The organism is Methylobacterium sp. A49B (assembly GCF_053346215.1).
Window position 1 is genome coordinate 280,625 of record NZ_JBKFBO010000117.1, and the last position, 56,424, is coordinate 337,048.

Sequence of the window (56,424 nt, forward strand, 5' to 3'; positions counted from 1 at the left end):
CCCGCAGGGCCGCTTCCAGCTCGTCGGGGCTGAGGAGACGCTGGCTGTCGGCGGTGTCGGGTGTCGGGAAGACTGCGTTCATGGCGTATCCGGCGTCCGTTCTTGGGTCGCGTTTCCTGTGGCGCGGTCTCGCCCTCGGCGCCGGGGCGAATTCCTGAACTTAAATATCGATATAGGGTCGGCGGCTGACCAACCCAACCTTTGGTCGCGTCCGGGCTCCCGGTTCGCGGCGCCGATGCCTGCGGCACAGGGCCATCGTCGTCCTGGCCCCATTCCAGACGACGAGCGCGGGTCGCCACATTCGTCGCAACCGAACTCCAACCTAACCCCCTCATCCTGAGGTGCCGGAGCGCAGCGCAAGCCTCGAAGGAGCCCTCCTTCAAGGCAGCTTCGCTGCACCTCAGGATGAGGGCGCGGGCTGGATGCCCCCGTTCGACTGCGTCCTAGAGCGCCAGGCTCAGGCCATCGTGCGCCACCGTCCATCCGGCCGCCTCGACATCCGCCCGCTCCGCCGAGTCTTCGACCAGCACCGGGTTGGTATTGTTGATGTGCACGAACACGCGCCGCCCGATCTCGACGGCCGCCAGCGCGTCGATCGAGCCGTTGTCGCCGCGCATCGGCACATGTCCCATACGCCAGCCGGTCTTTGTCCCGACGCCGGCCCGGATCATGTCGTCATCGTGCAGGACAGTGCCGTCGAACAGCAGCGCGTCCACGCCCGCGATCCGCGCCCGCAACCCGTCCGTGACCCGCGCGCAACCAGGAATATAGGCGAGTCGACGGCCGCCGGCCTCGATCAGGGCGCCGACCGTGGTCTCGGTCTCGGCACCGATCTCCATCCGCTCGTCCTCCAGCCAGAGCGGCACCTTGCCGGGCACCGGGAAGAGCGTGACCGAGAGGCCGGGGAGCGGTTCGAAAGTCTGGTCCATGCCGATCGGCCGGCGGGCGACCACACCCTCTGCCATCACGTCGAACACGCGGTTGGCGTTGACCGAATCGAGGATGCCGGGCGTGCCGTACAGCGTGTAGGCCTGCCCCTCACGCAGCGTCAGAAGTCCTGCGACGTGATCGACGTCGCCGTTCGTCAGGAGAACGGCACGGATCGGCGAGTGGCGCAGGCCCTCGCGCGGGTGCATCTCGCGGTTGTCGAAGAGTTGTTGCCGGATATCCGGCGAGGCGTTGATCAGAAGCCAGTCCGATCCGTCCGCGGAGACCGCGATGCTCGACTGGGTCCGGGGCCGCACCCGGTCCGGCTCGGACCGTGCCAACGCGCAGATGGGGCAGCGGCAATTCCATTGGGGAAGGCCGCCGCCAGCCGCGGAACCGAGGATCACGACGCGCATGTGCGGCTCCCGAGATCCCCGGCCCGAAAACTCAGTTGAAGGTGTCGATCTCGGCCGACTCGTAGCTCGTCACTTCCATGCCGACGCAGATCTCGGACACGACGGGGGCAGCCCACTTCATGGTGTTTCTCCTTGGGATATCTTCACCGAGTGCCAGGCGGATCCTAAGAAGACCCTAAGACACTGATGGCGCTCTCATTTCCGGCGCGACACAGGTATCGACGATTCAGTCGCGCGCTTCAAGCACGAAATTGCCGGATCATCCCAAATTTTTCGTGAGACACCGGCTAAATAACCGGCCACCATCGTGAAACATCGGCATCTAGGACTTAAGTACAGGCCCTCACTGCCGGAAGTCGGGACCGCGCAACTCCAGCATGAATCCCTTGCCGCGGACGGTGGTCAGCGTCGGCCCGCCGAAGCGGACGAAATCGGCCATCTTCGAGCGCAGGTAACCGATGTAGACGTCGACGACGTTGAGCGAGAGGCCGCCCTGGCTGGCCCAGAGGCGGTCGAAGATCTCCGCACGGGAGACCGGCTTCCCGATGCTCTCCATCAGCATGGCGAGCAGGTCGGCCTCGCGAGGGGTCAGTCGGGCGCTGGCCTCGCCGCAGCTCGCCTGGCGGGTTTCGAGGTCGAGCATCAGCTTGCCCGCCGTGAGGCGCGAGCGGGGCGCCTCGGCCTGTTCGCGGCGCATCAGGTGGGTCCGCAGGCGGGCGACCAGCTCGTCGAACTCGAACGGCTTGATGATGTAGTCGTCGGCCCCGAGCGCCAGCCCCTCGGCGCGGTCGCGGATCTCGTCGCGCGCGGACAGGAACAGGATCGCGCCTGGGAAACCGCCCTCGCGCAGGGACCGGCAGACGTCGTGCCCCGACCCGTCCGGCAGGTTGATGTCGAGGAGCACAGCACCGGGCGCGGGATCGTGCGCGGCCTTGAGCGCCTCATCGACGCAGGCCGCCGTGCCGACCTCGAATCCTTCCGCCTCCAGGCCTCGGGCGAGGAGGCCGCGGATGTCGATGTCGTCCTCGACGATCAGGATCCGCGTCATGCAGCCGGTTCCCTCACCTGTGCGTCGCCGGCCGCGTTTCCGGCCGTGCCCATATCCCATGCCGGATCGAGCGCCGGAATGTCCAGGCTGACGCGGGCGCCGCGCCCGTCGGACCCGGCTCCCAGCCGGATCGTGCCGCCGTGCTGCTCGACGATCCAGCGCGCCAGAGCGAGGCCGATGCCGAACCCGGTCTCGTCCGGGCCTGCCCCCTGGCCGCGCCGGAAGCGCTCGAACAGCTCGTCTTCCGAGGTGCCGAAACCCGGCCCGTCATCCGTGATGGTGATCCGCCCGACAGGACCGGGACCGGCGGCCAGGGCAACCTCCACCCGCGTCAGGCCGGCGGCGTGGCGCAGGGCGTTGTCCACGAGACTCTCGACGGTCTGGCGGATCCATTCCCGATCGGCCAGGCACTCGACGTCCCGCGTTCCGGGATCGAGGGTCAGGCCGACCCGGCGCCGCGCCGCCTCGGAGGCCATGTTGTCTACCGCCTCCGACAGGACCAAAGCGAGGCCGAGGGGCCGCTTGTCGAACTCGATCTCTCCGGATTCCGAGCGCGCCACCCGCAGGAGGTCCTCGACGCGCAGCTTGAGGCGCTGTGCGCGCTTCTTGATCGTCGCGAAGACCGGTCCCGGATCGGTGCCGCGGGACGCGCTCCGCAGGGCGAGGTCGCATTCGCCGAGGATCACCGTGAGCGGCGTGCGCAGCTCGTGGCTGACATCCGCGAAGAAGCGCCGCCGCGACTGGTCGACCGCCTCCAGGCGTGCATTGGCGGCGCGCAGGTCGGCGGTGCGCGCCGCCACGGTATCCTCCAGCGCCGCCCGGTCGGCCGCCACCCGCGACTCGCGCCGGGCGAGGCGGGCGGCCATGCGGTTGACGTTCGTCATGAGCAGGCCGAGCTCATCGCGGGTCGCGACGGAGAGGCGCGTGTCGAGGGCGCCGTGGCCGATGGCGCTCGCCGCCCTGCGGACTTCCTCGATCCGCGCCAGGGTTGGCCGCGTGACGCCGCGGTAGAGAATCGCCAGCAGCACCAGGGCCGCCGCCACGGCGGCGGCGGCGGCCACGCGGAGGCGTTCGGACAAGGCGCGGGCTTGGTCCGACCCCAGCGACATGCTGCGCCGCTCGGCCTCGATGAGGAAGGAGAGCGGCTGACCGGTCATGGCGCCGAAGCCGTTGAGCGCGCCCTTGATGGCGTCCTGGCGCCGCTCCGAATCGGTCTGGCGGCTGATCAGGGCGACCTGCCGGTCGAGCACGACGCGGGCGGCCCGCAGCTGCGCCATGGGACGGGTGCGCGCCGCATACTGCATCCGGTCGGCGGGATCGTCGCTCGGCGGGAAGCTCCGGGCGAGCGCCTCGTCCACGGTGTTCAAGGCACGGTCGGCGTTGTTGCGGGCGATCGCCATCGCCTCCGGCTGGCCGTCGGGATTGCCGACGGTCTCGACGGCGGCGAGACCGAATTGCGTCAGTCGGCCCGACAGCTCGGCGAGGAGTTCCAGGCGCCGCTGCGCCTCCAGGGTGCGGTCGACGGTGCGCTCGGCCGCGCCGATCGCGGCCAAGGCGGCGGCGGCAGCCAACATCACCACGATGGCGGTGCCGCCGAGCAGCAGCGCGAAGCGGACCTTCAGCGAGCGCATCGTTCCCGTACCGCTCTCAATGCGGAGCCGAGCATGTCACTGGCCGGCCCGGGAACCAAGGCGCTCACAGATCTTTCGGCAAGCCCTCCTTGGCGGCGCAGCGCCAGCGCTCCACGTGCCACTCGGGATGGGCGGCCTGCCAAGTCGCCAGCGCACTCTGCGAGTTGCGGAGGCACACGAAGGGGCTCGATTTCTCGAACGACATCTCGATCCGGTCCTCGCGGCAGGTCGAGGGCTGGGCGACGAGGCAGATCGACAGCAGCAGCAGCATGGGCGCCTTCCCGGGCTGCCGGCCTCGGACGGGCCGGCTTGGCGCGGAGCATAGGATGCATCCGCGTCCCTTGCCCAGGCGGCGTCAGGCCGCGACCCAGATCTCGCCCTTCGCGATCGTGGCGAGGTCGCCGGAATACCGGCGCAGCGGTCGGTCGAGGAGGGCGGCGTGCTCGGCGCTGAGGCCGCGCAGGGCCTTGGCCAGCAGCCGCAGGAACACGAGATCGTGCGTCCCGGTCTCCACGAAGGTCTCGGCCATCCGGCCGTGGGCGCCGAGGAGAAGCGTCCCTCGCCGCATCCCGAGACCCGGATGGTCGCCCACCGCCAGGGCCGCCAGGGTGCCGGCGATCATCCGCGATCCCGCGAAGGCGCCGGCCCGGCCCGCCACGATGGTCCCGCGCCGCATGCGGTCGCCGAGATGTGCGCCTGCGGAGCCGCGGATGACCAGCGTCGCGCCGTCGAGCCCAGCCTTGGCGGCGTAGACCGCGCCGCCGGCATGGTCGCCGGCGTCGCCCTCTATGGTGATCGTGCCGCCGGTGGCGCCGGAGGCCGCGTAGGGACCGGCATTGCCGGTGACGGTCAGGCTGCCGCCTGCCATGCCGGCACCGAGGCGCTGGCCGACATCGCCGTCGACCCGGATCGCCCCCTCGGACAAAGCGGCGCCGACCCGATCGAGGCGCTCGTGGCCGCCCTCGATGGTCAGGGTATCGGACCCGTCGAGGGACACGGCGAAGCAGTCGCCGAGCCGCACGCCGGTCCGAGTGGTGCCGATTTCGAGGCGCTCGGCCTCGCCTTGCGAGAGGCGGCTCAGGGCGAGCGGGTTGATGTTGAGGAAGTCGAGCCGCTCGGGCGGGGCCGCGCGCAGGGTGAGGGTGCTCACGGCTCAGCCCTCCTTCGTGGCGTCTTGCGGCGCGAGCAGGTCGCGCAGGTGGTAGTGGTGGCGGCCGAGATTGCCGCCGTAATTGCCGGCCGTGACGGCGATCAGCCCGTGCTTGCCGCCGATCTCGGTGGCGGCGTGCAGGCCGGCGCGCATCGAGTCGGACACGCCCTGCGAGGTGAGGGCGTCGATCACGATCTCCAGCACCACGCCGCACTCGGCCGGGAGCGCCGAGCCGGCGCGGCCCTTCAGGGTCGGGCAGTAGGCGTCGTTCGTCGAGGCCATCATGCCCTTGGTCCGGCCGCCGACCTTGGAGCCGGAGCGGACGATGCCGCCCGGGAACGGCAGGATCGCGCCGGGGACCGCCTTGGCGGCCTCGACGGCGATCTCGGCGACCTTCAGCGTCTCGGCGTGATTGCGCCCGAGGAACAGCAGGTTGCCGCCGCCGACCGCGCCGTCGACGGCCCGGACCGAGTCCTCGCAGAGGAACTCGCCGTCCATCACCGGAATGCGCCAGTAGCGCCGGGCCTTGCCGGTGGCGTCGGGCAGGCGCTTGGCCACCGCGAACCCGTCGCCGAAATAGCGGATCGCGCCGCCGAGCTTGATCTTGGTCGGCCCGTCGACGCCCGCGTAGCAGGCGGTGCCCGGACAGGTGAGGATGCACTGGCCGACGCGCTTGATCAGCTGGTCCTTGAGGCCGTTCGGCTCGAAGCCGAACAGCAGGATGCGCACGCCCGGCCGCCCGTCCGGCGTCTCCTCGGGCGACAGCTCGGCGTCGATGCCGGCCTCGGCGCCGCAGCCGATCACCGAGGTGGCGAAGCCGGTCATCGTGGTCGCGGCGATCATCGCCCACTTGGCGGTGTCGTTCGTGACGATGATGGCGGTGCCCGCCACGTCGAACGCCTCCGCGAAGGTGTCGACGACCGGGATGCCGTTGAGGGAGAGGTCAGACATCGTACTTCCCGCGGCTCGGCCCGCTGATCACACCCGGCATGGCACCGCCTCGAAATTCTCCCGGCCCTCGCCGAAGGCCGCGTCGGGGACGGCGAAGCTGTCGAGCCCTTCGCCGAACCGCTCCGTGAGGTAGGTGTCGGCGCGCTTGGCCATGGCCTTGTCGGACTCGACGGTCAGCGACAGCGTGCGGCCGGCGCGCCACTCGACGACCTCGCCGTCCTCGACGATCGGCACGCCGTCCTTCAGGACGAGCTTGGCGGCGGTGAACATCGCGGTGCGGTTCGCGTCGTCGCGGTAGACCGCGACGTCGGCCCGGGCGCCGGCCCGGAGGTGGCCGCGGTCGGCGAGGCCGAGGAGCTTCGCCGGTCCGGACCGGGTCAGCTGCGCGATCTCCGAGAGCGTGTACTCGCGCTCCAGCCCGGGGAGGCTCGAGCGCTCGCCGACCACGCTCGGCAGCGTCGCGATCTCGCGGTCGCGCTCCGATTTGTCCATCAGCAGGTGGATGATGCGCGGGTACTGGGTGAACGGGCCGCCGTTCGGGTGATCGGTGGTCAGGATCGTCCGCTCTGGATCGGTGGAGAGCAGCATGATCTCCAGGCCGATTGCCCATTGCAGCGAGCTGGTCGGCCCCCGGGGCCGGTACAGGAACGGCACCACGCCGCCGCCCTCGGCGTCGCCCGCGTTCAGGACCCACTTCTTCGGCTTGGCGCCCTTCCGGCCGGCGAACTGGCGGAGGATGTCGAGCGACACCGTCACGGTCTGGCCGAACACGACCTGCCCGATATCGAGGGTGGCGTTGGGGTTGTCGGTGATCGCCTGGGCGATGCGCTCCGCCGCCGAGCGGAAACCGCCGGTGCCGGGATTGGCCGGGTCCACGGCGCCGTAGGCGTAGAACTGCGCGTGGGCGAAGTGGATGCGCCGGCCTTCGGCCGCATCGAGCGTCGCCATGAAGCTGTCGTCCGCTCCCGGCAGGCCCAGATTGTTGCAGTGGACGTGCAGCGGGTGCGGGACGCCGATCTCCTCCACGGCGTCGAGGAGCGAGCCCATGATCTGCCGGGTCGAGAGCCCGTAGCAGGGGATCTCGTCGTCCAGCGACAGGCGCAGGGCCCCGTCCTTGAAGGCGGAGGCGCCGCCCGCGTTGATGCACTTGACCCCGAGGCCGCGCGACTGGGCGACCGACAGGGCGACGAGGTCGCGCACGGCGGTACCGCCCTGGCGCTCGCGGAGGAGTTGCAGGAGCTGGTCGTCGTTGCCCATCACCGTGAGGGCGCCGCGGTCGAGCAGCGGGATGTCGGCGAGTTCGAGCTGCGTCCCGAGGGCGTGGGTCGGCGGCATCGCCGGCTCGACGGCCGTGGTGTAGCCCATCCGCGCGTAGGTCGAGCCGATCCAGGCCGCCGCCCCGCCCGCGTGGGCGAACGGATGACCCTCGGGTGCCGCCTCGCTGACGTAGAGGTCGGGCAGGAGCAGACGCGAGGTGATCACATTACCGCCGGCGATGTGCGAGTGCACCTCGACGCCGCCCGCCATCACCACGCAGCCCGCGGCGTCGACCACCGCGTCGGGCTCGCGGCCCGGCGGATCGATCACGCGGCCGTCCTCGATCCAGACGTCACCGACGGAATCGCGGGACGCGGTCGGATCGACGACGCGCCCGCCCCGGATCACGCTCAGCATGCGGACACACTCCTCGTGGCGTGGCCCGCGACGAGGCGGTCCCGCAGGGCGTTCAGAACCGAGGCCGCCGAGGGCAGGTCCGACGGCGCAGAGGCCGGCCAGAAGGTTAGCGCGGCGCGCTGCTCATTCCACAGCACCCCGCCATGGTCGCGACCGGGCTGGCCGACCGCGATCACCACCTCGGCGGCCGGTGCCTCGCCGTCCGCGACCAGCGCGACGGACGGCACGTTCGACAGCCAATCCGGGCGCGCCACCGGTACGGAGGCGAGCCAGAGGACGGCATCCGCTTCGCCGGCGGCGACCTGCCGTGCGGCGTCGAAGCGCCAGGGATCGTGCTCAGGGACGCGGCGGCCGAAGCCGCTGCGCGGGGCCTGCCCGGTGAGCCAGGCCGAGACCGGCACGACCGCGCGGTCCTGCCCGGTGCCGCCGACCGCGAGGGTGAAGCAGCGGGTGGTCTCGCTCAGCTCCATGGCGAGGCCCTGGAGCATCTCGACGCCGTACGCCCCGAGTTCGGCGGGATCGTAGAGCAAGACGCCGTATTGCGCGGCGGCGAGCCGGGCCGCGATCTGCCCGGGGAGGCCATCCCCCGCCAGATGACCGCGGGCGTAGGCCCGCAGCACGCCGACAGCCTCCGGCAGGCCATTCCCGGCCGGCCAAGCCAGCGTGGCAGTCGCGTTCGCGCCGACCGCCAAGAGGGCGCGATCCGATCCGGCGGCGCGCCCGCGCGTGGGCTTGGCGTCGATCAGACGCTTCAGGAGCGGGGCCTGCCAGGCGGCGGCGCCCACCACCAGAACCACATCCGCCCGCCCGACGGCCTCGGCCGGCGTCGTCGTCAGGGCGCCGACCCGACTCAGCGAGCCGAGTTCCGCATAGGTCCCCGCCGAGCCTGCAGTATCGACGGAGGCGCCGATGCGTCCCGCGAGATCGTAGGCCGCGCGGATCGCGGCGACATCGGCGCTCATGCCGGCGATGACCGGCGCGCGCGCCTTGGCGATGAGGGATGCGGCCGCCTCGATGGCGGTGCCCGCGTCCGTCGCGCCACCCTTCACCCAGGCTGCCATGCTCCCTCTCGCAACGTTCTTGCTTGGTTTCGGAGCGGGCGACGGCCGTAAGACCTGACGAAGCGGGCAAGCCCCATGAACCTGGGCCCCCACAGAGTCGGAATGGCACGCCCGCCCGGCAAGTCTCGGGCAGACGGCAAACTCGGCACGCCGTCGCGGGGCCTAGGTTTGCATTCATCCGCCCACCGCGGCAAGGGGGGCGGACGGCGATCCCTGTCGGGAAGTGACGCGCCAGGGATGGTTTGCCGCCGCCGGAGACCCCACCCCGCTCTCAGGCCGCGGTCGCCCGACGCGTGCTGCGCGCGAAGATCGGTCGGGCATCCCGCCGCTTGTCCCCTGTGACGGACCGGCGAAGAGACGCGGGTTTCAATCTGGGGGCGGACCGCGACGGAAGCGCGAAGGCGGTCGCGCGACGGTTCGACGAAACACAGAGGGGCCGGATTGCCTTAACCATGGGCAAGATTCGCCGGCGGCCGCGCCGAACGGATCACCGTTGCCCGGCTCCGGGCCACATGTGACAAGCGCGCCGGGCATGCGCCGGGCTTGCAGGATTCGAGGGAAACGTGGTGGGCGATGTCCCCGGGCGGAACGAGGTGGCGGTGGCGGGCGCCGTGCGGGTCGAGGCCCCGGCGCGGCTGCATTTCGGCTTCCTCGACCTGCACGGAGGCCTGGGCCGACGCTTCGGAAGCATCGGCCTCGCCGTCGACGAGCCCTCTCTGGCCCTGACTGCATGCCGGGCGAAGCACCCTTCGGCGGAGGGACCCGAGGCGGACCGCGTGCGTGGCTACGCCGAGGCTGCCGCCGCACATCTCGGCGTCCGCGGGGACGTGGCCGTCGCGGTGGAGCGGGCGATCCCGGCCCATGCGGGTTTCGGCTCGGGCACCCAGCTCGCGCTGGCCGTGGCCGCCGCGATGGCCCGCCTGGAGGGCCGGCCCTTCGCGGCGGAGGCGTTCGCGGCCAGCCTCGACCGGGGTAACCGCTCGGGCGTCGGCCTGTGCGCCTTCACGGAGGGCGGCCTGATCGTCGATGGCGGACGCGGTCCCGACGGAGGACCGCCGCCGGTCGTCGCGCGGCTGCCCTATCCCGAGGCCTGGCGCGTCGTTCTCATCCTCGATCCGAGCATGGACGGCGTGCACGGGACGCGCGAGGTCGAGGCCTTCCGCGACCTGCCGCGCTTCCCGGAGGCGCAGGCGGCAGAGATCTGCCGGATCACCCTGATGCAGGTGCTTCCGGCCGTCGCCCTGGCGGAGCCTCAGGGTTTCGGTGCCGGGATCACGCGGATCCAGGATCTGATCGGCGACCACTTCGCACCCCATCAGGGCGGCCGCTACGCGAGCGCCGCGGTGGCGCAGGCCCTGGCGAATGCCGGAGCGCAGGGCGTGCCCGGCTACGGCCAATCCTCCTGGGGACCGACCGGCTTCGTGCTGATGCCCTCGGAGGGCGAGGCTCGTACCCTCGTGGCCTCCCTCGACCGAGGCGGCCCGCTCCGGTTCATCATCGCCCGCGGGCGCAACCGGGGCGCTTCGGTGTCCGGACCGAACTGACCCTGCACGCCCGGACTTGACCCGGAACACCGCTCCGGGTTTGGACGGAGGCAAGGCGCAACTGTCGCGCGCCGGACGAGGATTTCATGGCCCGCTCGATCCTCCACATGCTGACGCCGCTCCGGCACATGAGCCCGTTCGACGTGAACATGGCCGTGGATGCCGGCTTCGAGACCGTGGTGACCTACACGGAGGTCAGCCTCGCGGACGTGGTCTCGCTGACCCAGGACTCGATCTTCTCGCGGGCGCCGGGCGACGGCACCCGGACGGGGATCTTCATCGGCGGCAAGAATGCCGAGGACGCCCTCGACATGGTCGACCGCGCCAAGAAGGCCTTCGTGCCGCCTTTCGTGAACCACGTCTTCGCCGACCCGGCGGGCTCGTTCACCACCGGCGCCGCCATGGTCGCGCAGGTGTCCCGCGCCCTGCGCCAGAAATTCGACACCGACCTCAAGGGCAAGCGCATCGTGATCTTCGGCGGCGCCGGCGTCGTCGCCTACGTGGCCGCGGTGATCGGCGCCCTGCAGGGCGCCACCACCGTGCTGGTCGGCCATGACGGCGAGGAGCGGGTCTCGAAGATCGCCTTCACGATGAAATGGCGCTTCGGCATCGAGGTCGGTGCCGTCGACGGGACCACCCCCGAGGACCGTCGCGCGGCCATCCGGGACGCGGACGTGATCCTGTCCGCCGGTCCCGCCGGAATCCCGATCCTCTCGGCAAAGGATCTGGAATCGGCGCCGAAGCTGCTCGTGGCCTCCGACGTCAACGCCGTGCCGCCCGCCGGCATCGCGGGGATCGACGTCAACGCCGTCGATGTGCCGCTGCCCACCGGGAAGGGTGTCGGCATCGGTGCGCTGGCGGTCGGCAACGTCAAGTATCAGACGCAGCGGCGCCTGTTCGACCGGATGCTGGCCTCCGACACGCCGCTCTGCCTCGATTTCCGCGACGCCTACGCGCTCGCGGTGGAGATCGCCGGCTAAATCGAGCTGGGCCCGGCGTAGGATGGCCGACGCGGTCCTGATCGCCGCCCAGGCCGGGCGCGCCCTGGCCGAGGCAGCCCGTCGCGCCGGCCTCCGGCCCTACGTGGCTGACCTATTCGGCGATTCGGACACGCGGGCACTGGCCGAAGCCTACCGACCGTTGCCCGGACGGTTCGGTACCGCCCTCGCCGACCACGCGACGCTGAACGCCCTCGACGAGATGGCCCATCGGGCCGGCCCTGTTGTCGGCCTCGTCCTCGGCAGCGGTTTCGAAGATGCGCCAGGGCTCGTCGCGCGCCTCGCCGAGCGGCACCGACTCGTCGGGGCCTCGGCCGAGGCCATCGCGACGCTGAAGGATCCGTCGGACTTCGCCGCGCTCTGCGCGCGCCTCGGCGTGCCGCATCCGGCGGTCTCGAAGGATCCTCCACCGGAGCCGGTGCAATGGCTGCTCAAGCGGGCGGGCGGCAGCGGCGGCAGCCATATCCGGCCGGCGACCCGTGCGGCGGCGCCCCCGGGCCACTACTTCCAGAGACGCGTTGCAGGCCGGCCGCACGCCCTCAACTTCCTCGCCGATGGCCGCACGATCCGCGTCCTCGCCGTGACCGAGCAATGGTGCGCGCCGTCCCCGATCAGGCCGTTCCGCTACGCCGGGGCCCTGGCGCGCGGGCCTGGGGAGCCCGACGCACTCGGTCCTGCGACCGCGGCGGCGATCGCCGCCGGCGCCGAGCGGATCGTCGCCGCCACGGGGCTGCGCGGCCTCGGCAGCGCCGACGTTCTGGTCGACGGACCCGACTGGTGGCTCACCGAGATCAATCCGCGTCCCGGCGCGACGCTGGACATCCTCGACCGGCGCGCCACGCCGATGCTGGCGGCCCATATCGCGGCCTGCCTGGGCACGATGCCGGACCTCGGCCCGCAACCGGCTGGTGCGGCGGCCGCGCAGATCTGTTACGCGGACCGAGAGCTTGCGCCTGTTCCGGACCTCGACTGGCCGGACTACGTGCGCGACCGCCCGTGCCCCGGCTCGGTGGTCCGCCGCGACGCGCCGCTCTGCACGGTGCTGGCCGAAGGCGCGGACCGGGCGGAGGTGCTCGCCCTGTTGGAAACGCGGATGGCGCGCCTGCGGGCCATCCGCGCGGCGAAGAAAACACACCCCGAGGAAGCCCTGTGATGAGTGCCAGACAAACCTATCCCAGCGTCAATGCGCTCTCGGGCCCGCTGATCGAGCGCCTCGTGGCCGACGCCGCAACGCTGCGGCTCTCAGTGTCGCAAGCCGCCGGTGGCGCCCGCATGATCGACGCCGGCGCGCAGGCGAAGGGCTCGATCGAGGCGGGCCGGCGCATCGCCGAGATCTGCCTCGGCGGCCTCGGCACGGTGACCATCGCGCCGAGCGGGCCGATCGCGACCTGGCCCTACTCGGTGACGGTCCACGCGGCCGACCCGGTGCTCGCCTGCCTGGGCAGCCAGTACGCGGGCTGGAGCCTCGCGGACGAGACCGGGGATTCCGGCTTCTTCGCCCTCGGCTCAGGGCCCGGCCGCGCGGTCGCGGCCGTCGAGGATCTCTATCAGGAACTCGGCTATCGCGACGCGGCGTCCAAGACCGCGCTCGTCCTCGAGGCGGCCGGCGGACCGCCCGACAGCGTGGTCGCCAAGGTCGCCGAGGCCTCGGGCCTCCGGCCCGAGGACTTGACCTTCATCTTCGCGCCGACCCAGAGCCTCGCCGGTTCCACCCAGGTGGTGGCGCGCGTCCTGGAGGTCGCGCTCCACAAGGCCCACACGGTCGGCTTCGACCTGCACACCATCGTGGACGGGATCGGCTCCGCGCCGCTGTCGCCCCCGCACCCGGACTTCATCAAGGCCATGGGCCGGACCAACGACGCCATCATCTACGGCGGGCGCGTCCAGCTCTTCGTGGACGCCGACGATGCCGACGCGAAGCAGCTCGCCGAGCAGCTGCCCTCCACCACGTCGAGCGATCACGGCGCCCCGTTCGCCGAGATCTTCGCGCGGGTGAACGGCGATTTCTACAAGATCGACGGCGCGCTGTTCTCGCCGGCCGAGGCGATCGTCACGTCGGTCCGCTCCGGCGCCACCTACCGGGGCGGACGGCTGGAGCCCACTCTGGTGGACGCTTCGTTCGCCTGAGTGGCCGGCTTGGCGCATCGCCGCGGCGATGCGGGTGCCGGCACCTGCTTCTCCCCTCCCACGGCAGCGGGGGAGGGGAGCAAGGCGAACCGACCGCCATCTTCGCGGTACCGAAGGCCCATGCGCCTGCTCGGACGAGCGACCTCGGTCCCGGCCACCCCTGAGAGCCGAGCCTTTCCCAACCATCAGGACCCCGATGCGCATCGGACTCGCGGCCGATAACGGCACTTGGCATCGAAACCGGCTCCTCACAGCCCTGCAGGCTCAGGGCGTCGAGCCGGTTCTGTTCTCCCTCGCCGACGTCGCGGTGGTCACCGGCGGCGGCGAGCCCCTGCGGGTGCCGGGCTTTCCCGAGGCGCTTCCGGACGGGGTCCTGATGCGGACCATCGCGGGCGGCACCTTCGAGGCCACGACGATGCGCCTCGGCGTCCTTCACGCCCTGGTCTCGGCGGGCGTGACCGTCTGGAACGCGCCGACCGCCATCGAGCGCTCGGTGGACAAGGCGGCCACCTCGCTCCTCATCGCCCGGGCCGGCCTGCCGACGCCGGCCACCTGGGTGTTCTCGAAGCGCGAGGCCGCCGCCGCCCTGGTCGCGACCGAGGCCCGGCCCGGCGCGCCGCTCGTCCTCAAGCCGCTGTTCGGCTCGCAGGGGGAGGGGCTCGTGCTGATCGAGCGGCCGGAGGATCTGCCCGACGAGGAGGCGGTGGCGCGGGTCTACTACCTCCAGCGCTATGTTCCGCGTCGTGACGGGTTGTGGCGCGATTACCGGGTCTTTGTCTGCGACGGGCGCGCCATCGCCGGCATGATCCGCGAGGGCGACGGCTGGATCACCAACGTCCACCGGGGCGGCCGGCCGCTGACCTGGGCGATGCCGCGGGCGGCGGCCGAACTCGCGGAGGCCGCCGCCGCGGCCGTCGGGGTCGACTATTCCGGCGTCGATCTGGTTGAGGACGGGGAGGGCGGCTTCTCGATCCTGGAGGTCAATTCCATGCCGGCGTGGTCGGGTCTGCAGACCGTCTGCGAGACCGACATCGCCGCCGCCGTGGTGCGCGGGTTCCTGGCCGCCGCCCGCGGCGCGAGCCGTCCCAGGCTCGTGGTCGCATGAGCATGCGCGACAGCACGCTCGACGCGGGGCTGATCGGAACGCTCTACCGGGCGGCCTGTCTGGCGGAACTCGACGCCCTCAAACCCGGCAACGTCCACGCCTTCGCGGCCGGCCACCGGATGGTGGTGGCCGACTTCATCACGAGCGCCGACGTCTCCGCCCCGGCCCTGGCACAAGCGGGGACCGGGATCGGCGCGCGCGTCCGCGACGGCGTCGCCGCCACGATGGCGGCGGTGGGCCAGAACACGAATCTTGGCATCCTGCTGCTCTGCGCTCCGCTGGCGGTCGCCGCCGAGCGAGGACAGTCGGTCTCGGCCAGTCTCGACAGCCTGCAGAGCCTGGATTCCGAGGCGGTCTTCGCCGCGATCCGCCTCGCCAATCCCGGCGGCCTCGGGCGGGCCGGCAACCACGATGTCGCCGCGCCGGCGCCGAAATCCCTGCTGGAGGCCATGGCGGAGGCTGCGGGGCGAGACCGGATCGCCCGCGCCTATGTCGACAACTTCGCCGACGTGGCGGCGATCGGCCTTCCGGCATTGTCGGCGGCCCGCGAGACGGGGCTCGACCCGTCGTGGTGCACGAGCGCGGTCCATCTCGCCTACCTGCGGTCGGTCCCGGACAGCCATATTGCCCGCAAGGCGGGATCGGCGACTGCCGAGGCCGTTCGGCGGGAGGCCGAGGCGGCGCTGACCGGACTCGATCTGGCCTGCAAGCCGGTCACGCCGCTCCTCGCCCTCGATGCCTCGCTCAAGGCCCGCGGCCTGAACCCCGGCACGAGCGCGGATTTCACGGTCGCGACCCTGTTCTGGGACGCCCTCGCGGCGGCGGGCGCCGTGCTGGCCTGAACCGCACCCGGGTTCCATAAATTTCCCCGCGCGGACAATAAGAAATTCCTTCGTTGCAGGGCCTTGCGCGGGTTGTGAGCCGCAGGGCCCCGCTGTAGGGTCCGCCGCGCTGTCCGGCCCAACCGGCTCGGCTCATCCGGCTCGGCCGGCATGGTCGGGCGCCGATAACAAGGATGGCTTCCCGGCCGCGGCACCGCCCGGCGCGCGGCTCTATTTCGGAATCCAGGGAGAGACACCGAATGGCGAAGATCACCAAGGTTCAGGTCGGCGAAGCGCTCGTCGGCGACGGCAACGAGGTCGCCCACATCGACCTCATCATCGGACCGCGCGGTTCGCCGGCCGAGTCGGCTTTCTGCAACGGCCTCGTGAACAACAAGCACGGCTTCACCAGCCTGCTCGCGGTCATCGCGCCGAACCTGCCGTGCAAGCCCAACACCCTGATGTTCAACAAGGTCACCATCAACGACGCCCGCCAGGCCGTCCAGATGTTCGGACCGGCCCAGCACGGCGTTGCCAAGGCCGTTCAGGACGCGGTGGCCGAGGGCATCATCCCGGCGGACGAGGCCGACGACCTGTACATCCTGGTCGGCGTGTTCATCCACTGGGAGGCGGCCGACGACGCCAAGATCCAGAAGTACAACTACGAGGCGACCAAGCTGTCGATCCAGCGCGCCGTGAACGGCGAGCCGAAGGCCTCGACGGTCACCGAGCAGCGCAACTCCGCGCAGCACCCCTTCGCCGCCAACGCTTAGATCGGGGACGGTCCTGGGCAGAGCGAGCCTCCGCCCGCACCGCGGGGCCTGCTCCAGCGACTGGCTTCGATCTTCCTTGGCCGATAGGTAGGCTTCTGAACGGGACGGCTCGCGCCGTCCCGTTTTTCGTTTGTCCTCTGCGCCAGAATAAACGTTGCCGGTCGGTGCTGCAGGGGATGCAGCGGCGTGATGTCCTGCCCGGTTGATGGGTGACGGCACGATCCGCATAGGCGACGCACCGAGACGGTCGGGATGGTGAGGCACCACCCGTCTGAGGTCGTCGCGGCGATCGAGCGATCGATTCCCTTGGTGGCCGAGACTCGGCAACGCTTCTTCTGCCTCGGCGCCGAAATCGAAGCCGATCTCGGCCGTACGGAGGGCAGACCGATCCAGGCTAGCCGCGTCGAACGGTGAACGCCTCAGCGCGGGGGATCGGAGCGGCGTCGGGAGATGCCTGAAAGAAAAAGGGCCGCCTCTCGGCGGCCCCTCCTCGTCTCGCAGGTCGGCCGAGGACTTAGAAGTCCATGCCGCCCATGCCGCCGCCCGGCATCGCCGGGGCAGGGCTGTCCTTCTTCGGCGCGTCGGCGACCATCGCCTCGGTGGTCACCAGCAGGCCGGCCACGGAAGCCGCATCCTGCAGTGCAGTGCGCACCACCTTGGCCGGATCGACGATGCCGGCCTGGATCATGTCGACGTACTCTTCGGTCTGCGCGTTGAAGCCGAAGGTCTCCGAGCCCGTGTTGTCGGTGATCTTGCCGACCACGATCGAGCCCTCGACGCCCGCGTTCTGGGCGATCTGGCGGATCGGAGCCTCAAGGGCCTTCAGCACGATCTTGATGCCGGCCTGGACGTCCGGGATGTCGGACTTCAGCTCGGCGACCGCCTTCTTGGCGCGCAGCAGCGCAGTGCCGCCGCCCGGGACGATGCCTTCCTCGACCGCCGCGCGGGTGGCGTTGAGGGCGTCGTCGACGCGGTCCTTCTTCTCCTTCACCTCAACCTCGGTCGCGCCGCCGACGCGGATCACCGCGACGCCGCCCGCGAGCTTGGCCAGACGCTCCTGGAGCTTCTCACGATCGTAGTCCGAGGTGGTCTCCTCGATCTGCGCCTTGATCTGGGCGATACGGCCCTCGATGTCGGACTTCTCGCCGACGCCGTCGATGATCGTGGTGTTCTCCTTCTCGATGCGCACGCGCTTGGCGCGGCCGAGCATGGGGAGCGTCACGTTCTCGAGCTTGATGCCGAGATCCTCGGCGATCATCTGACCCTTGGTCAGGATCGCGATGTCCTCAAGCATCGCCTTGCGGCGGTCGCCGAAGCCCGGCGCCTTGACGGCCGCGACCTTCAGGCCGCCGCGGAGCTTGTTGACCACGAGCGTGGCGAGCGCCTCGCCCTCGATGTCCTCGGCGATGATCAGGAGCGGCTTGCCGGTCTGAACCACGGCCTCGAGCACCGGCAGCATCGCCTGGAGCGACGAGAGCTTCTTCTCGTGGATGAGGATGTAGGGATCCTCGAGCTCGGCGACCATCTTCTCCGCGTTCGTGATGAAGTACGGGGAGAGGTAGCCGCGGTCGAACTGCATGCCCTCGACGACGTCGAGCTCGGTCTCGGCGGTCTTGGCCTCCTCGACGGTGATGACGCCCTCGTTGCCCACCTTCTGCATGGCGTGGGCGATCATCTGGCCGATCTCGGTGTCGCCGTTCGACGAGATGGTGCCGACCTGTGCGACCTCGTCGGAGGTCGAGACCTTCTTGGCGCGCGAGGTGATGTCCTTGACGGCAGCCTGCGTGGCGAGGTCGATGCCGCGCTTCAGGTCCATCGGGTTGATGCCGGCGGCGACGTACTTGGCGCCCTCGCGGACGATGGCCTGGGCCAGCACGGTCGCGGTGGTGGTGCCGTCACCCGCGATGTCGTTGGTCTTCGAGGCCACTTCGCGCACCATCTGGGCGCCCATGTTCTCGAAACGGTCGGAGAGCTCGATCTCCTTGGCGACCGTCACACCGTCCTTGGTGATGCGCGGGGCGCCGAAGCTCTTCTCGATCACGACGTTGCGACCCTTCGGGCCGAGCGTCACCTTCACCGCGTCGGCGAGGATGTCGACGCCGCGCAGCATCTTATCGCGGGCGTCGGCGGAGAAACGAACGTCTTTCGCTGCCATTGTGTGCCTCTTAGCTACTGGTTGAACCCCAAGGCCGGGACGGCCTCAAAGGGCGATGACGGGTGATCCGATCAGACGGCGACGACGCCCATGATGTCGGATTCCTTCATGATCAGAAGGTCCTGACCGTCGATCTTGACCTCGGTGCCGGACCACTTGCCGAACAGGACGCGGTCGCCGGCCTTGACGTCGAGCGGGTTGACGCGACCCTGCTCGTCACGGGCGCCGGGGCCGACGGCGACGATCTCGCCCTCCTGCGGCTTCTCCTTGGCGGTGTCCGGGATGATGATGCCGCCCTTGGTCTTCTCCTCGCTCTCGATGCGACGGACGACCACGCGGTCGTGCAGCGGACGGAACTTCATGAGCTGCCCTCTTGCTTCAGGTCTGGAGTTGGCGTTGATGCGGCCGGCGGGACCGCTCGCGAACTCGACTGTTAGCACTCTGTCTCGGCGAGTGCCAAAGACGGCGGCGAGATAGGCTCGGTCCGTGTCCGAGTCAAGGCTGTCGCACCCCCGCGCGACGGTGCGATGACGCGGCGGCGCCCTCTTTCTCCCTCACGGATAACGCGCCCCGATGCTGAACCTGCACGGACCCCACGGCCCGGTGGCATCGCAACCCGGCAGCGCCGTCGCGGCCGACGCCGTGTGGCTTGACCTGAATGATCCAACCTCCGAGGAAGCCGCCGCGGTCGAGGCGGCCACTGGCCTGCGCGTCCCGTCCCGGGCCGCCCTTTCGGAGGTCGAGACATCGAGCCGCCTGCGCCGGGTCAAAGGTGGCCTCTCGCTCTCGACGCCGATGATCACTTTCGAGCAGAGCGCATCGCAGCTGAAGCCGCTGGGCTTCCTGCTCACCAAGGATCATCTCGTCACGATCCGCTTCCACGACCTGCGCGCCTTCGACTCTTCCGCGAAGCGGATCTCCGACGGCGACGGGAGCACGACTCCGAGCGAGATCTTCCTGGTGGTCCTTGAGGAGCTGGTGGACAGCCTCGCCGACGCCCTGGAGGACATGGCGTCGGAACTCGATTCGCTGTCGACCCGGATCTTCGACTTCGACGTCCGCGGCAAAGACCGCCGCCGCTTTGAGAGCCCGCCGCCCCGCCGCCGCGATCTCGCCCTGCGCCGGATCCTGCGCGGCATCAGCAACAGGGGAAAAGTGCTGGGCAAGATCCGCGCGAGCCTGCTGGGCCTGGAGCGGATCGTGCCGTTCGTTTCGGCCGCCTGCGACGGCCTCGGCCTGCCCGAGGACGGCCGGTTCGACACGATCCGGCGCGACATCGAATCCCTCGACGAGTTCGAGACCCGGCTGGCCGAGAACGTTCAGTTCCTCCTCGACGCCGCCCTCGGCCTCATCAACATCGAGCAGAACAACGTCTTCCGTGTCCTGACCGTGGTCTCTGTGGTCGGTGTCCCGCCCACGCTGATCGCCTCGATGTACGGCATGAACTTCAAGCACATGCCGGAGCTGGATTGGGCCTACGGCTACCCCTACGCCCTCGCCCTCATCCTCCTGAGTGCGGTCGCGCCAATCGTATACTTCCGCATTCGCGGATGGTTCTGATATTTAAACGCATATCGAGTAATTTTTCTCCTCATAAAAATTTATGATCAGTAATACCTCGCGTCTTATCGCACGTCCTTGAGTTTTTCGTGGCCAGCAGGAACGAGCAAAACGAAAATAGCTGTCGATTAGACTATCTTTAACCGAGCGGGCGCTACACGGCGTCGGTTTGGAGCATACGAAATCATGTTCAAGCGTGCGACGTACAGCGAGGCGCAAGCCAAGATCGAAGCGCTCGATCGATCACTGGCCATCATCGAGTTCGGACTGGACGGTCAGGTTCTGAACGCGAATGAAAACTTCCTCAAAGTGATGAAATACTCGCTCGCGGAGGTTGTCGGCAAGCATCATCGCATCTTCGCCGATGATACTTATGCGCAGACAGCCGAATATGCGGCGTTCTGGGACAGGCTGAAAGGCGGCCACTACGTGACCGGGGAGTTCCCCCGGATCGACAAGGAGGGCGCCACCGTCTGGCTGGAAGCGACCTACAACCCGATCCTGGACGCGAAGGGCCAGCCGGTAAAGGTCATCAAGTTCGCCTCCGACATTTCGGCAAAGAAGAAGGAGATCACCCGACTTTTGACGATGATCGACAACGTTCCGGTCGCGGTGATGACCGCCGACCTGAACGACGACTTCAAGATCGATTATCTCAATGCCACGTCGCGTAATACGCTGGCCACGATCGAGCAGCATCTGCCGGTCCAGGTCGACCAGATGCTGGGCTGCTCGTTCGACGTCTTCCACACGAATCCGCACCATCAGCGCAGCATGCTGGCCGATGCGAGCCGGCTGCCGCATAACACGAAGATCAAAGTCGGACCGGAAACCCTGAACCTGCGGGTGACGGCCGTGAACGACGAGAAGGGCCGCTACATCGGCCCGATGCTGACCTGGGCGGTCGTCACCGCACAGGTGAACATGGAGACGGACGTGAAGCGCGTCGTGGACGCGGTGGGATCCGCGATCCACGAGATGCAGACGTCAGCCGAGGGGCTGATGCACTCGGCGGAATCCGCCCGCCACAAGGCGTCGTCGGTGGCGGCGAATTCCGAGCAGATGAACGGGGCGATCCAGGAGATTTCCGGACAGGTCGGCCGCGTCTCCGAACGGGCTCAGCAGATCGCCGTCCAGGCCGAGACCACCGACGCGACGATGCGGCAGCTCGCCGAGAACGCCCGCAAGGTCGACGCGGTGGTCGGCATGATCAAGTCGATTGCCGATCAAACGAACCTGCTGGCGCTGAACGCCACCATCGAGGCGGCCCGCGCCGGCGCGGCGGGCCGCGGCTTCGCGGTCGTGGCCTCCGAGGTGAAGGCGCTGGCCGAGCAGACCGCCAGAGCCACCGGTGAGATCACCCAGCAGGTCTCGGCGATCCAGGCCGCCACGGGTGACGCGGTCGGCGCCATCGAGATGATCACCGCGGCGGTGGGCGAGCTCTCGAAGCTCACCCTGGCGATCGCGAGCGCCGTCGAGGAGCAGGCCGTCTCGACCCACGAGATGGCCGGCAATATCGGCGGCGTCTCGGAGGCGGCGCATGCGACCGGTCAGCTCGCCCAGGCCGTCCAGAGCATCGCCGAGAGCCTCGCGGGCCATTCGACGAGCCTGTCGGAGAGCGTGACCCGGTTCATGAAGACGGCCTGAGCGGGCTCGGACCACACCTGAAACCGGCGCCGTTATCCTCGCTGGCGCAACGAGCCGGTCGGCTTCGCGACCCGAGGCTCGCGACCTGTCTCGGGACGACGCCGCAGGCGCGACCGTGCAGAACGGTCAATCCCGGGCCAGCTGTCCCCGGCCGATCGCGAAGACCCGGCCGTCGCCGAGCAGATGGGCGGTGAAGCCCTTCGGGAACAGCCCTTCGATGGCCTTGTCCCGCACGTTCAGACCGCCCGCATAGGCACCGAAGGCCGGCATGACGAGCCGCGTCCCGTCGGTGACGAAGCAGCGGCGGCGCACCGCCCGGCCGCGCATCGCAACCTTCCCGCAGGGATGGAGGTGGCCGGCGATCTCGCCGGGCGCGGCGTCCGGGCTCGGCTCGTGGCGCAGGACGAGGCCGCCGATGGTCACGGCCTCGGCGTAGCGCCCGCCGATGCCCTCGCTGACGGCGGCGTCGTGGTTGCCGGCGATCCAGACCCAGTCGCGCCCCTCCTGCAGCGCCGCCACCATGGCACGGTCGCCCGGCTCCATGCGCTCGGGACCGCGGGCATCGTGGAAGGAGTCGCCCAGCGCGATGACGCGGGCGGGTTCGTGGCGCACCACTGCCTCGTGCAGGCAGGCCAAGGTCTCGCGGGTGTCGTAGGGCGGCAGGAACTGACCGGAGCGGGCGGCGTAGGACGAGCCCTTCTCCAGATGCAGGTCCGAGACGATGAGCGTCCGATGGTCCGGCAGCCACAGGCCGCCGCAGAGGTCGAGCACCAGGGTCTCGCCCGCGAGCTGCAGGGTGGGGTGCTTGTGAGTCTTCTCGAGTCTCAGGCCGGCCGCCAAGATCGCATCCTCGGTATCGTCGGGGGAGGGCGGATCGACGGTCAGGACAGAGCCTCTTGGAGAAGCTCCGCCTCGGCCTCGGCCAGGATCTCGTCGGCACCCTCGCCGTAGACCCGCTCGCGCCCGATCTCGAGCATCACGGACACGGAGAGCGGCGAGACCCGGTCGAGAGACCTGTGGATGATTCGCCCCTGGATGCGCTCTAGCATCATGCCGAGGCGCCTCACGTCGAGGAGTCCGGTTGCCGCATCCTGCCGCGCGGCCCGCAGCAGGAGGTGGTCGGGCTGGTGCTTGCGCAGCACGTCGTAGATCAGGTCGGTCGAGATCGTGACCTGCCGTCCCGACTTCTTCAGCCCGGGATGATGGCGCTCGATCAGGCCGGCGATCACCGCGCACTGGCGGAAGGTGCGCTTCATCATCGCCGACTCGTCGAGCCACGCCTCCAGGTCGTCGCCCAGCATGTCGACGGCGAAGAGGTCGGCGATGAAGTCCGCGTCGATCGCGGCGCGCTCGGAGACGTCGCGGGTCGACCAGATGGCGATCCCGTAATCGTTGGCCGCGAAGCCGAGCGGCCGGAGCCCGGCGCGCTCCAGCCTTCGGGTCAGCAGCATGCCGAGCGTCTGATGGGCGAGGCGGCCCTCGAACGGGAAGGCGGTCAGGTAGTAGCGCTTGCCGCGCGGAAAGGTCTCCACCAGCAGATCCCGCTCACCTGGCAGGACCGAGCGGCGGCGCTGCTGGAGCAGGTATTCGCCGATCTGCTTCGGCAGCCGGTCCCACGCGAACGGGTCGGCGATCAACGCCCGGACCCGGGCGGCCAGGAAGGTCGAGAGTGGGAACTTCGCGCCGGCGTAGGAGGGGATCGCCGGGTCGGTGCCGGGCGGCGCCCGGGTGACAAGGCACTCATCCTCGGCGAGCCCCTCGAAGCGGAGGGTCTCGCCGGCGAACAGGAAGGTGTCGCCGACGGTCAGCGTCTCGGCGAACTCGTCCTCGATCTCGCCAAGCACGCGGCCGGACTTCGGAAGGACGGTGCCGGGCTTGCCGCGCAGCGTCCGACCCAGGCGCACCCGCACGCGCGCCGCCTCCACGATGGTGCCGACATTCATCCGGTAGGCCTGGGCGGTGCGGGCATCGCGGACCCGCCAGAGTCCGTCCGGTCCGCGCAGGATCTTGGCGAAGCGTTCGTAGGCGCGGAGCGCATAGCCGCCGGTGGCGACGTAATCGACCACCAGCTCGAAGGATTCCCAGGTCAGGCCGGCATAGGGCGCGGCCGAGACGATCTCGTCGTAGAGCTCGACCGGATCGAAGGCGTCGGCGCAGGCCATGCCGAGGACGTGCTGGGCCAGGACGTCGAGGGAACCCTGGCGAGCATCAGGCGTGTCCTGGGCCGCCTCCTCGACGGCATCCAGAGCCGCCTGACACTCCAGCATCTCGAACCGGTTACCCGGAACCAGATAGGCCTTCGACGGCTCGTCCATGCGATGGTTGGCGCGGCCGATCCGCTGCATGATCCGGCTGGCACCCTTCGGCGCGCCGACATTGACGACGAGATCAACGTCGCCCCAGTCGATGCCGAGGTCGAGCGTGGCGGTGCAGACGATCGCCCGCAACTGGCCCGCCGCCATGGCGGCCTCGACCCGGCGGCGCTGCTGCGCGTCCAGCGAGCCGTGATGGATCGCGATCGACAGGGCGTCCTCGTTGAGCCGCCACAGCTCCTGGAAGGTGTACTCGGCCTGGAGGCGGGTGTTCACGAAGACCAGGGTCGTGCGGTGCTGTTTGATCAGCTCGTAGATCGCCGGCATCGAGTGCCAGGCGGTATGGCCGGAGATCGGCAGCGCCCGGCCGAGATCGAGCATGCGCAGATCTGCCTTCGCGCCGCCGGCGACGGTGACGAGGTCGGCCATCGGTGGCACCACTGTCCCACCCCCCGCAGAGGGGGGAGGGAGGGTCTGGCTCTGCGGCACCAGATACTTCCGCAGCTCATCCGGCTCCCGTACCGTGGCGGAAAGCCCGATCGCCGCGAGCCCTGGGCTCAGCCGGTGCAGCCGCGCGAGGGCAAGCGACAGCAGATCGCCGCGCTTCGACGTGACCAGCGCGTGCAGCTCGTCGAGGATCACGCAGCGCAATCCCGAAAAGAACTCCGACGCCTCGCGATGGGCGATCAGCAGCGCCAGCTGCTCGGGCGTGGTCAGCAGGATATCGGGCGGCCGACTGATCTGGCGCGTGCGCTTGTGCGCCGGCGTGTCGCCGGTGCGCGTCTCGACGCGGACCGGCAAATCCATCTCGGCGATGGGCGCGTCGAGGTTGCGGGCGATATCGACCGCAAGCGCCTTCAGAGGCGAAACGTAGAGGGTGTGAAGGCCCTTCGGGATCAACTTTTGCGGGCCGCGCCGTGAGAGGGCGACGAGGCTCGGCAGGAAACCCGCCAGCGTCTTGCCGGCTCCGGTGGGCGCCACGAGCAGGGCGGAGCGGCCGGCGCCCGCAATCTGCAGGAGATCGAGCTGGTGCTGCCGGGGCGCCCAGCCACGCGCGGCGAACCAGGCCCGGAACTGCTCCGGCAGGATCTCCGACGGGTCGCTCAGGCGAGCGCCATCAGGAAGCGGTCGATCAGCTCAAGGGCCCGCTCGCTCATCGGGCTCGGATAGCGGGCGAAGACGTGGCAGCCCCCGGGATAGATCGCCGTGTGGCCGCCGTTGCCCGCCGCAGCCCAGCGCGCCGACATGTAGAGCGTGTCGTCGAGCAGCGGGTCCATGGTCCCGATGGTGAACAGGGCGGGCGGAAGCCCCTTCAACTCGGCGTAGATCGGCGAGACGTCCGGCCGTCGCCGGTCGATACCCTCGCGGACGTAGCCGTCGGCGAAGCTCGTCAGGTCGCGGGTGTTCACGACGAGACGCTCCTCGCCCCAGTTCCGCACCGACGGGGTCAGGCCCAGGTCGAAGAAGCCCGCGTTGAGGTTGGCGCCGCGGAAGGCCCGGGGGAGGTTGTGCTTGTCCCGCAGCCGGAGCAGCACCATCACGGCGAGGTGGGCACCCACCGACTCGCCGCCGATGGTGAGCGCGTGGACGCCGAACTCGGTCTTGCCTGGACCGGCGAGCCACAGGGCCGCCGCTTCGCAGTCCAGAAGAGCCGCCGGATAGGGGTGCTCCGGGGCGAGGCGATAATCGACCGACAGGGCGACGAAGCCGCAGGTGTCGGCGATCCGCTCCAGCCAGGGATCCTGCTCGTCGGCCGAGCCCCAGACCCAGCCGCCGCGGTGGACGTGCAGATAGGCGCCGCGCAGCTTCGTACCGGGCTTCGGACGGACAACGCGGAGCCTCAGGGGCCCGCCCGGGCCGTCGATCGTCAGCCACTCGGCCCGGGCGCTGTGCGGCATGGCGGGCGCGGCCTTGGTTCCGGCGCGGCGGCGCTCGCGCACCTCCGCGATCGGGAGCGACCAGGGATCGGGCAGGGCGGCGTGCGCCGCGACGATCTCGGCGTTGAGCCGGAGCGTCTCGGGATCGATCGTCGCCGGGTCGAACAGGGCGTGGTCGATCATCGTGCGTTTGGTCCTGTCGGCACTCAGCGCCTCCCACGAAACTCCCGGTGTCCCGAAGGTCTCCCATCGGCAACGACTGCGCAAAGGGAGTTTCGTGCGACGCTTAACCCATCGCCGGTCCCGCGCATCTTGGCGAGACCGGCGCCGCTTGCCATCTCGGGTCCGCGGGAGAAACCCGCCAACGCTTGATCGGCCCGCGGGTTTCACCGCGGTGTGGTGCGGCGGCCACGGTTCCGCCCGCTTCATCGCCGATCCGGTTGCGTGAGACAGTCAGAGGACGCGATGCTCGTCGATCACGACCGGCGCCGGCAGGGCGCACCGGACGGCGCCTACGGGGCCGATCCGTACCGACCGCGCGATTCGGGACTGCGGCGCTTCCTCGGCGGTTCGCCGGCGGGCGTGTTTCTACGCCTTCTGTTTCTTTCGGTCCTGGTCGGCGCCTTCATGTCGATGCTCGGGATGACCCCGGGCCGCCTGTTCTGGCACCTCTACGATTCGGCGCGCGCGCTTCTCGAGGTCGGTCTCGCGTCCCTGCACGATTTCGGCGGTTGGATCGTCGCCGGGGCGATCGTCGTCGTGCCGCTCTGGCTCGTCGCGCGCCTGCTGGCGGTGTCCCGCTAGGGGGTCACGAGGCTTCTCGAAACGCCTGCGAGCGCTAAGCTCGCGGCATGATTCCCACCACTGCGAGCCGCGTCGGCCCGACACATTGCCGGGTGCTGAGGCTGGCCCTGCCGATGACGCTCGCCAACGTCACGACGCCGATGCTGGGCTTCGTCGGTGCGGCGGTGATCGGCCGCCTCGGTGAGGCGGCCCTGCTCGGCGCAATCGCGCTGGGCGCCGTGATCTTCGATGCGATCTTCTGGTCCTTCGGCGCCCTGCGGATGGCGACAGCGGGCCTCACCGCCCAGGCGGTCGGCGCACGCGACGGTGCCGAGGTCGACCGCATCCTGGCCCGAGCCCTGGCGGCCGGCGCCGGAATCGGGCTCACACTCGCCGTATTGCAATGGCCGCTTGCGCGCGTCGCATTCGCCATCAGCGGGGCCAGCGAGGGCGTCATCTCCGGCCTCGCGATATACTTCCAGATCCGCATCCTGTCGGCGCCCTTCGTTTTGGCGAGCTACGGCGTCCTCGGTTCCGTGCTGGGACGTGGGCGGACCGATCTCGGCCTGCTGCTGCAGGTGGCGATCAACCTGATCAACATCGGCCTGACGCTTTTTCTCGTCCTGGGCCTCGGACTGGGGCTGGCGGGCGCGGCCCTCGCGACGCTGGGCGCAGAGGCGTTCGGCCTCGGCCTGGGGCTTATCGTCCTGGCGCGCCTAGGCTCCCACCCGTTCCAGGTGTCCCTGCGCGATCTGCGCGACGCGGCCGCGATCCGCCGGACGCTGAGCGTCAACGTCGACGTGATCCTGCGCACCCTGGCGCTGATCACCGGCATCGTCCTGTTCTCGGCGCTCGGCGCCCGGCAGGGCGATGTCGTCCTGGCCGCGAACTCGGTCCTGTGGAATCTCTTCCTGATCGGCGGCTTTTTCCTCGACGGCTTCGCCACGGCGGCCGAGACCCTGTGCGGTCAGGCGGTGGGTGCCCGGGATGCGGAGGGCTTCCGGGCGGCCTCCACGTTGAGCCTGGGCTGGTGCCTGGCTTTTGGGATCGGCGTCAGCGCGCTCGCGCTCGTCGGTGGACCCGGGTTCATCGATTTCGTCACGACGAACGGGCCCGTGCGCGAGACGGCGCGGGCCTATCTCTGGCTGGCCGCCCTGGCGCCGCTCGCCGCCGCCGCGCCCTTCGCGTACGACGGGATCTACGTCGGCGCGACCTGGACCCGGGCCATGCGCAACCTGATGCTGTGTGCGCTGGCCGCCTACGGCATCCTGCTCGGGATCGTCCAGATTCTGGATCTCGGCAATACCGGCCTGTGGGTCGCTTTCGTGGGCTTTCTCGGCGCCCGGGGCCTGGGCCAGGCGATCGCCTATCCGAGCCTCGTGCGCGGAACGTTTCCGGCGGCGTCGGCCGCAGCCGTCGCTACGGCGCGCTGACGGATCGGCGCGCTATCGCGGATCCTTCCAGCCCGACGTCGCGGGCGCCGGCGCGGCGCGGGCCGCCACAGGGGCGGGACGGGGCAGCTCGGCCTCCGCGCGGCGCGGGTAGGCGCGACGCACGGCGGATTGGCTATACCGCCGTCCCCGCCGGGCGTGGCGGCGCCCCCGCTCCGACGAATTGCCGACGAAACCACCGACAACGGCTCCGGCCACCGCGCCGATCGGGCCCCCCACGAGGGCACCCGCCACCGCCCCGGAGCCGACACCGAGGGTGGTGCGGCTCTGCGCCGTTGCGACTTGAGGTGCAGCGAGTGCGCCAATCAAGACGAGGGCGGCCAAGACTTTGCGCATGTTCGTGATCCAAGCAGGGATAACCAGATTTGCCGGCCTTCAAGCCGGTCATCGTGTCCAAATTCCGACAAACCCAAGTGCACAGCCGGGCGGTATCAAATGCCGCGTGGACTCACAGGATGGCGCATCGAAAACGTGGCTTGTGCGAGCGGCTGGTTTAGGGTGCGCTGCAACGACGACGGGCCGCTCGGCGGCCGGACGAGGGAGAAACCCGTGGCCACGACGATGGACCTGCGCCTGCGCCGAAGCGTGCTCTACATGCCCGGATCGAACCAGCGGGCGCTGGACAAGGCCAAGACGCTCCCGGTGGACAGCATCATCCTCGACCTCGAGGACGCCGTCGGCCCCGAGGAGAAGGAAGTCGCCCGCACGCAGGTTTGCGCCGCCGTGAAGAGCGGGGCGTATGGCAGCCGCGAGCTGATCATCCGGGTCAACGCCCCGCAGACGCCCTGGGGCGAGGCGGATCTCCACGCCGCGATCGAGGCCAAGCCCGACGCGATCTTGATGCCGAAGGTCTCGTCGCCGGCGGTTCTGGAAAGCATCGCCGATCGCCTCGAATCCCTCGACGCGCCGGACGGCATCGCGATCTGGGCGATGATCGAGACCCCGGCCTCGATCCTCAACATCCAGGACATCGCCCGGGCCAAGCGCGACCCGCGCAACCGTCTCACCTGCCTCGTGCTCGGCACCAACGACTTGGCCAAGGACACCTGGGCGAAGATCGTGCCCGGGCGGGTGCCGATGCTGCCCTGGATGATGATGGCGCTCGCCGCGGCCCGTGCCGAGGGTCTGGCGATCCTCGACGGCGTCTACAACGACATCGCCGATACGGAGGGCTGCCGCGAGGAATGCCGGCAGGCCCGCGACCTCGGCTTCGACGGCAAGACGCTGATCCACCCGACGCAGCTGGAGCCGGCCAACACCTCCTTCGCCCCCACCGATGAGGAGGTGCGCCGGGCCAAGCTGGTGATCGAGGCGTTCGAGCGGCCGGAATACGCCAAGCGCGGTGCGATCAAGCTGGAAGGACGGCTCTATGAGCGGCAGCACCTCGGGGTGAACCGGCGGGCGGTCACCTGGGCGGAGGCGATCAAGGCCAAGGGCTTCTGATCCGAGCCCGGCTGTCCTGGCGCCTGGAGCGCGTTGCGGCGGTCATGCTGCATCGCCGGAGACGTCGTACCGCGTCCGCTGGGTGCGCACATCCCGTGCCGTGACGGCGACGTGCCCGGCCTCCTCCAGTCCGACGATGGCACGCAGCACCAGGGCGTGCTCCACCCGGAAGGTCCGGGCGAAGGCCCGGCTGTCGCCGGGCAGACCCAGGTCCAGCGCCGCCAGAAGTCCCGCCGCCAGCACGTCGAGGTCGGGATGGGCGGCCGAGACCCGGTCGAGGGCGGCGGCGAAGGCCGCCTCGTCGGGCGCGTCGCTCACGCCGCCGCGCGCGCCTGCAGGGTCACCAGGACCGACTTCGAGGTCGGCGTGTCGCTCTTCTCACCGAAGGTCGACAGCGGCACCAGCACGTTCAGCTCCGGATAATAGCCGGCCAGCGCTCCGCGGGGCATGTCGAAGGGCACGAGGCGGAAATCCTCGGCCCGGCGGCGCGTACCGTCCTCGTGGAGACCGACGATATCGACCCGCTCGCCCAGCCGGTCACGGATCTCCGCGAGGTCGTCCGGGTGGGCGAAGAGCACCCGGCGCTCGCCGTAGACGCCGCGGTAGCGGTCATCCAGGCCGTAGATCGTGGTGTTGTACTGATCGTGGCTGCGGAAGGTCTGCAGCACGAACGTGTCGCGGGTCTTCCGGGCGGTCTGGTGCTCCGTCTCGGCGGGAAGCGCGGCCGCCGAGAAGTTGGCCCGGCCGGTGCCGGTGTCGAACACCCGCTCGGCCGCGAGATTGCGCAGCATGAACCCGCGCGGCTTGCGCACCCGGTCGTTGTAGCCGGTGAACCCCGGGATCGTCGCGGCGATCGCGTCGCGGATCCGGTCGTAGTCGGCCGCGAACTCGGCCCAGTCGATCGTGGACGCTCCGACGGTGGCCTCGGCCATCCCCGCGATGATGGCGATCTCCGAGCGCAGCTCCTTCGAGGCCGGCTTGTTGATGCCGCCGGAGCCGTGGACCATGCTCATCGAATCCTCGACGGTCACGATCTGGATCTTGCCCGCGCCGTTCCGGTCGATCTCCGTGCGGCCGAGACAGGGAAGCAGGTAGCCGATCGCGCCGGGCACCAGATGGGCGTGGTTGAGCTTCGTGGCGATGTGGACCGTGAGCCGGCACGAGGCCAGGGCCTGCGCGACCACAGGGGTATCGGGCGTCGCGCGCAGGAAGTTGCCGCCCAGACCGATAAAGGCCTTGGCGGACCCGTCCCGCATGGCGCGGATCGCCGCGAGCACGTTGTGGCCGTGCCGGCGGGGCATCGCGAGGCCGAAATGCTGCTCCAGGGCTTCCAGGAAGGAGGCTGGAGGCCGCTCGTTGATGCCGACCGTGCGATCACCCTGCACGTTGGAATGGCCGCGCACCGGACACAGGCCCGCTCCAGGACGGCCGATATGGCCGCGCAGGAACAGGAGGTTGGCGATCTCACGGATCGTCGCCACCGAGTGGCGGTGCTGGGTCACGCCCATGGCCCAGGTGGCGATGACCCGGTGGGCACCGAGATAGACGTCCGCCATGGCGGCGATCTCGTCCATGGTGAGGCCGGACTGGTCGAGGATCGATTCCCAGGACGTGGCATCGACCGCGGCGCGGTAGGCATCGAGGCCGGCGGTGTGGTGCTCGAGGAACGCCCGGTCGAGGAGCGAGGGACGGCCGGCCGCGAGCGCCTCCGCGTCGCGGGCGAACACGACCTTGGCGATGCCCCGGAACGCCGCCATGTCGCCGCCCGAGCGCGGCTGCAGGTAGTGACTCGCGATGGGGCGGCTCGCGCCGCGCAGCATCTCGACGGTGTTCTGCGGGTCGGCGAAGCGCTCGAGGCCGCGCTCGCGCACGGGGTTCAGCACCACCACCTGGGCGCCGCGCTCGGCGGCGCGACGCAGGTCGCCGAGCATGCGCGGATGGTTGGTCCCGGGGTTCTGGCCGACGCAGAAGATCGCGTCCGCCTTCTCGAAATCCTCCAAAAGGACCGTGCCCTTGCCGATGCCGATCGCATCGATCAGCGCCACGCCGCTCGCCTCGTGGCACATGTTGGAGCAGTCGGGGAAGTTGTTGGTCCCGTAGGCCCGAGCGAAGAGCTGGTAGAGGTAGGCGGCCTCGTTCGAGGCGCGGCCCGAGGTGTAGAACTCGGCCTGATCCGGATGATCGAGCCCGCGCAGCGTCGCGCCGATCTCCGCGAACGCCGCGTCCCAGCTCACCGGACGGTAGCGGTCGCTGGCGGCGTCGTAGCGCATCGGATGGGTGAGACGACCCTGACCCTCGAGCGCGTAGTCGCTCCAGCCGCGCAGCTCGGAGAGCGTGTGCTCGGCGAAGAAGGACGGCGGCGTGCGCTTGTCGGTGGCCTCCCAGGAGACCGCCTTCACGCCGTTCTCACAGAACTCGAAGGATGAGCCGTGCTCCGGATCGCCCCAGGCACAGCCCGGACAGTCGAACCCATCAGGCTGGTTGGCCTTCAGCAGCGCGCGAGCGCCGGTGAGCGGCGCGCGGCTGCCGAGCAGGTGCTTGCCGCAGCTCTTCAGAGCGCCCCAACCGCCGGCCGCGGATGAGCGCTTCGGAGCCCCCTCAGACTGGGCCATGAACCGTCCTGGAACTGATGACGCGAATGCTCTCGCAGTCGCGAGATAAGCGTCTCCGCGGGGCACTCACAACGGCGTGCGCGCGCAGGCCCCTCATGCGCGGGACACAGGCTAAGCTCCCGCTGTGCAAAGCCTTTCTAAACTGTGGCGACCGGCCGGCCCGCCGCTGGCGGATCAGTCTTCGCGAGCGAGATCCGCGGCGTCGCGCCCGACGACTTGCCGGAGCGACGTGATCCCCTCCGCGTTCATGCGCTTCAGAAGCCCCGCCTTGATGCGGGCGACCAAGCCTGGCCCCTCGTAGACCAGGGCCGAGTAGAGCTGCACGAGGCTCGCGCCGGCCAGGATCTTGGTCCAGGCGGCCTCCGCAGAATCGATTCCGCCGACGCCGACGAGGGGCAGGCTGTCACCGACCCGCAGGCGAGTCTGGGCCAGCATGCGGGTGGCCGGTCCGAAGAGCGGGCGGCCGGACAGGCCGCCGGTCTCCCTGGCGAGACCCCGCTCGACGAGACTCGACGGCCGCGCCACCGTGGTGTTGGACACGACGAGGGCCTGCACGCCGCGGCGCATCGCCGTAGCGCAGACGGCATCGAGGGCGTCGAGCGCCATGTCGGGTGCGATCTTGAGCAGGATCGCCGCGCCGGCACCCGACGCATCGCGGGCCTCGACGGTCCGGGCGAGGAGTTCGTCGAGGAAGGCCTCGCCCTGAAGATCGCGCAGGCCCGGCGTGTTGGGCGAGGAGACGTTGACGGTGACGAAATCGACCAAGGGCGCGAGCGCGGCCGTGCAGGCTGCGTAGTCGGCGAGCCGGTCGGCGGCATCCTTGTTGGCGCCGATATTGACGCCGACGATACCGGGGCGGTCCGCCCGGGCACGCAGCCGCGCGGCCACGATGTCGAGCCCCTCGCTGTTGAGGCCGAAGCGGTTGATCACCGCCCTGTCGGCGGTCAGCCGGAAGACCCGGGGCCGCGGGTTGCCGGGCTGCGGCCGCGGCACCACCCCGCCGACTTCCACGAAGCCGAAGCCGAGGCTCAGCAGCGCGTCCGGAACACGGGCGCCCTTGTCGAAGCCGGCCGCGAGGCCGATCGGGTTCGGAAAGCGTCGGCCGAGAAGGTCGACGGCGAGCCGCGGATCGTCCGCCCGGCTTCCAGATGCGGGCATCAGGGTGAGGCCGCGCAAGGTGAGGTCGTGCGCGCGCTCGGCGTCGAGTCGGTGGAGCAGCGGCCGCACGAGCGGGTAGGCGAAGCCGATCATGCCGGGACGAGTCCGGCCGGAAAGATGTGGCGGCCATCGTTGCCCAACGGCAGTTCCTCGACCGCCGCGACGGCGTCGAGGGGCAAGCTGCCGTAGAGGTGGGGAAACAGGGCCCCGCCCCGGGAGGGTTCGTAGCGCAGGCCATCGCCCAGGGCGTCGGCCTCGACCGCCACGAGAAGCAGGTCGGCCTGTCCGGCGAAATGGCGGCCCGCCGTTTCGACGACTTGGTCCGCCGTGGAGAAGTGGATGTAGCCGTCCTGGCTGTCGATCGGCGCCCCCCTGAAGAGGCCGGCGGCCTCCGCCTCCTTCCACAGAGCGCGCGGGCAGATCTTATAGATGAGCGGCATCGAAGCTCCCTGAGCACCGACGCGTCGATAGTGGCGCCTCGGGCCCGCGGCAACACCTGGATTCCGGGCAGTTTCCAGGAGCGATTGCATTCTGCGCGCTGTAGTTCTACTTTCCTACGACTAGGCTGGGCGTCACAGAGCCACGCCCGAATTGGGACGCCTGATCCGGACCGGGCCACGTCTGGTGAATACAAGTTTGCCCGCAGGGTGCCGCGCGTGCCCGGCGGGGCGTTCGTCCCTATGCCTCCGGGGCGGCCGGGTTCCGGCTGACGAGATGGGGGTGCGGACCCGTTCAGGGTGAGCCTCCGAGCCCGACATGCTGTCGCACGAGCAGATCTGGAACGCCATCGACCGGCTCGCCGAACGCCACGGCTACTCGGCTTCGGGACTGGCACGCCGCGCCGGTCTCGATGCCACGAGCTTCAACCGCTCGAAGCGCGTGGGCGCGGACGGGCGCAAGCGGTGGCCCTCGACGGAATCGGTGTCGAAAGTCTTGGCCGCGACCGGATCCAGCCTCGACGAGTTCCTGCGGCTGATCGAGGCGCGGGAGATTCCCGCCCGGACCATGGTGCCGCTGATCGGTCTCACGCAGGCGGGTGCCGGCCGGTTGTTCAACGACGAGGGCATGCCGACAGGCGGCGCCGGCTGGGAAGAGATCGAGTTTCCCGACCTCGGCGAGGAACGGGCGTTCGCGCTGGAGATCCAGGGCGATTCGATGCTTCCCCTGTTCCGGGACGGCGATGTCCTGATCGTCTCGCCCACCGCGAGCGTGCGCAAGGGTGATCGCGTCGTCGTCCGCTTGCACGGGGGCGAGGTCCTGGCGAAGGAATTGAAGCGCCGCACGGCGCGAACCGTGGAGCTGGCATCGCTCAATCCCGAGCACGAGGATCGGACCCTGAACCTCGGCGAAGTCGCCTGGATGGCCCGTGTGATGTGGGTGCGCCAGTAGACGGAGCGCTTCGGAAGCGTCGCACCGCCGTTCGGTAGGCCGGCCGCGCGGCGTCCGGACGGCTTGGCCGGGATCCCGTTCGTCGCTATCGGTTGCCGGTCGCGGGCCTTCCGCATCAGCCGAGCGCGAACGCAGCATGGCGCAGTCCGGGACGGGTCACGGTTCGGACGCTCGCGTGCCGCTCGCGGACGAGGCCCGCGCGCTCCTCGATGCCCTGCCGACGCCGAGTGTCGTGCTCGACGCGGAAGGCCGCGTCCGCCACGCCAATCCGGCCGCCGCTCGCCTCGCCGGCTACGCCGTGCCTGAACTCGTGGAGCACGGCCTGGAGCTCATCCGGACGGCCCACGCACCGGCGATCGATCCTGTCCAGGCTGAGGATCAGGAATTTCTCGCCACCCGTTCGGACGGGACCAGCTTCTGGGCGCGCGTGACCACCGCGCCGCTGCCGGAGACCGATCTGCGCATCGGCCAGATCCTTGACGTCACGGCACTGCACGAGGCGGAGGGAGGCCTCGCGCTCTCCCGCCAGCGCGAGGCACTCGGGCTGCTGACCAACAGCGTCGCCCACGAGTTCAACAATTTCCTCCAGATCCTGATCGGCTACATCGACGGCCTGAAGCGCCGGCTCGGCGACCGCCAGGAGCCGTTCATCCAGCGGGCGATCTCGCGATCGGCGGATGCCACGGAGCGGGCCGCCATCCTGACGCGCCAGCTGCTCGCTTATTCCCGGCGCATTGCCCCGGATGTGCGCGCGGTCGATCTCGACGCCATCGTGGCGGATCTGGCCACGCGGCTCGCGCCCGACCTGCCGCCCGGCATTCGCCTCAGCGTGGCGACGACGCCCGGTCTTCCGCCGGCCATCAGCAACCCGACGCAGATCGAGTTCGCCCTGCGGCACTTGGTCGCCAATGCCTGCGAGGCGATGCCGTCCGGGGGAACCCTCACGCTCTCGACGTTCCGGGTGGAGCCGGGCGACCGCATGATGCACCAGCCCGGCGAGGGCATCGTCGGCATCGTGGTCGGCGATACCGGACAGGGCATGTCGCCCGAGATGCTCGCCCGGGCACTCGCACCCTTCCAGACCAGCCGCGAGGCGGGACGCGGTGCCGGCCTCGCGATCGTTCATGGGTTGATGAAGCGCCAGAACGGGACGATCACCCTCGACAGCCGCGCCGGGGAAGGCACGCAGGTCCGGTTGTCGTTTCCCGCGGCGGCAGCGGGTCGGCCACAGCACTGAAGCCGCGGGAAAATGCCCTCGCGCCGTCGGGCGCCGGACTAAAACGCGGGCTCAGCCGTTCCCATATTGTCGTTGGTGCCCCAGCGCCGTCCAGTTCTCGTCCTCAGAGGCGTGTCTATGCTTACCCAGTTTTCGCGTCGCCGGCGCGTGGCCGCCTTCATGACGCTGGCCGCTGCGCTGACCGTCGCGGCGCCCATCGCCGAAGCCCGTCCGGGCGGCGGCGGGTCTTTCGGGTCCCGCGGCTCGCGCACCTACACGGCGCCGTCTGCCACGCCGACTGCGCCCGGCGGCGGCATGACGATGCAGCGCTCGCAGACCGCGCCGTCCCCCGGCATGGGCAGCCCCGGCATGCAGGCTCCCGCCGCGACGGGCCGTCGTTTCGGTGGCGGCTTCTTCGCCGGCCTGCTCGGTGCCGGCCTCATCGGCGCGCTGCTCGGCGGCGGCTTCTTCGGCGGCCTCGGTGGCCTCGCCTCGATGATCGGCCTCCTTTTCCAGGTGGGCCTTGTCGTACTCGTGGTGATGCTCGCCCTGAGGTTCTTCCGTCGCCGGAGCGAACCGGCCGGGGCCGGTGCACCCTACGCGCGCTCGTCCCTCGATGATCGCCCGGGCCCCGGCCCGGGCGGCCCCGCGGGCGGCGTTCCCGGCGGTGCCGGGGCCGGCATGTTCGGTGGTCAGCGGCCCCCGCAGACGCGGCCGGTGCAGATCGGGCCGGCCGACTACCAGGCGTTCGAGCGCCTGCTCGGCGATATCCAGGACGCCTATTCCCGTGAGGAACGGGTGACCCTCGGCAACCTGTCGACGCCCGAGATGGTGAGCTACTTCGACGAGGAACTGCGCAACAACGCGGCTCGCGGCGTGGTGAACAAGATCTCGGACGTGAAGCTGCTCCAGGGCGATCTCGCGGAAGCCTGGGGCGAGGACCGCAATGACTACGCCACGGTGGCGATGCGCTACGCCCTCAAGGATGTGATGGTCGAGCGCGCCAGCGGTCGCGTCGTGCAGACGGACTCGTCCGAGGCGACGGAGCTCTGGACCTTCCTGCGCCAGCCCGGCCGCGGCTGGGTGCTCTCGGCGATCCAGCAGACCCGCTGAGTGCGGCGACGCACCACCTCTTAGGCCATGGTTCATGCCGGCGCCGCCTCCGCGGCGCCGGCAATTTTTTGTGGCGCACCGGCCAACACTCGCGCGCGGCGCAGGTCCTCAGCCGCCCTTCCGCATCCGGTCCCACAGATTGGCGAGGTCTACGAAGCCCGTCACGGACACCTCTTCCGCGCGCGCCGTCTCGGCGATGCCGGCGGCGGCCAGCAGCGTGCCGGGCTGGGCCGTCAGGGATTTCAGGCTCTGGCGCATCATCTTGCGGCGCTGGCCGAACGCCGCCCGGGTCACGGCTTCGAGGGCCCCGGCCCGGCAGGGCAGGGGCTTCACCCGCGGCACGATCCGGACGACGCTGGAGGTCACCTTGGGCGGCGGCACGAAGGCCGAGGGGCTGACATCGAACAGGATCTCGGCTTCCGAACGCCAGCCGCAGAGCACGCCCAGACGTCCGTAATCCGCCCTGTTCTCCGGCCCGGCGACGATGCGCTCGGCGACCTCGCGCTGGAACATCAGCACGGCCTGATCCCACCAGGGCGGCCAGGCCTCGCCGTCGAGCCAGCCGGTGAGCAGGGCCGTACCGACATTGTACGGAAGATTGGCGACGATCCGGGCCGGTCCCGCACCGATCAGAGGCTGCGGGTCGAAAGCCAGCGCGTCGGCATCGATCACGTCGAGCCGTCCCGGGTAATGCGCCGCGATCTCCGCGAGCGCCGGCAGCGCGCGGGGATCGCGCTCGATGGCCACGACGCGGGCCGCGCCCTCGGCGAGGAGCGCCCGCGTCAGCCCACCGGGACCGGGCCCCACCTCCACGACGGTGACACCCGCGAGCGGTCCCGCCGCGCGGGCGATCCGCCCGGTGAGGTTGAGGTCGTAGAGGAAATTCTGGCCGAGCGCCTTCTTCGGCTCCAGCCCGTGCCGGGCGACGACGTCGCGCAGCGGCGGCAGCCCGTCCCCGGCGCTCACAGGACAGCCCTCACAGTTCGTCTTCCGGATCGAAATGCCGGGCGCCCGCCGGCTTCGGCCGGCCCGCATAGACGCTGAACGGGATGACGTCCCCGCCAGCCGGCACGGTCGTGGTACCGGCGGCCTCGTTGGCCGCCAGCCGGTCCGCGAGACGCAGGGCCGCCACGAGGCTGTCCGGCCGCGCGACGCCCTTGCCGGCGATGTCGAAGGCGGTCCCGTGGTCCGGCGAAGTCCGCACGAAGGGCAGGCCCAGGGTGACGTTCACCCCCTCGTCGAACGCGATCGTCTTGATCGGGATCAGGGCTTGGTCGTGCGTCGGCGCGAGGGCGACGTCGTAGGCTTCGCGGGCGCGGGCGTGGAACAGGGTGTCGGCCGGGAGCGGGCCGCGGATGTCGATCCCGGCCGCGCGGAGCCGGGCCACCGCCGGGGCGAGCACGTCCCGGTCCTCGTGACCGATCGTTCCGGCCTCTCCTGCGTGCGGGTTGAGGCCGGCGAGGACGAGGCGCGGCTCCGGAAGGCCGAACCGGTCCCGCAGGTCCCGGACCACGATGGTGGCGGTCTCCTCCACGAGGTCCTGAGTGAGGAGGCCCGGCACCGCCGCCAGCGGGACGTGGATCGTCACCGGCACCACCGCCAGCGTCTCGCTCCAGATCATCATGACCGGCCGCGGCGGCGTGCGGCCCGGCGGCACCGAGAGTGCGGCCAGGAATTCGGTATGGCCAGGATGGGCGAAGCCGGTCCGCGTCAGCACGAACTTGGCGATCGGGTTGGTGACGACGGCGCTCGCCCGCCCGTCCTTCACGAAGTCCACCGCGGCGGTGATCGACTCGATGGTGGCGCCGGCATTCACGGTGTCCGGTACACCCGGCTCGGCCGCGACCATGGCGCCGCTCGGCAGCGGCACGACGGGGAGGGCACGCGGAAAGACCTCGGCGGCGGTCTCGGGATCGACTTCCGCGACCGGGATGTGATGATTCAGACGGTGGGCGAGGCGCTCGATGAAAGCGGGATCGCCGACCAGAAAGAAGGGCGGCAAGGGTCGCGCATCTCCGCGCCCAAGCCACGCGCTGAGCGCCAGTTCCGGACCGATCCCGGCGGGATCCCCGAGGGTGAGGGCGAGAGGCGGCATGAAGGGTCTATAGCGCCGGCACTGGCGCCGGTCACCGCACCGAGGCGATGCCGTCCGCCGTGATCGCCGTGCCGACGTTCTGTCGCAGATCCGCCTCGCCGAGCGTCTTGAGCTCCACCCGCAGCAGCACGGTCTGGTTGCGCTCGCGCACGCCCGTGGCGGTGGCGATCGGCGAATTGATGTAGTTCAGAGAGACCGTGGTGCACTCGTCCTGATAGCCGCCGCCGAAGCTCGCCCCTGATAGGTAGAACCGCCCCGGATTCTGGTAGATCGGCACGGTGCCGACGGGATTGGCCAGATAGGAGGTCAGCGCGTCCTGATAGGTGTTGCGCACGTCGAGGTAGTGCGTGAGATCGACCAGAAGCGAGCCGGAGATGAACCAGTTCGGCGTGATGTTGTAGGTGGCGGAGGCCGTGATGCCCTCGCGGTAGTGGCTGTAGCCGAGGAGCGGCTGCGCCTCATAATACGAGTAGAAAGCCGACAGGGTCAGGGGCGCGAACGGTGCGAACCGTGCCGTCGCCCCGGTCTCGAAGCGGGCGACGTGGAAATCGGCCTGGTTGAACCGGGCCCGGCTGATGAAGGTGATGTTCTGGTTCGGCGAGACCTGGAAGCGGCCGACGAAATCGGAGCGCTGGGTCTCCAGACCGGAATCCAGGCCCACATTGGCAATGTCGCCCCGGCGGAACGAGTTGACGCCCGCGAGCTGGATGGACTCGCCGAAGAGAACGTTGGCGTACCAGCCGGACGGTGTGACCACGGAGTACTGGCCGCCGAGATTGGTGCGCACGCCGCCCTCGACCCGGTCGTAGCCCGAGAACTTGTCCCACTCGAACAGCGACGTGTCGTCGAAGACGAGGCTCTGCGCGTCTTCGTTCGGCAGGCGGCCGATCCGCGTCTCGGACGGGCGGGCGATGACCTGCCCGATCGGCTCCAGGGTGTGGACGCCAAGCGCCCCGAAATTGGCGACGAACGGGTAGCGGTAATCGAGGCCGATCGCCGGCATGACCCGGCCGGCAAATCCCTGGTCGACATGGGCGACCTGCGGGACGAGGTCGTTCTGGTAGCCCGAGAAGCTCGTGCTGTCGAAGAACGCGTCGGTCCGCAGATAGGCGAAGGGCGTGAATTTCTGGCCCCAGTCGTCGATGAAGCTGCGCCGCCACGACAGTTCCGCGGAGGCGCGCGTGTTGTTGCCGGCAAGCCCCTGGATGGCGCAGGTGCCGCGCTGGAACACCGTGCAGGTCTGGTAGAGCGGGAAGCTGACGCCGTTCACGCTCGGCGAGAACAGGTAGCTCGCGGTGCGCGGCAGACCCTGGTACTGGGTGGTCTCGCGGGTCAGGCTGGTGATGTTGGCCTGGAAGCGCACCTCGCCGCCGATCTCGGCCGGACCGTTGACGCGCTTGTCGTAGTCGATCACCGGTGCGACCACCGGCTGCTGCTTCTGCCAGTCGAAGCTCGACAGGCCCTTGAAGTAGTAGCCGCGCGCCTCGAACCACGAGCGGTCTCCCTGGCCGATCAGGAACGCCGTCGAGGTCGCCTCGCGGAAATAGTCCGTCGTGATGTTCTGATTGCGGATGCGGTAATTGTCGAGGAACCACTTGTCGGTGACGCCGACGAGATCCCAGCCTGTCCGCCAGCGCGGGTTGATGTAGAACCGGCCCTCGGATTCGATCGAGCCTCGGAAGTCGCGCTCTCCGGCGCCGAGCGGGCTCGGCAGGAAGGCTGAGGGCGTCGTCTGCGAGATCCCGGACAGGCGCAGGTTGTAGAAGCCGTTGTCGACCCGCTGGCGGAACTCGCCCTGCGCCAGCAGACCCTGCCGGCTGAGCACGGTCGGCGTGAGGGTCAGGTCGTAATCCGGCGCGAGCTCGACGAAGTAGGGCAGCGACACCCCGGTACCGAGGGCCGTGGTCGAGACGAAGCGCGGCGTCAGGAAGCCGGTCTTCCGCCGCACCGTGGGATCCGGCGCCTCGAAATACGGCAGATAGGCGACCGGGATCCCGGCGAGTTCCAGCGTGGACTCGTCGAAGTAGACCGTGTGGGTCTCGTTGTCGTGGATGATCTTCTTCGCCTTGATCTGCCAGAGCGGCGGCGTCTCGGGATTGTCCTTGCACGGCTCGCAGGCGGTGTAGCTGCCGGACTCGAAGCTCGTCTGCTCGCCGTTCAACCGCTCCGCCCGCGGCGCGGAGAACCGGGTGCGCACCGTCTCGAACTTGCGCTGGACGGTCTGCTGACCGCGGAACGCGTCGACGAATCCGGTCTTGAAGTCGTCGGTGAGCTCCATCCGCTCACCGGTGACGACCCCGCCGTCGGCCTCGGTCAGCCGGACGTTGCCCTCGGCGAAGACCCGACCGGTGTTGCGGTCGTAACGAACCCGGTTGGCCTGGAGCGTCCGGGGGCCGTAATGCAGCTCGGCATTGCCGCGCGCCGTCACGGTGCTCTTGTCGTTGTCGTAGATCAGCTCATCGGCCTCGACGAGCAGCTTGTCGCCAGGCTTCCCGGTCTTGAGCGCGGGCAGAGTCTGGGCGTGCGCCGGCACGCCCGCCGCCAGCGGCGCGGCCAGCCCGAGCGCGGCCAGAAGGCCCGCTTTCCGCAGGATGTCGGCGACCTTACGCAACGCGCGTCCCAACCCCTGTGACGTTTGACGCCACGAACCTCAAACACCCGTCTCCCTGCCCGCGAAGGGTCGCGGCGGTCAGCCGTCTTCCTGGTACAGAAGCGTGAGCGTACCGAGAAGACTGCCTACCACGGCGGGGAACCAGGCCGCCACCGGTGCGGCGACGAGTCCGGACGCGCCCAGCCCCTCCATGACCTGTCGGATCACGTAGAGGGCGAAGCCGGCCGCGACCCCACCGAGGACGAGTTTGCCGACACCACCAAAGCGGAAGAACCGTAAGGAAACGGTTGCAGCGACGAGGACCATGGCGACGAACAGGACCGGCCTTGCCCACAGGACATCGTACTGAAGGCGGTATCGGGTCGCGTCCAAACCCGCCCGCTCGGTGCGCGCGATCGTTGTGGGAAGTTGCCAGAAAGGCACAGATTCCGGGGGTGTGAAGCGTTGCCGGACCTGCCCGGGATCGAGATTCGAGGCGATCAGGTAGGTGTCGAACGACTCAGGCGGTGCGTCCGGTGTGAGAACCCGCACATCGGAGAGTTCCCAGTAGCCGTCGTGGAGCGTCGCCCGGGCTGCCACCAGCTGTTCGGCGAACTTCCCGGCCGCGTCGAAGGTGAAGACCGAGACGCCCGCGAGCGTCGTGGTGCCCTCAATGGCGGTCTCGGCCCGCAGGATCGCCTCGCCGTCGAGGCCGCGCTGGCGGATCCAGAGATCCTTGCCCGAGCCGGCCTTGGTGGCCTTGGCGAAGATCTTCGCCTCGATCTCCGTGGAGCGCTGCTTCAGCATCGCGGAGACCGGGTTGTAGACCCCGACCGCTATCGCCCCGAGGGCCAGCGCCACGAAGACGCCCGGCTGCAGGAACTGCCACGCGGAGATGCCGGCTGCCCGGGCGACCACCAGTTCCAGCTTGCGCGAGAGCTGAAGCAGCGCCGCCATGGAGCCGAACAGCACCGCGAAGGGCAGCACGCCCTCCGCCACCGCGGGCGTTCGGTAGAGCGAGAGTTGCGCCATCAGGCCCGTGGAGGCGCCCTCGGCCTCGCCGGCGCGTCGCAGCAGTTCCACGAAGTCGAGGGTGTAGACCAGCGCGAACACGGTGACGAAGACGCCGAGCACCGTGCGGGCGAACCGGGCGGCGAAGTAACGCCCGAGGGTGGGGCCGATCAGCATCATCGGATCAGGAGGCCGGCGCGAGGCGCGGGCCGCGGATCAGGTTCCGCACCGCGCGGGCGAACGCACCGTTGAACGCCCGCACCCGGGGCCCGTGGAAGATCAGAAGGCTGGACAGCCCGATCGCCAGGAGCGGCACGCCGTAGACGGCCGCCACCGCTGCGGGGCTGCGCGCGGCGGCACTCACGGCCGCGAAGCCGCCGATGCGCAGGGCCACCACGGCGAGGATCGCCCCGGCCACCGCGAGGCCGCGCCCCTGACGGGTCGTGCGCGCATCGCCCAAAGCCGCAAAGGCGATGAACACCAGGGCCAGCGGGTAGAGGCAGGCCGAGAGCCGGTCGTGAAGTTCCGCCCGGAAGCGGCCCTTCTGGAGCTTGTAGTAGCCCTCGGTCTGGTCGGGGAACAGGAGCTGCGCGGTGGAGCGCTCCCGCGGCTTGTAGATCGTGTCGGAATCCGGGGGCGCGAAGGCCGCGAGGTCGATCGTGTACCGCTCGAAGGTGAGGATCGAGGAGTCGCGGGACTCCTTCTGCTGCTGGTGGACGCTGCCGTTCTCAAGGATGAGGTAGCTCTGGCCCTCGACGTCGACGGCGTTGCCGCGCTCGGCGAGGTAGACCTTGGTCTTGCCGGCCTCCCGGCGGTCCTGGATGAACAGGCCCTTGAGGGTGCCCCCCGGCCCGCGCTCGCGGAAGTGGAAGGTGATGCCGTTGTCGAGCTGGGTGAACTGCCCCTCCTTGACGACGTTCGCGATGAAATCGCCCCGCACCCGGGTGATCACGTCGCGCAGCTCCTGGAAGCTCGCCGGCATCACCACCACCACGAGGAAGCCCACGAGGAAGCTGACGATCAGCGCCAGCGTCAGGAACGGCCGCAGCAGCGTCCGCGGCGGCATCCCGGCCGCCGACATCACGATCAACTCGGAATCGCCGTTCAATTTGTTGAGCGCGTAGACGGTGCCGATGAACAGCGCCACGGGCGCGATCACCACCAGCAGCGTCGGAAGCGACAGGCCTGTCACGAACAGGAAGACCATGAGGGTCTGACCCTTGGCGGTCACGAGGTCGAGCTCGCGCAGGGCCTGGGTCAGCCAGATCGTGCCGGTGAGGCCGATCAGGCAGGCGAGGGTGGCGCCCAGGGCGATCCGAAAGATGTAGCGCTCGATCTGCCTCATCGGCTCCGGCAGTCCCGCTCGTCCTCTCGCGCCCTCGCAGCGGCAGGGACCCGACAAAAGGGGCGATTCCAGGGCTGCTGCGCCGCGTTGCGTTCTCCGCCTCAGCGGCTACACAGGGCGGATGGCCCACGCGGCGTCGCGCGGGCGCGGTGAACGGCTCCGGAACACGGGCAGGGCGACGGGTATGGCGGACGGCATCGAGATCGGTTTCGGTCCCCTGGGGCAGAGCGGGCAGGGCCCGGGCGGATCGGGCGACCTCGTCGTCTTCGTCGGTGACGATCTCGCCCTGGGTTCGGCGGCCCGCGACGCGCTCGGCGCTTCTGGAGCTGATCTGGTCGCCCGCGCCGCGGCCTCCGAGAAGTTCAAGGGCCGGTCCCTCACCGCCCTGAGCCTGCCGGCGCCCGCGGGCGTGAGCGCCGACCGCCTCGTCGTGGTCGGCCTGGGCTCCGACAAGGACCGCGCCAAGATCGACTGGCCTGTGCTCGGTGGCTTCACCGCCAGCAAGGTCTCGGGGCGCTCGGCCCGGGTCGTCCTCGAATGGCCCGGCATGACCGTGACGGCGGCGCAGGCCGGCGAGTTCGCCCTCGGCGCGCGTCTGCGCACCTACACGTTCGACCGTTACAAGACGAAGAAGAAGCCCGACGCCGACGAGAAGGCCGGCACCGCGCTGACCCTTCTCCTCGCCGATCACGGGACCGCGTCGCACGAGGGTGAGGGCGCCCGGACGCTGGCCGACAGCGTGATCCTGGCACGCGACCTCGTCAACGAGCCGCCGAACGTCCTCTTCCCGGAGGAATTCGCCCGGCGCGCCTCCGAACTCGCCAAGCTCGGCGTCGAGATCGAGGTGCTGGAGCCGGGGCGGATGCGCGAGCTCGGCATGGGGGCGCTGCTCGCCGTGGCACAGGGCTCCGTCCGCGAGCCGCGGCTGGTCATCATGCGCTGGAACGGCGGCCCCGCCGGCGAGGCGCCGGTGGCGCTGATCGGCAAGGGCGTGATCTTCGATTCCGGCGGCATCTCCATCAAGCCGGGCGGCGGCATGGAGGACATGAAGGGCGACATGGGCGGCGCGGCCGCCGTGGTCGGGGCGCTTCACGCCCTCGCGTCCCGCAAGGCGCGCTGCAATGTGGTCGGCGCCATCGGGATCGTCGAGAACATGCCGGACGGCGGCTCCTACCGCCCGTCCGACATCGTGACCTCGATGTCGGGTCAGACCATCGAGGTGATCAACACCGACGCCGAAGGCCGCCTCGTGCTGGCCGACGTGATCACCCACATCGTCCGCAGCGCCAAGCCCAAGGCGATCGTCGACCTCGCGACGCTCACGGGCGCCATCATCGTGGCGCTGGGCCAGGACATCGCCGGGATGTTCTCCAACGACGACGCGCTGGCCTCCAACATCAACGCGGCGGGCGAGGCGACGGGCGAGAAGGTCTGGCGGATGCCGCTGATCCCTGCCTACGACAAGGCGATCGACTCCAAGTTTGCCGACATGAAGAACACCGGCGGCCGGCACGGCGGCGCCGCGACGGCGGCCTCGTTCATCAAGCGCTACGTCGAGGACGTGCCGTGGGCCCATCTCGACATCGCCGGCGTGGCGATGTCGTCCAATTCCAGCGAGATCAACCGGAGCTGGGGGGCGGGCTGGGGCGTGCGGCTCCTCGACCGGCTGGTGCGCGATCACTACGAGTCGCGGTAGGCCGGGCACGGACCGGCCGGCCATGTCCGCCACGGGTTGCCGCCGCGCTGACCAGGCGGCCTCCGCATCGCGCTGCCTGCAAGCGTGTCGGGGGTCGGCATGACGGCCGGATCGCGGCCCGCGGCGCGCGGGCCGCTTCGGACAGGGTCCGCCGGAACCGAACGCTGGCGGCCAAGCCTCGGCGCGGCGGCCCCGATCCTGGCCATGCTGATCGCCCTCGCCGCGGTCGCCGCCACGGGCCTCAGCCAGCGCACGGCGGTGCCGGAGCACGTCGAGCCCTGGATCTTCGGCTACTTCGTCGCGCGCTACCCGCTCTTCGCCTTCGCCCTCGTGTATGGCGTGGCGCATCTCCTCCGAATTGCCTTTGGACCGGGGCCGGCCTCGATGGCGCGCCGGGTGCTGTTCGGGACTCTCGGTGCGGCGGTGCTTCTGGCGGCCGGCCTGTATCCGACCTTCGGCGGGCTGATCCTGCGCGCCGGCTTCGCGGCGGGCGGCATGGCGTTCCTCACGCATCAGCCGCTCTGGCTTGCCTACGGCCTCGGTGCCGGCGTGGCCGCTGCCCTGTTCGGCGGCATCGTGGGTCTCTTCGCGATCGCCGCCAACCGGCCGCTTCGGCCGCACCTCAGACGCGTGGGCGCCGGCGCGCTGGCCTTCCTCGCCCTCTGGTTCGGCGCAATCCTGATCGGTCTGTCGGGATCGCTCGGGGTGGGTCCGTGGCCGCTCCGGGCGCTCAGGCCGGGGGAGGCAGCCCTCGCCGCGCTGGTGCTCATCATGGCGGCGCTGCCGCACACCGTCCTGGCGACAGCCCTCCGGCATCGACGCTCTCCCTGACACGCGTGCCTTGCAGGCCAGCGTCCGTTCCCTCAGAGTCGGCGTGTTCTGCGTTGAGGGACTCGGCCGCGTCAGAGCCGTGCCCGAGGGAGGCATCGCGATGCACGAGGCCAGCGTGGTCGAGCACGGCGCACAGGCGACCCCGTCCGATCGGATGACGGGTCCATCGACGGCAAACGCTGCCGGACGGCCCTGGGTGAGCGCCTACCCACCGGGCGTCCCGCCGGAGATCGACGTTGCGGGGCTCGGCACCCTGAACGACCTGTTCGAGACCAGCATGGCCGCCTTTGCGGACAGGCCGGCGATGCTGTGCTTCGGCTCGACGATGACCTACGCGACCCTGGGCCAGCAGGCCCGCGACCTCGCGGCCTGGCTGGCACGTCAGGGCTTGGCGAAGGGCGACCGCGTCGCGATCATGCTGCCGAACGTGCCGGCCTACCCGGTGGCGATCTTCGGCGTGCTGCTCGCCGGCGGGACGGTGGTGAACACCAACCCGCTCTACACCCCCCGCGAGCTGACTCAGCAGATCAACGATTCCGGGGCCCGGATCCTGATCGTTCTGGAGAACTTCGGAGCCACGGTCGCAGCGGCCCTCCCGGATGTGACCCTCGACCGGGTGCTCCTCGTCGGCCCCGGCGACGGGCTCGGCATCAAGGGACGCGTCATCACCCTGGCCAGCCGGCACGTGCGCAAGGCGGTTCCGCCGTTCCGGCTCCCGGAGCGTCTCGCGGTGCCGTTCGCCAGCGTCCTGCGCCGCGGCCGCGGCCTACCGCGCACGTCGGTCTCGGTGGGACCGGAAGACCTCGCCTTCCTGCAATATACGGGTGGGACAACCGGCATCGCCAAGGCCGCGATGCTCAGCCACCGCAACATCATGGCGAACGTCGAGCAGTCGCAGCTCTGGTTCGACTCGAAGGACCCGAGCGTCCTCCGCTGCGCCGTGACGGCCCTTCCGCTCTACCACATCTTCGCGCTGACAGCCTGCTTCTTCCAGTTCATGCGCAGCGGCGGATCCTGTCTGCTGATCCCGAACCCGCGCGACTGCGACGGCATGGTGAAAACGCTGAGCCGCACCCGGTTCACCTGCCTGATGGGCGTCAATACCCTGTTCAACGTGCTGCTCAACCACCCGAAAATCGGCACTGTGGACTTCGCGAACCTCGATTTCGTGGTCGGCGGCGGCACGGCCGTCCAGCGCGCGGTGGCCGAGCGGTGGAAGGCGCTCACCGGGAGCACGATCATCGAGGGCTACGGCCTGTCGGAAACGTCGCCCGTGGTCTGCGTCAACCCGCGGGGCATGCGCGATTTTTCCGGCACCATCGGGTTTCCGCTGCCGTCGACGGAGGTCTCGATCCGCGACGTGGCGGGGCAGCCAGTCCCGGTCGGCGAGCCGGGCGAGATCTGCGTGCGCGGCCCGCAGGTGATGGGCGGCTACTGGAACCGCCCCGAGGAGACCGCCCGCGCCATGACGGCGGACGGGTTCTTCCGCACCGGCGACATCGCCGTGATGCTGCCGGACGGGCAGTTCCGGATCGTCGATCGGATGAAGGACATGATCCTCGTCTCCGGCTTCAACGTCTACCCGAACGAGGTGGAGGACGTCCTGGCCGCTCATCCGGCCGTGCTCGAATGCGCGGTCGTCGGTGCGCCGAGCGAGGAAACCGGCGAGATGGTCGTGGCCCACGTCGTCCTGAAGGACGCGTCGATCTCGGCGGATGTCCTGCGGGCCCATGCCCGCACGCAGCTCACCGGCTACAAGGTGCCCCGCCGGGTCGTCCTGCACGACGCGCTGCCGAAGACCAACGTCGGCAAGGTGCTGCGGCGCGTGCTGCGCGACGAAACGCCCGGCGCCTGACGCGCCGCAGGGCCGTCACGTAACCACCGGCCTCCGCTGACCGAAAGGTGAGGCTGCGGCGGTTGTCCCCGTGTCGGCCAACGCCGATCTGTGGGATGGCGACGCGGAGATCCCGAGGAGGCGGCGATGTTGATCAAGCGCAAGCGCGGATGGGAGATGGCCGAGCATCTCGCCACGCCGGAGGCCCTGTTCCTGAACCGCCGCGCCCTGATCGGGGGCGCCGCCGGGCTGGCGGCCGGCTCCTTCCTGGGCGGACGGACCGCGCTGGCCGCCGGTGAGCCGGGCCTCTATCCGGCCCCGCAGAACCCCGCCTACACTCTGGACCGTCCGGTCACGCCCGAACGGTTCAGCGCCGACTACAACAACTTCTACGAGTTCGGCACGTCGAAGACCGTCCTGCCCGCGGCGAACGCGCTCAAGACACAGCCCTGGACCCTGAAGATCGACGGCCTCGTGGAGAAGCCGTTCGAGATCGGCGTCGACGACCTGATCCGGAAGGTCGGCCTGGAGGAGCGGCTCTACCGCCATCGCTGCGTCGAGGCGTGGTCCATGGCGGTGCCGTGGACCGGCTTCCCGCTGGCCAAGCTCGTGGCGCTGGCGAAGCCTGCCTCCGGCGCGAAGTACATCCGCTTCGAGACCTTCATGGACAAGGCCATGGCTCCGGGTCAGCGGGCCTTCTTCTATCCCTGGCCCTACACGGAAGGTCTGACGCTCGCCGAGGCCGGCAACGATCTCGCGTTCGTGGTGACGGGCGTGTACGGGAAGCCGCTGCCCAACCAGTTCGGCGCGCCGATTCGCATCGCGGTGCCGTGGAAGTACGGCTTCAAGTCCGCGAAATCCATAGTCAAGGTGTCGTTCACGGCCGACCGCCCGAAGACCTTCTGGGAAGGGTTGCAGGCGTCCGAGTACGGCTTCTGGGCCAACGTAAACCCGGCCGTGCCGCATCCGCGCTGGAGCCAGGCGACCGAGCGCGTCCTCGGCACCGACCAGCGCGTGCCGACGCTGATCTACAACGGCTACGGTGAGCAGGTCGCCGGGCTCTATAAGGGCCTGGAGGGCGAGCGGCTGTTCGTCTGATCAGACCTCGGTCGGGGCAACCCTCGGTATCATCGCGCGGGCAGCCAAATAACCCAGGGCAGCGCCACACCTGCAGGTGTGGCGCGACGCTGGACAGGTTCGGGCCGCTCGCGAGAACGGCGACGCCCCGGAATCACCGAGAATAGAGAGGAGCGGCGCGGCGGGGTCTCAGTAGGTCCAGCGTTGCGCCTTGGAGACGAGGAAGTCGCGGAACGCCTGGACCCGGGCGACGGAGCGCATCTCCTCGGCGTAGACGAGGTAGCTCTCCAGGCTCGGCATCTCGGTCTCGCGCAGGACCTGAACGAGCTGCTGGTCTCCATCGACCGCATAGTCGGGCAGAATGCCGATCCCGGCGCCCGCCTCCATGGCCCGCTGCAGGGCGCCGATGTTGTTCACCGTCAGGTGGACGTGGCGCCGCTCCCGGCCATCCCGGCCCGCATCGGCCAGCCAGTGGGCAGCCAGCAGGTAGGACGGCTCGTTGCCGCCGAAGGACACGAGGCGGTGGTCGTCGAGATCCTCGATGGTCTTGGGCTCGCCGAAGCGCTTGACGTAATCCTGGCTGGCGAAGGCGTGATAATGCACGGTGAACAGCCGGCGCTGGATCAGGTCCGGCTGGGCCGGCCGGCGCATGCGGATCGCCACGTCGGCCTCGCGCATGGCGAGGTCGAGCTCCTCGTTGGTGAGGATCAGTTCGATGCGCACGTCCGGATAGAGGTCGAGGAATTCGCCCACCCGCTGCGAAAGCCAGGACGTGCCGAGCCCGACGGTCGTCGTGACCTTGAGGTCGCCGGTCGGGCGCTCGGAGGTCTCAACCAACCGGGCCCGGGTATTCTCGAGGCGCAGCTTCATGTCCCGCGCCGCCCGGAATAGCAGATCGCCCTGCTCGGTGAGGAGCAGGCCGCGGGCGTGACGGTGGAACAGCGGGGCCTTCAGCTCGCGCTCGAGGGCGCTGATCTGACGGCTCACGGCGGACTGGCTAAGGCCGATATCGTCGCCGGCCTTCGTGAAGCTGCCCGCCTCGGCGACGTTCAGGAAGATCCGGATCTTATCCCAATCCAAGGCCAGAACCCCTTCCAGCGCGAGCCCGACACCCGCACCCGGGACACGGGCAGGCGGTGCATCGGGCGGATCACCGGGCAAACGGCACGGCGCCGACGCGGGATGACCGCTCGCGGCACCGTGCGGGTATGCAGGTACTGCATCCCGGCACAGTCGGCACCCCTATGCACACGGCGCATGGTCCGGCGCAAGCGCGAGTTGGGAATTTCTTGAAATACCGGTGCACCAGTACCGGTTGTGTCGGGCGCGCCAGCCTCTACTCAGCGGCGGCGGCTTGAACCGGATCCTCGCCGATCTCCAAGTTGGCCAGGAACTTCTCGGCCTCCAGAGCTGCCATGCAGCCCATGCCGGCGGCGGTGATCGCCTGGCGGTAGACGTCGTCGGTCACGTCGCCGGCCGCGAAGACGCCGGGAATCTCGGTCTCAGTGGTGCCGGGCTTGACGGTGAGGTAGCCGCCATGGCGCATGGGCAGCTGCCCCTCGAAGATCGCAGTCGCCGGCTGATGGCCAATCGCCACGAACACGCCGTCTGCCTTCACTTCGCTGATTTCGCCCGAGCGAGGGTCCTTGAGGCGAACGTGGGTGACGTTCGGCGCCGGCTTCTGCACGCCGCAAATCTCGGCGATCTCGCGGTGCCACAGCACTTCGACGTTGGGGTGCTTGAACAGGCGCTCCTGCAGGATCCGCTCGGCGCGGAAGCTGTCGCGGCGGTGGACCACCGTGACCTTGCTGGCGATGTTGGCGAGATACAAAGCCTCCTCGACGGCGGTGTTGCCGCCGCCGACCACGACCACCTCCTTGCCGCGGAAGAAGAATCCGTCGCAGGTCGCGCAGGCCGAGACGCCGCCGCCCTGGAACGCCGCCTCGGAGGGAATGCCAAGCCACTTCGCCTGGGCACCGGTGGCGATGATCAGCGCGTCGCAGGAATAGGTCTCGCCGGAATCGGCCTCAAGACGGAACGGGCGCTGCTTGAGATCGACCTTGGTGATGTACTCGGACACGATGCGGGTGCCGACATGCTCGGCCTGAAGACGCATCTGCTCCATCAGCCACGGGCCCTGGATCGCCTCGGCGAAGCCCGGATAATTTTCCACGTCGGTGGTGATCATCAACTGACCGCCCGGCTGGAATCCGGAGATCAATAGCGGCTCGACCATGGCGCGGGCCGCGTAGATCGCCGCCGTGTAGCCCGCGGGCCCCGAGCCGACGATCACGAGCTTGGCGTGGGTATGGGCCATCTGTCTCGGTCTCCTCAGGCCGGTCCGGCGGCGCGGCGCGCATCATAGGCATCCGCGAGCGCCTGCGCGATCACCGGCGTGGCGTCGATCGGCTTGTACGTCAGATCCACCAACTGACCGGTGAACGGCCGCAGGGCCCCGGCGATCGCCAGTCCGGCGAACATCCGCCGATGCCGGATATAGGTACGCGGCAGGTCGAACAGCAGCACAGGCGCGCCGGTCGCGACCGCCTCGCTGACCATGTTGGCCGAATCGGAAGTCACGACGATCGCCTCGGCGAGCGCCAGCATGGCGACGTAGGGGTTCTCGCCGGTGCCGTCCCAGAGGAAGCCGCCGGTCTCCGCGGCGAGAGCCTTCACGGCGTCGCGGAGGGGGTTGGGCGTCCGGCGAGAGATCGTCACCATGAGCCGGCAGCCCTGATCGACCAGGCCGCGCAGATCCTCGACGAGGCGGATCATGTCGGTCTTGCGGTAGCTCAGATGCCGGCTGTCGCCGCCGACCAGCACCGCCACCCGCGGCCCATCGAGTCGCGCGAGTCGCGGGTCGGGACGGGCCCGGGCTTCGGCGAGGCGGGCCGCCGTGACGAGATGCGGCGCCGTCAGCGTCGTGAACACGTTGGTGCCGCGCAGGTCGTCGTAGTCCGGCACCCAGATGAAGTCGGCGCTGTCTTCGCCGGTCCGCGGATCCTTCAGGAACGCCGTGAAGGTCCGGCCGCCGGTGGCGCGCCGGACGGCCCGAAGATAGGGCACGGCCCGGCGACCCGAGGCGATCAGGATGTCCGGATAGGGGCCGGCCAGGGCGCCATCGCGGCGGCGCGGACCCTCGCGCGGGTCGATCGGGCCCCAGGGGGCCATCCAGCCGAAGGGGCCGGACGGGGGCACCTGCCGGATCTCGAAGGCGAGGCCGAGCGTCTCGGCGATGCCGACGCATTGGTTCTCATCGCCCGCCTTGCCGTCGGTGACGATCCAGGTACGGGCGCGAGAGAGTTCGGGAAGGAGTTCGGATCGCGCGTCCGGGCGAGTGCGCGCACCTGTTTTCGCGTCCGTCACGTCGATGCTTGCCATGCGCCTCGCTCAAGAAACCCGCTGCCGTGCCGGACCGGGCAGCCGCGACCGTCCTCTGACGCTCGATCGGCCGATGTTAGGCACGTGAACAGGACGGCCGATCCCAATCCCTTTTCCTCATCCTGAGGTGCCCGCGCCAGCGGGCCTCCAACGCGCTCTCCGAAGGTACCTGCGATTCCTGAAGGGCTCCTTCGAGACCTCGGCTGCGCTCCGGCACCTCAGGATGAGGGTGTTGGGATGGAACCCTCCTTCGGAAGCTTCCCGCGCCGCCGGACCGTCGCGTTTCCTTCGACCTAGAGGATCTCCGGCGGCGACGCACTTCTATTCGCGCGGCAGATCCCGGGTCTATTCGCGCGGCAGATCCCGGGCGAGCCACTGTGCGTAGATGTCGGCGATGGCGGCGAGCCGCCGGCCCTCGAACTGCGGATCGTACCACGCGCCCCCGTAGCTCGACGGCGTCGCGGTCATCTGCGGATGGCGTCCGAGCACCTGCCCCTTGGGTCCGACGAGCAGCGCCTCGCCCTCCAGGTAATCGGTCTGGAGATTGCCGCCGAAGCCCCGCACGGCGCCGCCGCCGGCATAGGGCCGCAGCGACAGGCTCGTCACCACGACCACGAGCCGTGGCCCGCGGCCGCCGATCCGACCGGCGAAGCTCTTCCGCAGGGCCTCAGTCAGGTCGCCGGCCAGCGCGTCGGCCTGCAGACCCGCGCCCTTGTCGAGGAGCGGTCGCACGTCGACCCGGACGTCGGAGAAGACCGGCGTCGGGGGGAAGTCGCTCGCCCCCGCGGATCCCGCGGCGACACCGAACAGCAGGCCGGCGAACCGGCCCATGATCCGCAGGCGCATCACTCAGCCGCCGTATTGGACCGCGACGACCTCGTAGGACTTGCCGCCACCCGGCGTGGTGACCTCGACGGTGTCGCCGACGCCCTTTCCGATCAGGGCGCGGGCGATGGGCGAGGTGATCGACACGCGGCCTGAGCGTACGTCGGCCTCGGGCTCACCGACGATCTGGTAGGTCTTCTCCTCCTCCGTGTCCTCGTCGACGAGCTTCACGGTGGCGCCGAACTTGATCTTGTTGCCCGAGAGCTTCGTGACGTCGATGATCTCGGCGCGCGCGATCATGCTCTCCAGCTCCATGACGCGGCCCTCGTTGTGGGACTGCGCCTCCTTGGCGGCGTGATACTCGGCGTTCTCCGACAGGTCGCCGAGGGCGCGGGCCTCCGCGATCGCCTGGATGATGCGCTGGCGCTCCACCTGCTGGCGATGCTTCAGCTCCTCTTCGAGGGCTGCGAAACCGCGCACCGTGATCGGAACCTTGTCTATCGTCATCGTCTCGCGCCACAATGAAGAGGCCCGGCCGAGAGTGCAGCACTCTCCCCGGGCCACGAGATAAAGTCAGCGGGACCCTGAGGTTCAGGCCGCAAAGTATTCCTGCAAGGCACGGACCTTGAGATCGCCTTCTAGATAGGCCTTGATCCCCTCGGCCGCGGCCACCGCGCCGGCTAGAGTGGTGTAATACGGCACCTTATGCAAGAGGGCCGCGCGCCGGAGCGAGCGCGAGTCCGACAGTGCGCCCGCACCTTCCGTGGTGTTCAGGACGAGGTGGATGCCGCCGTTCTTGATGGCGTCGACCACATGCGGCCGGCCCTCGAGAACCTTGTTGATCCGCTCCGCCGGGACGCCGCTGTCCACCAGGAATCGCTGCGTCCCGCCGGTTGCCAGGATCGTGAAGCCGAGATCGGACAGGAGCTTCATGGTCGGCAGGATGCGGCCCTTGTCGGCGTCCCGCACGGAGACGAATACCGCGCCCGCCTTCGGCACCTGCGTCCCCGAGCCGAGCTGGCTCTTGGCGAAGGCCACGCCGAAGCTTGCGTCGAGCCCGATGACCTCGCCGGTGGAGCGCATCTCCGGACCGAGCAGCACGTCGACGCCAGGGAACCGCGCGAAGGGGAAGACCGCCTCCTTCACGGCGATGTGCGGCAGGGTCTTGGGCCTGAGGCCGAAGGCGGCGAGCGCCTCGCCTGCCATGACCCGCGCGGCGATCTTGGCGATCGGCTCGCCGATGACCTTGGCGACGAACGGCACCGTACGCGAGGCGCGGGGGTTCACCTCCAGCACGTAGATCGTGCCGTCCTTGATGGCGTACTGCACGTTCATCAGGCCGACGACGTTGAGCGCCAGCGCCATGGCCTTGGTCTGCCGCTCCAGCTCGTCCACGATCTCGGACGAGAGCGAGCGCGGCGGGAGGGAGCAGGCCGAGTCGCCGGAATGGATGCCGGCCTCCTCGATGTGCTCCATGATGCCGGCGATGAACACGTCCTTGCCGTCGCAGACCGCGTCGACGTCGACCTCGACCGCGTCCGACAGGTAGCGGTCGAACAGGAGCGGGTTCTTGCCCAGCACCGTATTGATCTGGCCGGTTTTGTCGTTGGGGTAGCGGGCTTTCACCTCGGAGGGGATCAGGCTCGGCAGCGTGTCGAGCAGGTAGTCGGCGAACTGCGTCTCGTCGCGGATGATCGCCATGGCGCGGCCACCCAGGACGTAGCTCGGGCGCACCACGAAGGGCAGGCCGAGATCGGCCGCGACGAGCCGGCTCTGCTCCACCGAGTAGGCGATGCCGTTCTTCGGCTGCTTCATCGCGAGCTTGTCGAGGAGCCGCTTGAACTGGTCACGGTCCTCCGCGAGGTCGATCGCGTCCGGCGAGGTGCCGAGGATCGGCACACCGGCGGATTCGAGGGCGCGGGCGAGCTTCAGCGGGGTCTGGCCGCCGAACTGCACGATCACCCCGTGGAGGGTGCCGGCCTGCCGCTCGGTCTCGATGATCTCCAGCACGTCCTCGGCGGTGAGCGGCTCGAAGTAGAGCCGGTCCGAGGTGTCGTAGTCGGTCGAGACCGTCTCCGGGTTGCAGTTGACCATGATGGTCTCGTAGCCCGCATCCGACAGCGCGAAGCAGGCGTGGCAGCAGCAATAGTCGAATTCGATGCCCTGACCGATCCGGTTCGGGCCACCGCCGAGGATCACGACCTTCTTGGCGTTCGAGGGCTGGGCCTCGTCCACGACCGCGCCCGCGAAGGGCGCCACGTAGGTCGAGTACATGTAGGCGGTGGGCGACTTGAACTCGGCCGCGCAGGTGTCGATCCGCTTGAACACCGGACGCACCGCGAGCGCCCGGCGCTTGGCCCGCACCTCGGCCTCCTCCAGGCCCGCCAGCACCGCGAGGCGCGCGTCGGAAAAACCCGCCGCCTTGAGCTGGCGGAAGGCACCGGCCGTGGTCGGCAGGCCGTAGGCCTCCACGCGCTTCTCCAGATCGATGATCGCCTGGAGTTGCTCCAGGAACCACGGGTCGATCTTGCAGGACGCATAGATTTGCTCGTGGCTGACGCCGAGCCGCAGGGCCTGCGCGACTTTCAGGAGCCGGTCCGGCGTCGGCGTGCCGATCGCCGCCTTGATGGCGTTGTGGTCGTCGCCCTTGCCCAGTCCCTCGATCTCGATGTCGTCGAGGCCGGTCAAGCCAGTCTCGAGGGAGCGCAGGGCCTTCTGCAGCGATTCGGCGAAGCAGCGCCCGATCGCCATGGCCTCGCCCACCGACTTCATGGCCGTGGTCAGCGTCGGCTCGGCG

The 56,424-nt window shown here is 69.7% G+C and carries 50 protein-coding genes (2 of these 50 only partly in view); 19 read left to right on the forward strand and 31 right to left on the reverse strand.

The window, feature by feature from the left end; genetic code table 11:
* The 10 genes from pqqC to ACLBX9_RS22645 all read right to left on the reverse strand — a co-directional run.
* A protein-coding gene (gene pqqC / locus ACLBX9_RS22600; RefSeq protein ID WP_010682020.1) for a pyrroloquinoline-quinone synthase PqqC crosses the window boundary here: on the reverse strand, positions 1–82 show its 5' portion. The gene continues 1,004 nt to the left of window position 1, outside the view; the window shows 82 of its 1,086 coding nt (coding positions 1–82); the start codon lies at positions 80–82; its stop codon lies off the left edge, out of view.
* A gap of 361 nt (positions 83–443) precedes the next feature.
* Entirely contained in the window at positions 444–1,343 is a 900-nt protein-coding gene (gene pqqB, locus ACLBX9_RS22605) for a pyrroloquinoline quinone biosynthesis protein PqqB (RefSeq protein ID WP_447720499.1), read from the reverse strand.
* Positions 1,344–1,374: 31 nt separating this feature from the next.
* Positions 1,375–1,464 (reverse strand): pyrroloquinoline quinone precursor peptide PqqA, encoded by a 90-nt coding sequence (pqqA, locus tag ACLBX9_RS22610; protein WP_007564431.1) that lies wholly within the window; start codon positions 1,462–1,464, stop codon positions 1,375–1,377.
* A 222-nt stretch (positions 1,465–1,686) separates the two neighbouring features.
* A complete protein-coding gene (locus ACLBX9_RS22615) occupies positions 1,687–2,391 on the reverse strand; it encodes a response regulator transcription factor (protein WP_010682017.1) in 705 nt (234 codons plus the stop codon).
* Positions 2,388–4,022 carry an ATP-binding protein gene (locus ACLBX9_RS22620; RefSeq protein WP_447720500.1) on the reverse strand — a complete coding sequence of 545 codons (1,635 nt, stop codon included), beginning with the start codon at positions 4,020–4,022 and terminating at the stop codon, positions 2,388–2,390. The genes ACLBX9_RS22615 and ACLBX9_RS22620 overlap by 4 nt, the downstream gene beginning before the upstream one ends.
* A gap of 64 nt (positions 4,023–4,086) precedes the next feature.
* Positions 4,087–4,293, reverse strand: coding sequence for a hypothetical protein (locus ACLBX9_RS22625; RefSeq protein WP_010682015.1), 207 nt, complete (start codon positions 4,291–4,293; stop codon positions 4,087–4,089).
* 84 nt (positions 4,294–4,377) lie between these two features.
* Positions 4,378–5,172, reverse strand: a complete 795-nt coding sequence (locus tag ACLBX9_RS22630) for a formylmethanofuran dehydrogenase subunit C (protein WP_447720501.1) — start codon at positions 5,170–5,172, stop codon at positions 4,378–4,380.
* A 3-nt stretch (positions 5,173–5,175) separates the two neighbouring features.
* Positions 5,176–6,123, reverse strand: coding sequence for a formylmethanofuran--tetrahydromethanopterin N-formyltransferase (gene fhcD / locus ACLBX9_RS22635; protein WP_010682013.1), 948 nt, complete (start codon positions 6,121–6,123; stop codon positions 5,176–5,178).
* A gap of 27 nt (positions 6,124–6,150) precedes the next feature.
* On the reverse strand, positions 6,151–7,797 hold the full coding sequence (locus ACLBX9_RS22640) for a formylmethanofuran dehydrogenase subunit A (RefSeq protein WP_447720502.1): 1,647 nt from the start codon (positions 7,795–7,797) through the stop codon (positions 6,151–6,153).
* Positions 7,791–8,858, reverse strand: coding sequence for a formyltransferase (locus ACLBX9_RS22645; RefSeq protein ID WP_447720503.1), 1,068 nt, complete (start codon positions 8,856–8,858; stop codon positions 7,791–7,793). The genes ACLBX9_RS22640 and ACLBX9_RS22645 overlap by 7 nt, the downstream gene beginning before the upstream one ends.
* Before the next feature lie 566 nt (positions 8,859–9,424).
* Here ACLBX9_RS22645 and ACLBX9_RS22650 point away from each other — a divergent pair.
* The 7 genes from ACLBX9_RS22650 to fae all read left to right on the forward strand — a co-directional run bounded on the left by ACLBX9_RS22650 (position 9,425) and on the right by fae (position 16,226).
* Positions 9,425–10,402 (forward strand): beta-ribofuranosylaminobenzene 5'-phosphate synthase family protein, encoded by a 978-nt coding sequence (locus tag ACLBX9_RS22650; protein WP_447720504.1) that lies wholly within the window; start codon positions 9,425–9,427, stop codon positions 10,400–10,402.
* Between the two features lie 86 nt (positions 10,403–10,488).
* Complete coding sequence (locus ACLBX9_RS22655; protein WP_010682009.1) at positions 10,489–11,382, forward strand: NADP-dependent methylenetetrahydromethanopterin/methylenetetrahydrofolate dehydrogenase; 894 nt, start codon at positions 10,489–10,491, stop codon at positions 11,380–11,382.
* A 22-nt stretch (positions 11,383–11,404) separates the two neighbouring features.
* On the forward strand, positions 11,405–12,553 hold the full coding sequence (locus tag ACLBX9_RS22660; protein WP_447720505.1) for an ATP-grasp domain-containing protein: 1,149 nt from the start codon (positions 11,405–11,407) through the stop codon (positions 12,551–12,553).
* Positions 12,553–13,527: a methenyltetrahydromethanopterin cyclohydrolase gene (gene mch / locus ACLBX9_RS22665; RefSeq protein WP_447720506.1), complete on the forward strand. Its 975-nt coding sequence runs from the start codon at positions 12,553–12,555 to the stop codon at positions 13,525–13,527. Before ACLBX9_RS22660 ends, mch begins: the two co-directional genes overlap by 1 nt.
* 196 nt (positions 13,528–13,723) lie before the next feature.
* Positions 13,724–14,632, forward strand: a complete 909-nt coding sequence (locus tag ACLBX9_RS22670; RefSeq protein ID WP_010682006.1) for an ATP-grasp domain-containing protein — start codon at positions 13,724–13,726, stop codon at positions 14,630–14,632.
* Positions 14,629–15,474: a triphosphoribosyl-dephospho-CoA synthase gene (locus tag ACLBX9_RS22675; protein WP_447720507.1), complete on the forward strand. Its 846-nt coding sequence runs from the start codon at positions 14,629–14,631 to the stop codon at positions 15,472–15,474. Before ACLBX9_RS22670 ends, ACLBX9_RS22675 begins: the two co-directional genes overlap by 4 nt.
* A gap of 239 nt (positions 15,475–15,713) precedes the next feature.
* Positions 15,714–16,226, forward strand: a complete 513-nt coding sequence (gene fae / locus ACLBX9_RS22680) for a 5,6,7,8-tetrahydromethanopterin hydro-lyase (RefSeq protein WP_010682004.1) — start codon at positions 15,714–15,716, stop codon at positions 16,224–16,226.
* Positions 16,227–16,740: 514 nt separating this feature from the next.
* On the opposite strand, the gene groL is transcribed toward fae, so the two are convergent.
* Together groL and groES are read right to left on the reverse strand one after the other, a co-directional pair.
* Positions 16,741–18,381 (reverse strand): chaperonin GroEL, encoded by a 1,641-nt coding sequence (gene groL, locus ACLBX9_RS22685; RefSeq protein ID WP_010682003.1) that lies wholly within the window; start codon positions 18,379–18,381, stop codon positions 16,741–16,743.
* A gap of 71 nt (positions 18,382–18,452) precedes the next feature.
* Positions 18,453–18,743 carry a co-chaperone GroES gene (gene groES, locus ACLBX9_RS22690; protein WP_010682002.1) on the reverse strand — a complete coding sequence of 97 codons (291 nt, stop codon included), beginning with the start codon at positions 18,741–18,743 and terminating at the stop codon, positions 18,453–18,455.
* Positions 18,744–18,954: 211 nt separating this feature from the next.
* Here groES and ACLBX9_RS22695 point away from each other — a divergent pair, with 211 nt between their 5' ends.
* Positions 18,955–19,941, forward strand: a complete 987-nt coding sequence (locus tag ACLBX9_RS22695) for a CorA family divalent cation transporter (protein ID WP_447720508.1) — start codon at positions 18,955–18,957, stop codon at positions 19,939–19,941.
* 186 nt (positions 19,942–20,127) lie between these two features.
* Positions 20,128–21,588, forward strand: coding sequence for a methyl-accepting chemotaxis protein (locus ACLBX9_RS22700; protein WP_447720509.1), 1,461 nt, complete (start codon positions 20,128–20,130; stop codon positions 21,586–21,588).
* Between the two features lie 126 nt (positions 21,589–21,714).
* On the opposite strand, the gene pdeM is transcribed toward ACLBX9_RS22700, so the two are convergent.
* The 3 genes from pdeM to ACLBX9_RS22715 are packed head-to-tail and all read right to left on the reverse strand — an operon-like array spanning position 21,715 to position 25,960.
* Positions 21,715–22,428 carry a ligase-associated DNA damage response endonuclease PdeM gene (pdeM, locus tag ACLBX9_RS22705; RefSeq protein ID WP_447720510.1) on the reverse strand — a complete coding sequence of 238 codons (714 nt, stop codon included), beginning with the start codon at positions 22,426–22,428 and terminating at the stop codon, positions 21,715–21,717.
* 41 nt (positions 22,429–22,469) lie between these two features.
* Entirely contained in the window at positions 22,470–25,007 is a 2,538-nt protein-coding gene (locus tag ACLBX9_RS22710) for a ligase-associated DNA damage response DEXH box helicase (RefSeq protein WP_447720636.1), read from the reverse strand.
* Positions 25,004–25,960 carry an alpha/beta hydrolase gene (locus ACLBX9_RS22715; protein ID WP_010681997.1) on the reverse strand — a complete coding sequence of 319 codons (957 nt, stop codon included), beginning with the start codon at positions 25,958–25,960 and terminating at the stop codon, positions 25,004–25,006. The genes ACLBX9_RS22710 and ACLBX9_RS22715 overlap by 4 nt, the downstream gene beginning before the upstream one ends.
* A 282-nt stretch (positions 25,961–26,242) precedes the next feature.
* Between ACLBX9_RS22715 and ACLBX9_RS22720 the strand changes: the two genes are divergently transcribed.
* Positions 26,243–26,581: a DUF6460 domain-containing protein gene (locus tag ACLBX9_RS22720; RefSeq protein ID WP_010681996.1), complete on the forward strand. Its 339-nt coding sequence runs from the start codon at positions 26,243–26,245 to the stop codon at positions 26,579–26,581.
* A gap of 47 nt (positions 26,582–26,628) precedes the next feature.
* Entirely contained in the window at positions 26,629–27,993 is a 1,365-nt protein-coding gene (locus ACLBX9_RS22725) for an MATE family efflux transporter (protein ID WP_447720511.1), read from the forward strand.
* 12 nt (positions 27,994–28,005) lie between these two features.
* Here ACLBX9_RS22725 and ACLBX9_RS22730 read toward each other — a convergent pair whose 3' ends face one another.
* A complete protein-coding gene (locus ACLBX9_RS22730; RefSeq protein WP_447720512.1) occupies positions 28,006–28,347 on the reverse strand; it encodes a hypothetical protein in 342 nt (113 codons plus the stop codon).
* A gap of 225 nt (positions 28,348–28,572) precedes the next feature.
* Between ACLBX9_RS22730 and ACLBX9_RS22735 the strand changes: the two genes are divergently transcribed.
* A complete protein-coding gene (locus tag ACLBX9_RS22735; protein ID WP_039892484.1) occupies positions 28,573–29,454 on the forward strand; it encodes an HpcH/HpaI aldolase/citrate lyase family protein in 882 nt (293 codons plus the stop codon).
* A 42-nt stretch (positions 29,455–29,496) separates the two neighbouring features.
* Here ACLBX9_RS22735 and ACLBX9_RS22740 read toward each other — a convergent pair whose 3' ends face one another.
* From ACLBX9_RS22740 to ACLBX9_RS22755, 4 genes are all read right to left on the reverse strand, one after another.
* On the reverse strand, positions 29,497–29,772 hold the full coding sequence (locus ACLBX9_RS22740) for a hypothetical protein (protein ID WP_447720513.1): 276 nt from the start codon (positions 29,770–29,772) through the stop codon (positions 29,497–29,499).
* Positions 29,769–32,066: an FdhF/YdeP family oxidoreductase gene (locus ACLBX9_RS22745; RefSeq protein WP_447720514.1), complete on the reverse strand. Its 2,298-nt coding sequence runs from the start codon at positions 32,064–32,066 to the stop codon at positions 29,769–29,771. The genes ACLBX9_RS22740 and ACLBX9_RS22745 overlap by 4 nt, the downstream gene beginning before the upstream one ends.
* 174 nt (positions 32,067–32,240) lie before the next feature.
* Positions 32,241–33,317 (reverse strand): quinone-dependent dihydroorotate dehydrogenase, encoded by a 1,077-nt coding sequence (locus ACLBX9_RS22750; RefSeq protein WP_010681990.1) that lies wholly within the window; start codon positions 33,315–33,317, stop codon positions 32,241–32,243.
* Positions 33,314–33,664 carry a DUF952 domain-containing protein gene (locus ACLBX9_RS22755; protein WP_010681989.1) on the reverse strand — a complete coding sequence of 117 codons (351 nt, stop codon included), beginning with the start codon at positions 33,662–33,664 and terminating at the stop codon, positions 33,314–33,316. Before ACLBX9_RS22755 ends, ACLBX9_RS22750 begins: the two co-directional genes overlap by 4 nt.
* 316 nt (positions 33,665–33,980) lie before the next feature.
* Between ACLBX9_RS22755 and ACLBX9_RS22760 the strand changes: the two genes are divergently transcribed.
* The 3 genes from ACLBX9_RS22760 to ACLBX9_RS22770 all read left to right on the forward strand — a co-directional run bounded on the left by ACLBX9_RS22760 (position 33,981) and on the right by ACLBX9_RS22770 (position 36,942).
* Entirely contained in the window at positions 33,981–34,613 is a 633-nt protein-coding gene (locus ACLBX9_RS22760) for a S24 family peptidase (protein WP_010681988.1), read from the forward strand.
* Positions 34,614–34,749: 136 nt separating this feature from the next.
* Positions 34,750–35,850 carry a two-component system sensor histidine kinase NtrB gene (locus ACLBX9_RS22765; RefSeq protein WP_010681987.1) on the forward strand — a complete coding sequence of 367 codons (1,101 nt, stop codon included), beginning with the start codon at positions 34,750–34,752 and terminating at the stop codon, positions 35,848–35,850.
* 117 nt (positions 35,851–35,967) lie between these two features.
* Positions 35,968–36,942: a TIM44-like domain-containing protein gene (locus ACLBX9_RS22770; RefSeq protein ID WP_447720515.1), complete on the forward strand. Its 975-nt coding sequence runs from the start codon at positions 35,968–35,970 to the stop codon at positions 36,940–36,942.
* A 108-nt stretch (positions 36,943–37,050) separates the two neighbouring features.
* Here ACLBX9_RS22770 and rsmA read toward each other — a convergent pair whose 3' ends face one another.
* From rsmA to lptF, 5 genes are all read right to left on the reverse strand, one after another.
* The gene (rsmA, locus tag ACLBX9_RS22775; RefSeq protein WP_010681985.1) at positions 37,051–37,908 is read right to left on the reverse strand and encodes a 16S rRNA (adenine(1518)-N(6)/adenine(1519)-N(6))-dimethyltransferase RsmA; all 858 of its coding nucleotides are present in this window, start codon (positions 37,906–37,908) and stop codon (positions 37,051–37,053) included.
* Between the two features lie 10 nt (positions 37,909–37,918).
* Entirely contained in the window at positions 37,919–39,037 is a 1,119-nt protein-coding gene (gene pdxA / locus ACLBX9_RS22780; RefSeq protein ID WP_447720516.1) for a 4-hydroxythreonine-4-phosphate dehydrogenase PdxA, read from the reverse strand.
* 31 nt (positions 39,038–39,068) lie between these two features.
* A complete protein-coding gene (locus tag ACLBX9_RS22785) occupies positions 39,069–41,648 on the reverse strand; it encodes an LPS-assembly protein LptD (RefSeq protein ID WP_447720517.1) in 2,580 nt (859 codons plus the stop codon).
* 78 nt (positions 41,649–41,726) lie between these two features.
* Complete coding sequence (lptG, locus tag ACLBX9_RS22790; RefSeq protein WP_447720637.1) at positions 41,727–42,815, reverse strand: LPS export ABC transporter permease LptG; 1,089 nt, start codon at positions 42,813–42,815, stop codon at positions 41,727–41,729.
* Between the two features lie 7 nt (positions 42,816–42,822).
* Complete coding sequence (gene lptF / locus ACLBX9_RS22795; protein WP_447720518.1) at positions 42,823–43,983, reverse strand: LPS export ABC transporter permease LptF; 1,161 nt, start codon at positions 43,981–43,983, stop codon at positions 42,823–42,825.
* Between the two features lie 184 nt (positions 43,984–44,167).
* Between lptF and ACLBX9_RS22800 the strand changes: the two genes are divergently transcribed.
* The 4 genes from ACLBX9_RS22800 (at position 44,168) to msrP (ending at position 49,442) form a co-directional block, all read left to right on the forward strand.
* The gene (locus tag ACLBX9_RS22800; RefSeq protein ID WP_447720519.1) at positions 44,168–45,679 is read left to right on the forward strand and encodes a leucyl aminopeptidase; all 1,512 of its coding nucleotides are present in this window, start codon (positions 44,168–44,170) and stop codon (positions 45,677–45,679) included.
* A 204-nt stretch (positions 45,680–45,883) separates the two neighbouring features.
* Positions 45,884–46,510 carry a hypothetical protein gene (locus ACLBX9_RS22805; RefSeq protein WP_447720520.1) on the forward strand — a complete coding sequence of 209 codons (627 nt, stop codon included), beginning with the start codon at positions 45,884–45,886 and terminating at the stop codon, positions 46,508–46,510.
* Between the two features lie 100 nt (positions 46,511–46,610).
* Positions 46,611–48,365, forward strand: coding sequence for an AMP-binding protein (locus tag ACLBX9_RS22810; protein ID WP_447720521.1), 1,755 nt, complete (start codon positions 46,611–46,613; stop codon positions 48,363–48,365).
* A 126-nt stretch (positions 48,366–48,491) separates the two neighbouring features.
* A complete protein-coding gene (gene msrP, locus ACLBX9_RS22815; protein WP_447720522.1) occupies positions 48,492–49,442 on the forward strand; it encodes a protein-methionine-sulfoxide reductase catalytic subunit MsrP in 951 nt (316 codons plus the stop codon).
* A gap of 168 nt (positions 49,443–49,610) precedes the next feature.
* Here msrP and ACLBX9_RS22820 read toward each other — a convergent pair whose 3' ends face one another.
* The 6 genes from ACLBX9_RS22820 to carB all read right to left on the reverse strand — a co-directional run.
* Positions 49,611–50,501 carry a LysR family transcriptional regulator gene (locus ACLBX9_RS22820; protein ID WP_010681976.1) on the reverse strand — a complete coding sequence of 297 codons (891 nt, stop codon included), beginning with the start codon at positions 50,499–50,501 and terminating at the stop codon, positions 49,611–49,613.
* Between the two features lie 256 nt (positions 50,502–50,757).
* The gene (trxB, locus tag ACLBX9_RS22825) at positions 50,758–51,738 is read right to left on the reverse strand and encodes a thioredoxin-disulfide reductase (protein WP_447720523.1); all 981 of its coding nucleotides are present in this window, start codon (positions 51,736–51,738) and stop codon (positions 50,758–50,760) included.
* A 14-nt stretch (positions 51,739–51,752) separates the two neighbouring features.
* Positions 51,753–52,802 (reverse strand): mitochondrial fission ELM1 family protein, encoded by a 1,050-nt coding sequence (locus tag ACLBX9_RS22830; RefSeq protein WP_010681974.1) that lies wholly within the window; start codon positions 52,800–52,802, stop codon positions 51,753–51,755.
* Between the two features lie 345 nt (positions 52,803–53,147).
* A complete protein-coding gene (locus ACLBX9_RS22835; protein WP_447720524.1) occupies positions 53,148–53,648 on the reverse strand; it encodes a hypothetical protein in 501 nt (166 codons plus the stop codon).
* Between the two features lie 3 nt (positions 53,649–53,651).
* The gene (gene greA, locus ACLBX9_RS22840; protein WP_170861838.1) at positions 53,652–54,128 is read right to left on the reverse strand and encodes a transcription elongation factor GreA; all 477 of its coding nucleotides are present in this window, start codon (positions 54,126–54,128) and stop codon (positions 53,652–53,654) included.
* A gap of 90 nt (positions 54,129–54,218) precedes the next feature.
* Positions 54,219–56,424, reverse strand: the 3' portion of a protein-coding gene (carB, locus tag ACLBX9_RS22845) for a carbamoyl-phosphate synthase large subunit (RefSeq protein ID WP_447720525.1). Its footprint extends 1,268 nt past the window's final position; only the last 2,206 of its 3,474 coding nucleotides appear in the window; its start codon lies beyond the right edge, outside the window; it ends in the stop codon at positions 54,219–54,221.

What these genes read in the sequence shown, in the direction of transcription:
- ACLBX9_RS22735 (WP_039892484.1), top strand. Translation starts at nt 28,573, where the DNA reads ATGGACCTGCGCCTGCGCCGAAGCGTGCTCTACATGCCCGGATCGAAC.
- ACLBX9_RS22760 (WP_010681988.1), top strand. Translation starts at nt 33,981, where the DNA reads ATGCTGTCGCACGAGCAGATCTGGAACGCCATCGACCGGCTCGCCGAA.
- msrP (WP_447720522.1), top strand. Translation starts at nt 48,492, where the DNA reads ATGTTGATCAAGCGCAAGCGCGGATGGGAGATGGCCGAGCATCTCGCC.
- lptG (WP_447720637.1), bottom strand. Translation starts at nt 42,815, where the DNA reads ATGCTGATCGGCCCCACCCTCGGGCGTTACTTCGCCGCCCGGTTCGCC.
- ACLBX9_RS22800 (WP_447720519.1), top strand. Translation starts at nt 44,168, where the DNA reads ATGGCGGACGGCATCGAGATCGGTTTCGGTCCCCTGGGGCAGAGCGGG.
- ACLBX9_RS22700 (WP_447720509.1), top strand. Translation starts at nt 20,128, where the DNA reads ATGTTCAAGCGTGCGACGTACAGCGAGGCGCAAGCCAAGATCGAAGCG.
- ACLBX9_RS22615 (WP_010682017.1), bottom strand. Translation starts at nt 2,391, where the DNA reads ATGACGCGGATCCTGATCGTCGAGGACGACATCGACATCCGCGGCCTC.
- ACLBX9_RS22810 (WP_447720521.1), top strand. Translation starts at nt 46,611, where the DNA reads ATGCACGAGGCCAGCGTGGTCGAGCACGGCGCACAGGCGACCCCGTCC.
- ACLBX9_RS22770 (WP_447720515.1), top strand. Translation starts at nt 35,968, where the DNA reads ATGCTTACCCAGTTTTCGCGTCGCCGGCGCGTGGCCGCCTTCATGACG.
- ACLBX9_RS22655 (WP_010682009.1), top strand. Translation starts at nt 10,489, where the DNA reads ATGGCCCGCTCGATCCTCCACATGCTGACGCCGCTCCGGCACATGAGC.
- ACLBX9_RS22640 (WP_447720502.1), bottom strand. Translation starts at nt 7,797, where the DNA reads ATGCTGAGCGTGATCCGGGGCGGGCGCGTCGTCGATCCGACCGCGTCC.
- ACLBX9_RS22725 (WP_447720511.1), top strand. Translation starts at nt 26,629, where the DNA reads ATGATTCCCACCACTGCGAGCCGCGTCGGCCCGACACATTGCCGGGTG.
- ACLBX9_RS22660 (WP_447720505.1), top strand. Translation starts at nt 11,405, where the DNA reads ATGGCCGACGCGGTCCTGATCGCCGCCCAGGCCGGGCGCGCCCTGGCC.
- lptF (WP_447720518.1), bottom strand. Translation starts at nt 43,983, where the DNA reads ATGAGGCAGATCGAGCGCTACATCTTTCGGATCGCCCTGGGCGCCACC.
- trxB (WP_447720523.1), bottom strand. Translation starts at nt 51,738, where the DNA reads ATGGCCCATACCCACGCCAAGCTCGTGATCGTCGGCTCGGGGCCCGCG.
- ACLBX9_RS22620 (WP_447720500.1), bottom strand. Translation starts at nt 4,022, where the DNA reads ATGCGCTCGCTGAAGGTCCGCTTCGCGCTGCTGCTCGGCGGCACCGCC.
- ACLBX9_RS22755 (WP_010681989.1), bottom strand. Translation starts at nt 33,664, where the DNA reads ATGCCGCTCATCTATAAGATCTGCCCGCGCGCTCTGTGGAAGGAGGCG.
- ACLBX9_RS22750 (WP_010681990.1), bottom strand. Translation starts at nt 33,317, where the DNA reads ATGATCGGCTTCGCCTACCCGCTCGTGCGGCCGCTGCTCCACCGACTC.
- mch (WP_447720506.1), top strand. Translation starts at nt 12,553, where the DNA reads ATGAGTGCCAGACAAACCTATCCCAGCGTCAATGCGCTCTCGGGCCCG.
- ACLBX9_RS22695 (WP_447720508.1), top strand. Translation starts at nt 18,955, where the DNA reads ATGCTGAACCTGCACGGACCCCACGGCCCGGTGGCATCGCAACCCGGC.
- fhcD (WP_010682013.1), bottom strand. Translation starts at nt 6,123, where the DNA reads ATGTCTGACCTCTCCCTCAACGGCATCCCGGTCGTCGACACCTTCGCG.
- ACLBX9_RS22720 (WP_010681996.1), top strand. Translation starts at nt 26,243, where the DNA reads ATGCTCGTCGATCACGACCGGCGCCGGCAGGGCGCACCGGACGGCGCC.
- ACLBX9_RS22670 (WP_010682006.1), top strand. Translation starts at nt 13,724, where the DNA reads ATGCGCATCGGACTCGCGGCCGATAACGGCACTTGGCATCGAAACCGG.
- ACLBX9_RS22805 (WP_447720520.1), top strand. Translation starts at nt 45,884, where the DNA reads ATGCTGATCGCCCTCGCCGCGGTCGCCGCCACGGGCCTCAGCCAGCGC.
- ACLBX9_RS22730 (WP_447720512.1), bottom strand. Translation starts at nt 28,347, where the DNA reads ATGCGCAAAGTCTTGGCCGCCCTCGTCTTGATTGGCGCACTCGCTGCA.
- pdxA (WP_447720516.1), bottom strand. Translation starts at nt 39,037, where the DNA reads ATGCCGCCTCTCGCCCTCACCCTCGGGGATCCCGCCGGGATCGGTCCG.
- ACLBX9_RS22830 (WP_010681974.1), bottom strand. Translation starts at nt 52,802, where the DNA reads ATGGCAAGCATCGACGTGACGGACGCGAAAACAGGTGCGCGCACTCGC.
- groL (WP_010682003.1), bottom strand. Translation starts at nt 18,381, where the DNA reads ATGGCAGCGAAAGACGTTCGTTTCTCCGCCGACGCCCGCGATAAGATG.
- ACLBX9_RS22745 (WP_447720514.1), bottom strand. Translation starts at nt 32,066, where the DNA reads ATGGCCCAGTCTGAGGGGGCTCCGAAGCGCTCATCCGCGGCCGGCGGT.
- ACLBX9_RS22675 (WP_447720507.1), top strand. Translation starts at nt 14,629, where the DNA reads ATGAGCATGCGCGACAGCACGCTCGACGCGGGGCTGATCGGAACGCTC.
- pqqA (WP_007564431.1), bottom strand. Translation starts at nt 1,464, where the DNA reads ATGAAGTGGGCTGCCCCCGTCGTGTCCGAGATCTGCGTCGGCATGGAA.
- fae (WP_010682004.1), top strand. Translation starts at nt 15,714, where the DNA reads ATGGCGAAGATCACCAAGGTTCAGGTCGGCGAAGCGCTCGTCGGCGAC.
- ACLBX9_RS22645 (WP_447720503.1), bottom strand. Translation starts at nt 8,858, where the DNA reads ATGGCAGCCTGGGTGAAGGGTGGCGCGACGGACGCGGGCACCGCCATC.
- pqqB (WP_447720499.1), bottom strand. Translation starts at nt 1,343, where the DNA reads ATGCGCGTCGTGATCCTCGGTTCCGCGGCTGGCGGCGGCCTTCCCCAA.
- groES (WP_010682002.1), bottom strand. Translation starts at nt 18,743, where the DNA reads ATGAAGTTCCGTCCGCTGCACGACCGCGTGGTCGTCCGTCGCATCGAG.
- ACLBX9_RS22765 (WP_010681987.1), top strand. Translation starts at nt 34,750, where the DNA reads ATGGCGCAGTCCGGGACGGGTCACGGTTCGGACGCTCGCGTGCCGCTC.
- ACLBX9_RS22625 (WP_010682015.1), bottom strand. Translation starts at nt 4,293, where the DNA reads ATGCTGCTGCTGCTGTCGATCTGCCTCGTCGCCCAGCCCTCGACCTGC.
- ACLBX9_RS22835 (WP_447720524.1), bottom strand. Translation starts at nt 53,648, where the DNA reads ATGCGCCTGCGGATCATGGGCCGGTTCGCCGGCCTGCTGTTCGGTGTC.
- ACLBX9_RS22715 (WP_010681997.1), bottom strand. Translation starts at nt 25,960, where the DNA reads ATGATCGACCACGCCCTGTTCGACCCGGCGACGATCGATCCCGAGACG.